This is a genomic window from Nonomuraea sp. NPDC049400 (assembly GCF_044466425.1).
GTDB lineage: Bacteria > Actinomycetota > Actinomycetes > Streptosporangiales > Streptosporangiaceae > Nonomuraea.
The window spans coordinates 55,470-112,243 of record NZ_JBITMP010000027.1; the positions used below are offsets into that span (position 1 = coordinate 55,470).

Consider the following 56,774-nt stretch of genomic DNA (forward strand, 5'->3'; position numbering starts at 1 on the left):
CGCAGCTCGGCCGTGTCCAGCGGTCCCGCCTCCGACGTCATCACCGGCTCGGGCAGCCACGGTCCCGTGTACGCCTCGCGCCTGACCCGCGCGGAGCGCAACTGGTCGAGCGCCAGCCGCGAGACCACGGTCAGCAGGAAGGCCCGCGGCTCATTGACCTCGCTCCGGTCGGCGCCCTCCCACCGCAGCCAGGCCTCCTGCACGACGTCTTCCGCGTCCCACATGCTGCCGAGCAGCCGGTAGGCCAGCCCCAGCAGCATCGGGCGATACTCCTCGAACTCCACGGCGGCATCATCCCCCGCCGCCCAAGAGGTCGGCGTGCCGGGGCCGCCAGTTGAACTTTCCGGCTGGAAATGCCGCGGTAAGCATGATGAGCTTGGGAAGTGGCGAGAAATCTGATCCTGTCAGGAGGACTTTTCCACGACTTCGCCGCCACGTCGGCCGCGCTCGCGGAGGTGCTCGCCGAGGTGGGGGTCGAGTCGGAGATCACCGAGGACATCGCGGGCGCGCTGAGCGAGCCGTCGGAGGTCCAGCTCATCACGGTCAACGCGCTGCGCTGGCAGATGGCCCAGGACCGCTTCGCCGACCTGCGTGCCGAGTGGCGCTTCGTGTTACCGCCCGAGGCCCGCACCACCCTCCTCGACCACCTCGAGCGGGGCGGCGGGCTGCTGTGCATGCACTCGGCGTCGATCTGTTTCGACGACTGGCAGGGCTGGTCACGCGTCCTGGGCGGCTGCTGGTCCTGGCCCAAGTCCCACCACCCGCCGCTGGGGTGGACGGGGGTGCGGGTGCACGGCGGACACCCCGTGGTGGACGGCCTGCGGGACTTCGACGTCGTGGACGAGGTCTACAGCGACCTCGACATCCTGCCCGACGTCCGGCCGCTGGCGTCGTCGAACGGCCAGCCGCTGGTCTGGTCGCGGCCGGTGCGCCGGGGCCGGGTGTTCTACGACGCCCTGGGCCACGACACCAGGTCGTACGAGAACGAGGTGCACAGGACGCTGCTCCAGCGGGCCGCGCTGTGGCTGCTGAAGCGGCCCGTCACCATCACGGAGTGAAGGACCAGCCGCTCCAGCGGGTGACGTCCACGAGGATGACCGGGCCGTCGGGCCGGTGCTCGCGGTACTGGCCGTATTTGGCGGCCAGCGCCTCGACCGCCGGCTCGCGTTCCGGTCCCTCCTCCACGACCCTGGCCAGGCCGTCGGCGCGCGCCCACCACAGCCGGGCCCAGTCGTCCTCGTAGTGGTCGGCCAGCAGGCTGACCCGCGGGTTCTCCCGGATGTTGCGCAGGCGCCGCAGGTCGGTGGTGCTCTTCGGCTTGTGGTCGACGGCGGTCACCACTTGGTCCGCGACGACAGCGAAGGTGACGGGCACCAGGTGAGGGGTGCCGTCGCCGCTCGCCGTGGCCAGCCGTGCCACCCGCTCTCCCCGGAACCTCGCGCGGGCCCGCTCCCCGTCCATCCCCCCATTGTGGTTGTCAGGGAAAGGCGTCCGGAACTTACAAGACCGCATGTCGCCAGCGTGGGCAGGATGACCGCATGAACGTGAACCTTGCCGCGATCCCCGGTTTCCTCGCCGGGCACGCGCGTGTGCTGGATCGCCGCCGCTACGACCTGCTCATGGGCGACGGCGACGCGGCCTCCGTGCTGGCCGCGCTGGACGCCTACCGCAACCCGGACGGCGGTTACGGCTGGGGGCTGGAGCCGGACCTGCGCTCGCCCGAGAGCCAGCCGGGAGCCGCGCTGCACGCCTTCGAGGTGTTCGAGAACGCCGCCCCCACGACCGCGCCGCAGGCCGTGGCGCTGTGCGACTGGCTGGAGTCGGTCACGCTGCCCGACGGCGGGCTGCCGTTCTCGCTGCCGCTCACCGTCTCGGCGGCCACCGCCCCTTGGTGGGCGGGAGGTGACGCGACCACCTCGTCCCTGCAGATCACCTCGATCTCCGCGGCCGCCGCCCACCGCGTGGCCGCCCACGACCCGGCCGTGGCCGGGCATCCGTGGCTGGAGCGGGCCACCCGCTACTGCTTCGACGCGATCCAGGCGCTCGACGCGGCGCCGCACGCGTACGTGCTGGTGTTCGCCGTGCGCTTCCTCGACGCCGTGTACGACAGCCGGCCCGGGGCGGCCGACCTGCTCAAACGGCTCGGCGCCCACATTCCGGCGGACGGGCGCGTGCCCGTCGAGGGCGGCACAGAGAACGAGGCGCTGCGTCCGCTGGACTTCGCCCCCTACCCGGGCCGGCCGGTCCGCGACCTGTTCGAACCCGAGGTGATCGCCGCGGACCTCGTCCGGCTGGCGGGGGAGCAGCACGACGACGGCGGCTGGAGTGTGGACTACGCGCGCATCTCGCCCGCCGGGGCGCTCGAGTGGCGCGGTGCCGCCACCGTGCACGCCGTCGAGGTGCTGCGCGCGAACGGCGTGATCTAGGCCCCGCCCGAGGAAAGCCGCCTAAAGGGACAGGCGGCGGGCCGACTCGGACTCCTGGGCCATGCGGCGCAGCGCGTCGAACGCCCTGCCGTACAGGACGGTGCCGAGCACCAGGGCCTCCACGGCGGCGTCACGCGGGCCGTGGAACGGGACGGTGTCCATCTCGACCTCCGACACCAGCTTCTGCGCGGCTTCGGCGTACGGCGCCAGGTCGATGTGGAGGCCGAGCTGGCGCATCCGGACGAGCGTCTGAGCCAGCTCGTCACGGGTGGGGGCGTGCGGGGCGATGTCCCACCCGAGGTCGGCGATGAGACGGTCGACATGGTCGCGGGCGATCTGCCAGTCCTCGCCGGGCTCCGGCTCGACGGCGGGGCTCAGGGCGTAGTGGGCTGTGCCCAGCATCTCGTGCACGGGGAGTGACTCGTCCTCGACCGCCGCGATGACCTTCTTGATCGAGGCCACGGGTAGCTTGCCGACTTCGAGCAGGGCCCGGATCAGGCGCAGTCTGCGCAGGTGGGACTCGTCGTACTCGGCTCTGGTCGCGGCCGTCTGCTGCCCCTGGTGCAGCAGGGACTCGCGTAGGTAGTACTTGATCGTCGGGATGGCGACACCGGACTTGGCGCTGAGTTCGGAGATGCGCATCGCTAGATAATAGCGCTATCCAGATCGGGCGAGGTGGCGGGCCGCGCTGAGGAGCTCGTGCACGTCGGTCTGGCGGTTCCAGAGGAAGACCACCTCCAGCGGCGGCACGTCCTCTTTTATCGGGATAAATCTGAGTGAGTCGGGGATGGTCGTGCCCTCATGCACGCACAACGCGTAACCCGCGCCCTCCTGCACCATGTTGATGACGAGGTCGTGCGTGGCCGCGGCCGGGCCGAGGCGGGGGTGGAGGCTGTGCCGTACGAATCCCTCCAGGAAGCGGCGGGCCCCGGCCACCGCGTCGGACTCCGGCATGACCAGCGGCTCGGCCGCCAGGTCCGCCAGCGAGAGCGTCTCGTGCGCCGCCAAGGGGTGGTCGCGGTGGAGCAGTGCGCGCACCGGGAAGCGGTGGACCAGCATGCGGGCCACGCCCCTGGGCAGCGAGCCGGGAGCGTAGCCGAGCCCGGCCTGCAGGGTGCCGTCCACGATGGAGACGATCTGCTCGGCCGTCCCCATGGGCGCCACCCGCAGGTTCGAGGTCTGGAGCTGGGCGAGCAGGCGGGCGACCACGTCGGCCAGCCCGTCGGCCACGCCCAGGCGCGCGCTCTGGGCGGTGCACCTCGCGGCGGCCACGGCCCGGTCGAAGGCGTCGACCGCGACGGTGGCCTGGGCCAGGAAGGCCTCGCCTGCCTCGGTGAGCTGGACGCCGCTCGACGAGCGGCTGAACAACTCGACCCCGATCTCCTTCTCCAGTGCCCTGAGCTGCTCTGACAGTGTCGGCTGCGCGATGTGCAGCATGGCGGCGGCCCGGCGCAGGCTGCCGGCCCGTGCGATCGCCATCGCGTACCGGACGTAGCGTAGATCCATCCCTCACCTCGGCGTGATGATGGGCTATCGGTTGATCACACCTCCGTATTACAAGAGAGGTTGGCTCCGGTGAAGATACGCTGTCGTTGCGGCTGTAGCCGAGCAAGCGCTTGCCCCGGATGCCGGCTCGGGCTAGCGTGGCGGCGATCGGGCGCGATCGTTCGGGCGCTGCCGGCGGGTGAGTGGAGGAGGCGGGGGATGCAGCCGTTCGCGGGGCGGGCGGCCGTGGCCGGGATCGGGATGACGGCCCTGACCGGGGAGTCCGGGCGCACCGAGCTGGAGCTGGCGGTCGAGGCGTGCCGGGCGGCCTGCGCGGATGCGGGGATCGGGCCGCGCGACGTGGACGCGGTGCTCAGCTACCACATGAACGACTCCGCACCCGTGGTGCAGGTGGCGCGGGCGCTGGGGATCGAGCGGCTCGGGTGGCACAACGACATCGCGGGAGGGGGCACGCAGGCGGCGTCGATCCTGGGCGACGCGGCGATGCTGATACACGCAGGTTTAGCACGAAATATCGTGATATTTCGTGCGCTCAATGGCCGCTCCGGCAAGCGCATGAACACCGTCTCCACCGGGCCCCAGGAGCGCTTCACGTACGGGCTGGCGGGCCCGATCCCGCTGTTCGCCCTGGCCGCGACCCGCTACCTGCACGACACGGGCCTCAGCTCGGAGCACCTGCACGCGGTCGTCGCCCAGTCCAGGGAGAACGCCAAGAGCAATCCGCGAGCCCTGCGCCGCGAGCCGCTCGAGCTCGCCGACTACCTCGCCAAGCCGTACGTCTGCACCCCGCTCCGCACGGCGGACTGCTGCCAGGAGACCGACGGCGCATGTGCCCTGCTGGTCAGCGGCGTCCTCGACGGACCGCGCGTCCAGGCGGTCGTGCGCGGGGGAGGCCCTGGCTGCTCCTCGATGGACCGCGCGCCCGACGTCACCGCGATCTTCTCCGCGTACGTGGCCCCCATGCTCTGGGAGGCGTCCGGCATGCGCCCGTCGGATGTGGACGCGGCACTGCCGTACGACGCGTACTCGTGGCTCGTGCCCCGGCAACTGGAGGACTTCGGGCTGGTCGAGCGCGGGGACCTGGGGGCGTACCTGCTGGAGCGCCGCCACGCCTGGGTGAACCCGCACGGCGGCCTGCTCTCGGAGGGTTACGTGCACGGCCTGAACAACGTGGCCCAGGCCGTCAGGGAGCTCCAGGAGGGACGTGAGGTGGCTCTCGTGACGGGGTTCGGCGGGAGCTACGGGAGTGCCGCTCTGCTAGTGCGGTGAAAAATCGGGTGAAATGCCGGTGATGCCTCCGACATGTACGGGGTGATCCGATCCCGATACTTGAGGAGGCCGACCATGGGGACCGCCCGTGGATGACGACCGGAAAACCCGGTTCGAGGCCGTTTACAAGCAGACGTACGAGCACGTACTCGGCTACGCCATGCGCCGCTGCGACTCGCCGGAGGACGCGGCGGACGTGGTCGCCGAGACGTTCGCGATCGCCTGGCGCCGCATGGACGCACTGCCGCCGGGCGACGAGTCCAGGCTCTGGCTGTACGGGGTGGCCAGGAACGTGCTGGCCAACCACCGCCGCGGCCAGGCCAGGCACCGGCACCGGAGCGTGGAGCTCGACGCCGACCTCGCCGACCTGTACGCCCACTCGCCCGAGACCAGCCTCGAGCTGAGCGCGATCGCGCGGGCGTTCGCAGAGTTGCCCGAGGACGACAGGGAGCTGATCTCGCTGGTGGCCTGGGAGGGCCTGGACCGGGCCCAGATCGCCACCGTGCTCGGCTGCTCGCGCAACGCGGTGCGCATCCGACTCCATCGGGCGCGCAAGCGCTTCTCCAAGGCGCTGGCCACCGCTGGCGTCACCGTCAACCGCCTGGTCATGGAGTCCACATGAACGAGCTGAAGCACCTCGCCAGGGTGCGCGACGAGGACCTGGCGGGCCGGGCGTCCGGTGCGGGGGCGCGGGCGCTGCTGGCCGCCATCACCGCCGAGGAGCCCACGCCGGAGAGGGCACACGTGCCGCGCCGCCGTACCTGGCGCCTGCTGCTGAGCGCCGCGGCCACCGCCGTGCTGGCCGCCGCCGCCCTGATCGGCCCCAGCCTGGTCACCACCACGGGCGTCGCCACCTCGTACGCCAGCACCGAGCTGGACATCGTCCAGGAGGGCGGAGAGTGGGTGGCCCGCATCAAGGACCCGTACGCCCGGTACGAGAAGTACAACCAAGGCTTCAAGGCCGTCGGCCTGGACGTCTCCCTGCAGATCGTGCCGCTCTCGCCCAGCCGGGCCGGCGGGCTGGTCCAGTCGGGCCTCGGCGACGCTGCCGTGGGCGAAAGGATCACCACCGGCACGGAGCCTGACGGTTGCGAGGCCGGGCAGCCCGGGTGCGTCCTGGTGCTCAAGCTGCCGGTCGGCTTCAAGGGCCAGGCGTGGCTGAAGTTCGGGAGAAGGGCCCGGCCGGGGGAGGCGTACGGCGTTCCGGGCCACGCCAACGCGAAGGGCGAGATGCTGGCGGGCGTCAAGATCAGCGGGCGCACTGTGGGCGAGGTGGTCGCCGAGGCGCGTGCGCGCGGGGTGACGACGACCTTCCAGGTCATCACGCCACACGAGGACTACCACGGCTACTCCATCAGGCAGGAGGAGCAGAAGGCGCACGTCGGGAACGACTGGTACGTCTGGGAGGCGGAGTCCGTGCAGCCCGGCGAGGTACGGCTGCTGGTCACCAAGGAGAACCTGCCGAAGAACCCCGTCTACAACGGCGTGCCTCCGGTCGGCTGAACGGGCTCGCTGGGCGCCGACAGTGCTTGCAGGTCGCCGGCGTGCTGGTGGGCCTTGCCGGAGTACCAGGCGTCGATGGGCTCGCCCTTGACACTGATGCTCTGCTCGGCGCACCGATCGATGCGGATTAGGGTGCCGTCCAGGATCACATAGGCCAGCCCGTCGGCCTGGGCGCGATCCAGGGCCTCGTGCAGATCAGCGGCTTGAGCTGCGAGGACGGAGGCCCGCTCGATCAGGGCGCGGCGGTGAACGCGGCGTGCCGGGCCTTCGCGTCGTCTTCTGGGAGGATGTCGCGGACCGCGAGCCAGGCCGCCGCCCCCGCCGCGTCCCCCGCCGTCGTGACGCGCTCGCCCGCCAGCAGCTCCGTCACCGCCCGGCGCACCGGGCCCTCGCTGGTCAGCACGCTCCCCGCGAGCACCACCGGGCCGGACCCGTGCACCCGCCTGAGCGTGGCGACCAGGCACTCGGCAGCCTCCTTGGTGATCTCGAGCGCGGCCGGGTCGCCTGCCGCGGCGGCCTGGCTGACCAGGGACGACAGGGCGGCCAGGCGCATGTGGTCGGCCTGCGCCAGCCGTACGATGCGGTCGGCGGCGGCACGCGGCGCCGCGGGCCGGTCGTCGCCCAGGAAGTGCGCCACCACGAGCTCGGTCAGACCGCCGCCACCGGGAGCAGCACCCCGGTCCAGGGCGTGGACCACGGCCTTGACGGCCCGGCGCCCGATCCAGAAGCCCGACCCCTCGTCGCCCAGCAGCCAGCCCAGCCCGTCGGCGACCGTGTCGACCTCGAAGCCCGCGATCCTGGCCGCCACGGCGCCCGTGCCCGACAGCAGCAGCGAGCCGTCGGGCTCCGCTGAGCCCGCGGCGTAGGCGATCAGCACGTCGTGCAGGTAACGCGGCCCCTCGGCGATGCCGTGGTCGGCCCAGACCTTCGCCAGCTCGGGCACCATCTCGTGCACGTGCCCGGCGACCCCGGCCAGTGAGCCGGCGACCCGCCCCCCGTCGTGTGTCCCGAGCGCCTCCCCGAGCGCGGCCGCGATCGCCGCCACCGCCTTGCCCAGCCCGTGAGCAGTGGGATTGCCCGCACCGGCCCGCGCGTAGCCGACCCTGGCGCCGTCGAGCGTGTGGACGGCGACCCGCGTGGACGTGGCTCCGGCATCGACACCGACCACTAGCGATTCAGTCACGGTCCGAGTCTGGGGGTTGACGTGGACCGGAAGCAAGAATAATTTTCGCCAGAAGACCGGGTATTCGGAAGGAATATTCGTGACTTCAGGAGCGCTCGGGCGCGTCGAAACAGAACTACCCGGTTTGCCGGAGGCGTTGCGCAGGGTCGGCGAGGTGATTCTCGGCGATCCTGCCGAGGCCGCGCGCTCGACCATCATCGCGCTGGCCGAGCGGGCAGGCAGTTCGCCCGCGACCGTGACCAGGTTCTGCCGGGCGTTCGGCTTCTCCGGGTACGCCGAGCTGCGCGTCGCCCTGGCCACCGAGACCGGCAGGGCAGCGCAGGCGGGCTGGGGGGCGGGCGTCGGCCACGAGATCGGCCCTGACGACCCGCTCGACTCGGCCATCGAGGTCATGGCCGCCGCCGACGCCAGGCTCATCCAGGACACCGCCGCCCAACTCGACCTCGACGTCGTCGCCAAGGTGGCCGACGCGATCGTGGCCGCGCCGCGTGTCCTCCTCGTCGGGGTCTCCACCAGCGGTAACGTCGCAACCATGCTGGAAGGCCGGCTGCGCCGCATCGGCATCCCCGGCTGGAGCGCCGGGGACGCGCACGTGGCCCTGTCGGAGGCGGCGTTGCTCAAGGAGGGCGACGTGGCCATCGGCATCAGCCACAGGGGCCGCACCCGCGAGGTCATGGAGTCGCTGGCCGAAGCGGGCAGCCACGGCGCGCTGACGGTCGCGGTCACCTCCTTCGCCCGCTCGCCGCTCGCGGAGCTGGCCGACCTCGTGCTGACCACGGCCAGCAGGGAGACCACGTTCAGGCTCGGCGGGCTGGCCGCCGTCCATTCGCAGCTGTTCGTCCTGGACGCCGTGTACGTGGCGGTGGCCCAGCGCACCTACGAACGCACCAACGAGGCGTTCGAGCGCACGATCAGCGCGGTGGAGAGCCACCGGGTGGAGAGAGGCTGAATTGACGTACGCATCCAAGGCCCTCGATCTGGCACGCCAGGTCGCGGAGAGCCAGGCCAAGCCGGTGAAGAAGGCCGCCGCGCTGGTGGTGGCCTCGATCCGGGCGGGCGGCGTGGTCAACGCGTTCGGGTCTGGGCACTCCGAGGCCATCGCCATGGAGATCGCCGGACGGGCCGGCGGCCTCGTCCCCAGCAACCGCCTCACGCCCAGGGACCTCGTCCTGTACGGTGGCCGCCCGGCCAGCGTGCTGACCCCCGAGCTGGAGCGCGACCCGGCCGTCGCGCACGAGATCTACGACCTGGCGCCGGTCCAGCCGCAGGACGTGTTCGTGCTGATCTCCAGCTCCGGCGTGAACGGCACGGTCGTCGAGCTGGCCACGCTCGTCAAGGAGCGCGGACACCCGCTGATCGCGCTGACCTCGGTCAAGCACAGCACCCAGATGACCTCGCGCCACCCGTCGGGCCGCAAACTGCTCGACCTGGCCGACGTCGTGCTGGACAACGGCGCGCCGTACGGCGACGCCATCCTCGAGCTGCCCGGCGGCGGCACGTACGGCGCGGTGTCCACGGTCACCTCGGCGCTGCTCGCGCAGATGGTGGTCACCGAGGCGGTGGACGAGCTCGTGGCCATGGGGGAGACGCCCCCTGTCTACATGTCGGTCAACGTGACCGGCGGCGACGAGCACAACAAGGCCCTGGAGAGCCGCTACGCAGGACGTATCCGACGCGGATCATAGACAAGTCAGGAGCAGTCATATGCCCAACACCCCCCACATCACCAGGCGTGAGCTCCTCCGCGGGGCCGCACTCGTACCGGTTGCGGGGGCGCTGGCCGCGTGCGCGACGCCCGCCGCCAAGCCCTCCGCCTCGTCCTCGGCGGCGCCGGTGGCGACCAGCGCGGCCAACCCGTTCGGCGTGGCGGACAACAAGCCGCTGGAGGTGTGGATCTTCGACGGCGGCTTCGGCCAGGACTACGCCAAGAACATCCACCAGCCGCTGTTCAAGACCAAGCACCCCGGCGTCGAGATCAAGCACAACGCGACCAAGGAGATCACGAAGGTCCTCCAGCCGCGCTTCGCGGGTGGCAACCCGCCGGACGTCATCGACAACTCCGGCGCCAACGCCATGGACTTCGGCGCGCTCGCCCAGGACGGCCAGCTCCAGGACCTGGCCGCGCTGCTCGACGCGCCGAGCTGGGACGACCCCGCCGTCAAGGTCAGGGACACCATCGAGCCCGCGGTCATCGAGTACGGCACCTACGGCGGCACGTTCGGCGTGCTCGGCTACGTGAACTACATCTTCGGCATCTGGTATTCGCAGAAGGTCTTCAGGGACAACGGATGGACGGTGCCCAAGACCTGGGACGAGTTCCTGAAGCTCTGCGAGACGATCAAGAAGTCCGGCAAGATGGCGCCCTTCACCTACGCGGGCAAGTTCCCGCAGTACCTCTACGATCCGCTGCTGACGATGGCCGCGAAGATCGGCGGCGCCGATGTGCTGGTCAACATCGACAACCTCGAGGACGGCGCCTGGAAGACCGAGGCCATGAAGACCTCGGCCACGGCATGGGCCGAGATCGGCGCCAAGTACCTGATGGAGGGCACCGCCGGTCTCGACCACGTGCAGACCCAGACGGCGCAGAACAAGTACAAGGTCGCCATGCTGCCCAGCGGCTCCTGGCTGGAGAACGAGCAGAAGAGCACCACCCCGGCGGACTTCGAGTACGGCATGTTCCCCGTCCCCGACTTCACCGGCTCCGACAAGTTGCCGTACGGCACGCTGCGCTCCCAGCCCGGCGAGACCTTCATCGTCCCGGCCAAGGCAGCCAACCCGCAGGGAGGCATGGAATACCTGCGGGCGATGCTGTCGAAGAAGGCGGCAGGCGACTTCAGCGAGATGGTGCGGACCGTGTCGGTGGTCAAGGGCGCGGGCGAGGGCCGCACGCTGTCGCCCGGCACCCAGAGCGCCACCAAGGCGTTGACCGCCGCGGGCACCAACACCGTCTACTTCCGCTTCGACAGGTGGTATCTCCAGCTGAAGGACGAGGCCATCGCCGCCACCGGCGAGCTCATGTCGGGCGGGCTCAAGCCGGAGGCGTACCTGGAGCGCATCCAGAAGAAGGCCGACGAGATCAAGAACGACTCCTCGATCAAGAAGTACAAGCGCTAATGATCTTCAACAGGTATCGCCGCGGGCTGTTCATCACCTCGTTCCTGGCAGCCCCGGTGATTCTCTACCTGGTTTACGTGATCTCGCCGTACATCCAGGCGTTCTACATCGCGATGACCGACTGGCGCGGCGTGACGGCCACGCCCACGTTCATCGGTCTGGACAACTTCATCCGGCTCTTCAGCGACGGGATCTTCTGGAAGGCCGTCACGCACAACGGCGCGCTGCTCGTGCTGCTGCCGCTGATCACGATCGTCATCGCCCTGTTCTTCGCCTTTCTCCTGAATGTGGGCGGCGCCCAGGGCGTGACGGGGATCCGCGGGTCGAAGTTCTACCGGGTGGTGTTCTTCTTCCCGCAGGTCCTGGCCGTCGCCGTGGTGGCGGTGCTGTTCCAGCAGGTGTTCCGGCCGGACGGCAGCGGCATGCTGAACGGCCCGCTGATGGCGCTCGGGGTCAAGCCGATCGGGTTCCTGTCCGATCCGGACGTGGCGTTCTGGTCGGTGCTGGGCGTCATGGTCTGGCAGGCGGTCGGCTTCTACGTCGTGCTCTTCTCCGCCGGCCTGGCCTCCATCCCGAAGGACATGTTCGAGGCCGCGCAGATCGACGGGGCCAGCCGGTTGAGCCTGTTCTTCCGCATCACGCTGCCGCTGCTCTGGGACACCGTGCAGGTGGCCTGGGTCTATCTGGGGATCATGGCGCTCGACGTGTTCGCGATCGTCTGGGTGATGACCGACCAGCACGGCGGCCCCGACTGGTCGACCACGGTCATGGCCGCCGAGATCTACCGCAACGCGTTCCAGTACTTCCGCTTCGGGTACGCCTCGGCGCTGGGCGTGGTGATGTTCTTCTTCACCGTCGGCTTCGCGATCCTCTCGCTGCGCCTCTCGCGGCGCGAACGAATCGAGTACTGATGACAACGATGATCTCGTGGACGGCGGCGAACTCGCGGAGGATCGCCCGCCAGGAGCGCAAGCGCCGGCTCGGCCCGCTGGGCGTGCTGACGCATGTCGCGCTGCTGGTCTGGACGCTGCTGGTGGTGGTTCCGATCCTGTGGACGTTCCTCGCCTCGGTCAAGAGCGAGGACGAGATCTTCGGCGACGCCTGGTCGATGCCCGCCTCGCTGCGCTGGGACAACTTCGCCAGGGCCTGGGAGCAGGCGCACATCGGGCAGTACATGCTCAACAGCATCATCGTCGTGTCGTTCAGCACGTTCGGCACGATGCTGATCGGGTCGATGGGCGCGTACGTGCTGGCCCGCTACCCCTTCCGCGGTAACCGGGCGATCTACCTGCTCTTCGTCTCGGGCCTGGCCTTCCCCGTCTACCTGGCCCTGACGCCGCTCTTCTTCGTCGTCCAGAACATGGGCAACGTGCCGCTGATCGGCCCGTTCATCGGCCTGAACACGCACGCCGGCCTGGTCCTGGTCTACATCGCGTACTCGATGCCGTTCACGATCTTCTTCCTGTCGGCGTTCTTCCGCACGCTCCCCACCGCCGTGGGGGAGGCCGCGATGGTGGACGGCGCGTCGCACACCAGGGTCTTCTTCCAGATCATGCTCCCGATGGCGCGGCCCGGCATCATCAGCATCACGATCTTCAACGTCCTGGGACAGTGGAACCAGTACCAGCTGCCTCTGGTGCTGCTGCAGGAACGGGACAAGTGGGTCCTCACCCAGGGCATCGCCGACATCTCCACCGCCGCCGGATACGACCAGGACTGGTCGGCCCTCTTCGCCGCCCTGACCCTGGCCATCCTCCCGATGCTGGTGGTCTACACGGTCTTCCAGCGCCAGATCCAGAGCGGCCTGACCTCGGGAGCCCTCAAATAGCTCGCGTGCCCGGCGCGGGGGGCTTACTCTGCGGTGTGTGAACGGCGACATCCGCACGTTGCTGTCCCGCCATCTCCCCGACTACCGGGTGCGCTCCATCCGCCCGCTCGGCCAGGGCCTCGACAACATGGTGTACGAGGTCAACGACGAGCTACTGGTACGGCGCAACAAGGCGACGACTCCGGAAACCAACCGGCAGGAGGTCGCCCGCCTGGCGGCCGTCAGAGAGCTCTCCCCGCTGCCGGTCCCCGAAGTGGTCTTCGCCGACGACGAGTCTGGCGTGATCGCGTACCACAAGCTCCCGGGCGAGCCCCTCAACCGGCACCCGGCACACGACCCGCGGGACCCGGCCCGAGCCCCGCGGGACCTGCGGCGCCTGGCAGAGCCCTTGGGCGAGTTCCTCACCGCCCTCCACTCCGCCGCACCCGCCAGGATGCGCGACCTGGCGCCACTGGACGTCTACCCGGCGCCGACACTCCTCCGGGACGCCGAGCTCGACTACCGCGACGTGGAGAGCCACGTCCCGGAAGAGCAGCGCCCTTCGGTGGAGCGCTTCTTCCGGGAGCCCCCGCCGGACGAGCCCCGCTCGCTGCGCTTCTGCCACAACGACCTGGGCGCCGAGCACATACTGGTGGACGCGGACGCCGGCACCGTCACCGGCATCATCGACTGGACCGACGCCGCCGTCACCGACCCCGCCCACGACTTCGCCCTCATCTACCGCGACCTGGGCCCGGAGGTCTTCGAGGCGACGGTGTCGCACTACGGCTTCGACCTGGACGGGACGGACCGCGAAAGGGTGCTCTTCTACGCGAGGTGCGCACTCATCGAGGACCTGGCGTACGGCCTGAGCACGGGCCCCCGCCACTACGCCGACGCCGCCCTGACCCACCTGGCCTGGACCTTCGAGTAGGTTGCGCCAAGGCCACCCGCCCGTGGCCCTGTCACCGGGTGGGCCTGCTGGAGCCCACCCCGAGCGTGCCTCGCTCCGCTCGTCCCGAAATGCGCCTGGCGGCGCGCAAGGTCTTCGCCAGGGGCGCTTCGCGCTCAGAGGGCTCAGCCGTCGCTCCCAGTCGGGCCCAGTCCCGACCCCTGTCGGGCTTCGCTACGCTCAGGCGCTCTTATCCAGGCGCAGGCTCCGCCTGCGCGTCGCTCGACTCTGTGATATCTCGGAACCATGCCTGAGACCTCGTACAGCTTCGGTGAGGGTCTCTTGACCCGGGTGAGCCTTTCCTTGTCCGAAGAGACAGCTGCGGAGGTGGAACGCGAGCGGCGTGGCCGGATACTGGACGAGTATCTGGCCGATTACGCGCGCCGCAACGGCCCTGTGTCCGCAGAGGAGCAGCAGCGTGCCGGCCAACTGTTCGACGAGGTGTGCTCCGGGGAGGAGTGCCGCGTCGCAGATTGATGGCTCGTGTGGGTGCTGTCCGGCACACGGATCGTCATCCAGAGCGGACCAGGCCATCTGCACTGTTCACCGTGCGGCGATCGCCTCGATCTCCAGCAACCAGGCCTCGTCATAGATGCCAGTGATGACGACCGTCAGCTCTCGAGTGTCGTCACCGAGGATCTCCTGTCGGATGGCTCAGTTCTCCGCGCGACAGGCCCGATCGGACAGGAAGGTAGTGAAGTGCCTCGTTACGCTCAGAAAATGAACGTAATTTATCCGCCCAAGCTGACAAAAGGCGACGTCGTACGAGTGGTGGCGCCGGCCAGGTCCCGCGCGATGGTGACAGAGCACGATCACACCGCCATCATCGAAGCCCGGTTCGCCGAGCTCGGTCTCACGCTCTCCTACGGCCGCCACGTCGACGAGCGGGACGCCTTCGACCCCTCGAGCATCGCCTCCCGGGTCGCCGACCTGCACGAGGCCTTCGCGGACCCGTCGGCAGCAGCGATCATGACGGTCATCGGCGGCTACAATTGCAACGAGCTGCTGCCATTCCTGGACTGGGGGCTGATCCTCGCCAACCCGAAGATCTTGTGTGGGTACTCCGACATCACAGCTCTGCAGAACGCCATCCTCGCCCGTACCGGGCTGGTCACCTACTCGGGGCCGCACTGGTCGACGTTCGGGATACGCGATCACTTCGAGCAGACACTGCGATGGTTCACGGAGATCATGTTCGGCTCCGATCCGGTAGCCCTGAGTCCGGCGGCCCATTGGAGTGACGATCTTTGGTTCCTCGACCAGGACAAGCGCGACCTGTTCCCCAACGAGGGATGGTGGCCGCTCCGGCCAGGCACGGCCGAGGGGAGGATCATCGGGGGGAATCTCTGCACCTTGAACCTGCTGCAAGGCACCCCTTACATGCCCTCGCTTGACGGCGCGATACTGATCGTCGAGGACGACCTCGAATCGCCTCCGGTGGCCTTCGCCCGGAACCTGACATCACTGCTTCAGCTTCCCGACGCCGCCGGGGTCCGGGGGCTGGCGATCGGGCGTTTCCAGAGGGCAAGCCGTATGACGCGCTCGCTGCTGGAACACATCATCGCCACCCAGCCGGCACTGGCGGGACTTCCGGTGCTGGCCAACATCGACGTCGGCCACACCGACCCGCTGGCCGCCTTCCCGATCGGCGGTCAGGCCGAGCTCACCGTCGAGGGTGGTGAGGCGAGCTTGACGCTGCGGCGACACTGACCACCCGCCTCGGCGGCTCCGCGGGAAACGCCGCCACGAAGGACGGCATCGGAGGGTAAACTAGAAGACACGGAGAGCTATAATCAAACGCGTATTCGAGGGCGAGCGCGAGGAGCTGCCGGTGATGCTTCATCCGATGCCTACACTGGACATCGTGTCGGCCCCTGTGCCCCTTAGCGGCTCTGCGGCGGCCGTCGCCTATCTGCTGGCGACTGCCCGGGCCGCCGGCGTGCGTGTGAGCCGCACCAAGCTCTCCCACCTCCTCTATCTTGCCGATCTCCGCGCCGCCGAGCAGGGGTTGCCCGCTGCTTCCGGCCTCGAATGGCGCTGGAGCCGTAGCGGTCCCCATAGTTTTCGGCTGGGCGAGGTCGAGCGTGACCTTCGTGAAGCAGGAGTGATCCTCCTCGATGAGAGCGTCGATCCTTTCGCCGGTCGCCGTGAGTGGACCATCCATCTGGTCGATGTTCCTCAGGCGGTGGTGAGCGTTGAGTTCGCGACAATCATGGAGGCCGTTCTGGCAGAGTATGGGCGGCTTTCGCCGGGCCAGCTGTATGACCTCGCCTGCCAGACGCCGCCGATGCGGGAAGCGAGCAGGCAGCGTCGGGACGACGCGCGACTCGATCTTGCTGGGGGGCCGCCCCTGCCCGACTTGGGCTCCGGTCTGACCCGCCTGCGCCGGTGGGCAGAGCGCAATCCCCTGCCTGACGACGAGCCCGGCGGTGTCGACGATCTCGCCGAGGAGAGCCGCTACCTCGCCGAGCACCGGGCAGAGGCGATCCGCCGTCTCTTGGGGAATTAGGTGCCGGGTCCCTACATTGTCGGAGGCGTCTATCTCGTCACCGACAAGACGCTTCGTCTCATTCCCGAGGAAGAACGAGTGGTCCACGACGAGCGCCGTCCCGTGGTTGTTGTCACCGGCGCGCAGTCCAACAGCGATCCCGAGTGGCCATTCATCCTCGCTTGTCCCATCTCTGGCTCCACCTCGCGCCGGACACGATTCGACGTGCAACTCGCCAAGGGCCAGGGTGGAGCTGTCAAGAAGTGCTGGATCAGGATTCCGGCGGTGCAACCCTTGCCGAAGGCCGCTCTCGAAGACCGCACCGGCGTGCTGGACGAAGACCTGTTGACCCAGGTTCAAGGCCGGCTCGCTCAGTATCTTGGCTTGCTCGACTGACATTGCTCCGCCGGAGCACGACATCACCCAGCGGGTGGGAAAACCGTTCGCGAGGGGCTGGGGCGGCGTGGTTGGCTGCCGGTCATGACGTCGGTATGGGTAGGCCAGCGCGTACGGCTGCGTGCCATCGAGCCGGAGGACTGGGAGGCGTTCCACTCCTTCAACGAATACTCCGAGGCCGTCAGGAACGGCGATCAGCTCTACCCGCCGCAGTCGGCGGCGCGGGCCAGGAAGTGGGCCGCGGAGCTGGCTGAAAAGGCCCAGGGCATGGACGACGTCCGCCTGGTGATCGCCACCCGCGACGGGAACGTCCCGGTCGGCATGCTGAACACGCACAGCGTCGACCGCGTGCACGGCACCTTCGCGTACGGGATCGGGATCGGGACGCCGCACCACCGCAAGGGCTACGCCGGCGACGCCGTCGTCCTGCTCCTGCGGTACATGTTCTTCGAGCGCCGCTTCCAGAAGGCCGAGGCGTCGGTCTTCAGCTCCAACGAGCCGTCGCTGGTGCTGCACCGGCGGCTGGGGTTCGTGGAGGAGGGCCGCCGGCGCAGGAGTCACTACGCCAACGGCCGTTACGACGACGAGGTCCTCTTCGGCATGACAGTCGAGGAGTTCATCGAACGCCACGCCTCCTAGGGAGCCTGAAGCTCCGCGCGCAGCCGCCGCGTGGCGGTGACCACGTTGGCCAGCGCGGCCTCCACTTCCTCATACGTACGGGTCTTCAGCCCGCAGTCCGGGTTGACCCAGACCCGCTCCGCCGGCAGCACCTCCAGCGTGCGCCGCAGCAGCTCCGAGACCTCCTCCGCGCCGGGCACCCGGGGCGAGTGGATGTCGTACACCCCGGGCCCGAGCCCGCGTCCGAAGGAGCCGACCGAGCCCAGGATCCGCGCACCCGACCGTGCGGACTCGATGGTGGTCACGTCGGCGTCCAGCCCGTCGATGGCGGCCAGGATCTGGTCGGCGTCCGAATAGCAGAGGTGGGTGTGGATCTGCGTGCGATCGCTCGCCCCCGACGTGGCCCGCCGGTACGCGGCCACCGCCCACTCCAGGTAGTCGGCCTGCGCGGCCCGCCGGAGTGGGAGCAGCTCGCGCAGGGCGGGCTCGTCCACCTGGATGATCGACAGTCCGGCCGCCTCCAGATCGCGGACCTCCTCCCTGACGGCGTCCGCCACCTGGAACACGACGTCGCGCAGCGGCAGGTCGTCGCGGACGAAGGACCAGGCCACGATGGTGACGGGCCCGGTGAGCATGCCCTTGACCGGCTTGTCCGTGAGCGACTGCGCGTAGGTGGCCCACCGGACCGTGATCGGCGAGGGGCGGCCGACGTCCCCGTGCAGGATCGGGGGCCGGGTGCAACGGGAGCCGTACGACTGGACCCAGCCGTTCCTGGTGACGGCGAACCCGTCGAGGTGCTCGGCGAAGTACTGCACCATGTCGTTGCGCTCCGGCTCGCCGTGCACGAGGACGTCGAGCCCGAGGCGTTCCTGGACCCGGATGACCCGCTCGATCTCGGCCTCGACCTGCCGTTCGTAGTCGGCCTGCGACAGCGTGCCCGAGGCGAGCGCGGCCCGCGCGGCGCGCAGGGAGCCGGTCTGCGGGAACGAGCCGATCGTGGTGATCGGGAGCGCGGGCAGCCGCAGGTGTTCGGCCTGGGCCGCGGCCCGCATCGCGTACGGGCCGCGTTCCTCCGGCACCACCGGCCCCGGCAGCGCCACCGAGGGTTCGGCGGGCGCGGTGTCCCGCAGCGGGGAGCGCGCGAGCGCCACCACCTCGGCCACCTTCTGCTCCGCGAACGCCAGCCGCTCCTTCAGCGCGGGGGCGAGCTCCGGCTCGGCCGCCACGTCGTACGGCACGTGCAGCAGCGAGCAGGACGTGCTCACCACCACGTCCGAGGCCCGCACGGCGCCCAGGGCGGCCAGCGCCCGCTCGGGCGAGGTGCGCCACACGTCGCGCCCGGACACCACGCCCGCCACCACGGTCTTGCCGGTCAGGTCGAGCCCGGGCACGCCACCCCGTACGAGGTCGATCCCGATGGCCTCCACCGGTGTGCCGGCCAGGACCGGGAGGGCCTCGCCGAGGTCACCGAAGTAGGAGGCGACGAAGAGCCCGGGGCGGTTGCTCGCAGACCCGAGCCGGGAGTACGCGGCCCGCACGGCGGCCAGCTCGTCCGCGGTCCGGTCGCCCACCAGCGCGGGCTCGTCCAGCTGCACCCACGAGACCCCCTCGGCGGCCAGCGCGGACAGCAGCTCCTCGTAGCAGCCGAGCACGTCGTCCAGCCGGTCCAGCGCCGCTCCCAGCAGCAGGAACGTGACCGGCCCCACCACCACGGGCCGCGTCTCGAACCCCAGCGCCCGCGCCTCCCGCACCTCGGACAGCGGCTTGCTCGCGTCCAGCTTGAACACCGTGTCGGGCCCGATCTCGGGGACGATGTAGTGGTAGTTCGTGTCGAACCACTTCGTCATCCGCAGCGGCGCGAGCCCCTCGGTGCCCCTGGCCATTGCGAAGTAGGGGTCAGCGGCCTCGCGATACCGCGCGGGCACCGCGCCCAGCAGCACCGCCGTGTCCAGCACCTGGTCGTAAAGCGAGAACGTGTTGGACGGCAGTCCCTCGAGCCCCAGCTCGGCCAGCCTGCGCCAGGTCCGCTCCCTGAGCTCGGCTCCCACCTGCTCGAGCTCGACCCGGGTCGAACGCCCGTCCCAGTAGGACTCCAGCGCCCGCTTCAACTCCCTTCGCGGCCCGATCCTCGGATATCCGAGCACGGTGGACTTGGGGAATGGGGACATCTCTCGGCTCCCTTGACGTCGTTCGAGTGATCGCAGGCATCCTGCCGAGCGCTCGGGAGCTCATGCATCATGTATTGGTGCTGCTTATGCTCAAGGAGATGCGCTGCTTCGCCGTGGTCGCGGAACGGCTCAGCTTTTCCCGGGCCGCCGCCGACCTGGGGATGTCCCAGCCCGCCATGAGCCAGGCCATCACCCGGCTCGAGCGCGCGGCGGGGGTCAGGCTCTTCGAGCGGACCGCCCGGGACGTGCGGCTCACGGGGGAGGGCAAGGCGCTGCTGCCGTACGCGGAGCAGGTGATCGAGTCGGTTCGGGCGTTCGAGGCGGAGTCGGCGCGGCTGGCGCGGCCGACCATTCATCTCGCTTATCCACCGCTCGTCGGCGCACTGGCGGCGCGCATCGTCAGGCGGCTGGCGGGCCGCACTCCCGCGATCGGCGTGGAGCTGCGCGCGGCGGGCCGCGGGGCGGCGGCGCAGGCGCTGGCGGGCGGCGAGGTGTCGGCCGCGATCCTGGCCACTCCGGCGCCCGCGCAGTTCGTGACGGCGGCCAGGTTCCACGTCACGGTGGACCATCTGGCCCTGCCCGCGGGCCACCGGCTGGCGGCCCGGCCCAAGGTGACCTCGGCCGAGCTGGGCGGCCACGTGCTGCTCACACCGGGCAGCCGTCCCTGGCCGGGGCTGCCGGGGCGCTCGCGCATGGTGGCCGACGACGACTTCGCCGCCGCGCTCGACCTGGTGGCGGCGGGCGCCGGGCTGCTCCCGATCCCGCAGCTCTTGGTCAGGACCGTCAGGAGGGACGACGTGCGCTTCGTGCCGCTCGACGCCGGCGACCTGCGCATCACGTATGCGCTGGCCTGGTCGAAGGAGCGCGTCACGCCGGAGCTGATGGCGCTCGTGCAGGCCGTACAGGACGCCCTGTGGACTAGGTGACGGGGAGGTTCTTGAGCGCCTCGCGGCGGCTCAGGCCGGAGATGCCCTTGGCCTTGACGTAGCGGATCACGTCGGCGGGGTTGGTCTTGGCGTATTCGCGTAACGCCCACCCGATCGCCTTGCGCGCGAAGAAGTCGTTGTCCGACAGGCTCGGCTCGATGCACGCGTACAGCAGGGCCGTGTCCGTGCGCTGCTTGAACCGGTTCTGGCACAGGATGGCGGTGCGCCGCTTCCACAGGTCGTCGTCGTGCGCCCACTCCAGCATGAGCGGCCGCATCGAGTCGGGGAACGCGGCCAGCAGGCCGCCGATCCGGTGCGTGGCCAGCTCGTCCACCAGGTCCCACCAGGCCCCGGTGACGATCATCTCCTCGTACATCGGCACCGTGTAGAGGGTCTGGAAGCCCCGGTAGAGGTGGAAGCCGGTCAGGTCGACGGCGGCGTAGCGCTCCTCGCGGTATTCCGCCTCCCGCCACAGCCCCAGCACAGCCCGTCGCCACTCCGGCGCGCTCTCCAGCCGGTGCTCGGCGAACACCCGCCGGAGCACCGCCCGTCTGGGCACGGCCTGCACGCCCAGGAACGGCATCGGGGACTTCATGTAGGCGCGCATGGTCTCGGCCTTGCCGGGCTCCGCGGCCTCCTGCAGCGCCAGCCGTACGGCCTTGCCGAGGCTCATCCCTTGTGCGTGGTGCGCTCGCCCGTGGCGAGGCCGTCGAAGAGCACGGTGATGTAGTGCTCGGCCAGCGCGCTGGTGTTGAGCCTGCCGCCCGGCCGGAACCAGCGCACCGCCACCCAGATCGTGTCGCGGATCATGCGGTAGGTCAGCTTCGGATCGACGTCGGACCTGAACAGCCCGGCCGCCTGTCCTGCCTTGATCTGCGACACCCAGATCTGCTCGACCTCGTCCTCGGCCTTGACCAGGTAGTTGAAGCGCTCGAACTGGCGCAGGTAGTTCCAGTCGTTCTGCATGACCGTGATCGCGGCCCGGTGGGGCTCCAGCGTGCTGAACCCGATGCGGACCATCTCCGACAGCACGGTGCGGGCGTCGGCGCTGGAGTCGACCGCCGCGCGGTAGCGGGCGATGAGGTCGTCGAGGAAGGTGGACAGCACCTCGTCGACGATCGTCTCCTTGGAGTCGAAGTGGTGGTAGAGACTTCCGGAGAGGATGCCCGCCTCGGTGGCGATCTCGCGTACTGTCGTGGCCTGGAAGCCCTTGCGCGCGAAGATCTCCGCGGCGAGCTTGACGAGGTGGTCGCGGCGCTCGGAGGCCGATCCCGACGAGGTCGCGCGCTGTCGTTTGGCGGGGGTGGTCGTGGTGCCGGAGTTCTTACGCGTGGTCACGACAACCATTATGAGCCCTCAGACAATCGCTTGTTCACCTAACTGCCCCAGCTCATACGGCATTCCGCACCGTACCAAGCGCTTGCTACCATGCGGGTGTGAACGAGGCCTACATCGTCGGCGCGGTCCGTACCCCCGTCGGGCGCAGGAGCGGCGGCCTGGCCGCGGCCCACCCCGCCGACCTCGGCGCGCACGTGCTCAAGGAGCTGATGTACCGCGCGGACGCCGATCCGTCGGCCGTCGAAGACGTGATCTTCGGCTGTGTGGACACGATCGGCCCGCAGGCCGGCGACATCGCCCGCACCTGCTGGCTCGCGGCCGGGCTCCCCGAGGAGGTCCCGGGCGTCACGGTGGACCGCCAGTGCGGCTCGTCCCAGCAGGCGCTCCACTTCGCCGCCCAGGCCGTGCTGGCCGGCACGAACGACCTGGTGGTGGCGGGCGGCGTGCAGAACATGAGCATGATCCCCATCTCGGCCGCGATGCTCGCGGGCCGGGCGTTCGGGCACGAGACCCCTTTCGCCAGCTCAAAGGGCTGGATCGAGCGGTACGGCACGCAGGAGGTCTCGCAGTTCACCGGGGCCGAGCAGATGGCCGTCACCTGGGACATCTCCCGCGAGGAGATGGAGCGGTACGCGTACGAGTCGCACCGCCGGGCCGTCCACGCCATCGACGCCGGACATTTCGCCCGGCAGATAGTCCCCTATGAGGGCGTCACCACCGACGAGTGCCCGCGCAGGGGCACCACGATCGAGAAGATGGCCGGGCTCAGGCCCCTGGTCGAGGGCGGCCGGCTCACCGCGGCCCTCGCGTCGCAGATCTCTGACGGGGCGGCGGCCCTGCTCATCGCCTCGCCCAGAGCCGTACGGGAGCACGGCCTGACCCCGCGCGCCAGCGTGCACCACATCTCGGCACGCGGCGCCGACCCGATCATGATGCTCTCCGCGCCGATCCCGGCCACCGCGCACGCGCTCGGCATGACCGGCCTGGCGATCGACGACTTCGACGCGATCGAGATCAACGAGGCGTTCGCGCCGGTCGTCCTGGCCTGGATCAAGGAGACCGGCGCGGACCCCGCCAAGGTCAACCCGAACGGCGGCGCCATCGCGCTCGGCCACCCGCTCGGCGCGACCGGCGCCGTGCTGGCGGTGAAGCTGCTGCACGAGCTCGAGCGCACCGGCGGACGGTACGGCCTGCAGACCATGTGCGAAGGGGGAGGGCAGGCGAACGTCACCGTCATCGAGCGGCTGGCCCCATAGGCCGTACGCGCCGCTGCTAGCGGCCGTCCATCTCGCGGAAGATCTGGTCGAGCCGGAACTCGTCCGGGGGCTCGCCGACGGCATCGCGGACCACGCGTTCGCGCTGCATGGCGCTGTCTTCCTGCGCGCGCCGCACCGCGAGCACGACCTCCTCGGCCAGATCCTGGCTGCTCAGCTTCATGATGAGCGGGTCGAGCGAGATCTGGGCGATCCGTCCGTCGGCGTCGGCGCGTACCCGGACCTTGCCGCCCGCGCCTTCGCCCACACCGCTGATCGTCTGGATCTCCCGCTGCGCGGCCTGGAGCCGGCGACTGTCCCGCTCGGCTTGTTCGGTGATCTGTATCAGGTCGTCCGGGTCGTATTCGGGCCCGGTGGGGTGCGTTCTCATTGCTTCGGGTCGGGGGTCGGGGTCAGGCTTGGCCTTGGCCGGTCGGCGGCGTTGTCGCCGAGGTGCTGCTGCTTGTCCAAAGCCGGTGCGGCGTGCGGTCCTGGACCAGGCATGTCCCCCCTCAAGGATGTGATCTTCGTCGCCTCCCCATCCAGGGTCGGACGTCGCCAAGGCTCGATCGAACGTTGGCGGGCGGGACGAGACCATGAGAGCGCGCGAGATGATCAACGGCTGTCTCACATTTTGACACAAAGAATTCGCCTACGGCTACCCGTAACACCGGATTAGGGACATGTGAGTCAGGTATGCCCACCTCTCCGGGGATGCGTCCGAGCTTGTCAGACAGCTCGGGGCGGGAATCGGCCGAGGCCTCATTTTGCTACATCGCCGCTGGTCAAAGGGATGTTGACGGCTCGTCAGCCGCGAATTGGAGCGTTCCTTCTACGCAATGCGGACAAAATTGGACCATCGCCGTATGTCTTCGCATATCACCCAGCAGATCTTGACCGCATGTCCGAAACTCCATACCTTGGGCCGTTGTTCGCGGCGCATGCGGCGCGTGACGCTGGCGCACGCACAGTGTCCGCCCGTACTGCCTGGGCTTGGCCCAGCCTGTCGGCCATGGATGAGCGAGGAGGCGATAGAGGCTAGCGATCCGGCCGGGGACCCCACCCACAGTGCCCGGCTGTGGTCAGACCGATAATCGGCTCGGGGAAGAGACGCACCCAACCGGTGACATTCCGCGGCCGGGATTCCCGCCTCTGGACAATCGAACGGAGAAAGTCCCCTCCATGGAACGCACGTACCTTGTCTGCCTGCCCTTCGCCGGCGCAGGCGCATCTTTCTTCAAAGGGTGGCAGCGATACGCCTCCGATGAACTGAGCATTCTGCCGGTGCAGTTGCCCGGTCGCGAGGAACGCTTTGTCGACCCCCCGCACACCGACGCCGCACGCGCAGCGGAGGAGGCGTGCGCCCAGGTGCTGGCGCGGATCGGCAGTCCCGCCCGGGTGGCTCTTTTCGGGCACAGCCTCGGCGCGGTGCTCGCATACGAGCTGGCCCACCGCCTCGGCGGCGTGGCCGGGATTCGGTTGGCACGGCTTTTCGTGAGCGGTTCCCCCGGGCCGTGGAATGGACGGGAGAGCCGGGCCAGCGGTCTGAGCGATGAGGAGTTCCTGGCTCGGGTCCGCGATTTCTCCGGTTATTCGCATCCGGCGCTCGAAGATCCGGAAATGCGGTCGTTGTTGCTGCCCGTGATCCGGGCGGACGTCGAAATGCATGAGAATTACCGGCCGGCCTCCGACAAGCCACTGTCCATACCGGTCACCGCGCTGCGAGGGCGCGGGGACGAGCTCGTGGACGGATCGCACCTCGCTCAGTGGGAGCGGGCCACCACCGCCGGATTCGCCACCGCCGAACTCGACGGCGGTCACATGTACCTCGCCGACGATCCCGCGACCCTGCTGAGGCTGATCGGGGCCGAGCTCGCCCCGCAGGAAGAACGGTGACGGGGCGGCTGGCCGGGAAGACGGCCATCATCACCGGTGCGGCCCGCGGTCTGGGACGCGCCAGCGCTCAGGCCTTCGCGCGTGAAGGCGCCGACCTGGTGCTGATCGACGTCGCGCGGGATCTGCCGGGTGTGCCGTACCCGTTGGGTTCCCGGAGCCAGCTCGACCACACCGCGGAGCTCTGCCGCGATTCCGGCGTCTCTGTGCTGGTCAAAGAGGCGGACGTACGGGAGCTGCTCGAGCTGGAGGACGCGGTGTCCACGGCGGTCGACCGTTTCGGCCGCGTCGACGTCCTCGTCAACAACGCGGGCATCGCCGCGCCGTCCGGCAAGACGGCCCACGAGATCGACGAGAACGAGTGGCAGCTGATGCTCGACGTCGACCTCTCCGGCGCCTGGCGTGCCATCCGGGCGGTGGGCAAGCTCATGGTCGAGCAGCGCTCTGGCAGCATCGTCAACATCGCGTCCACCGCGGGGCTGGTCGGTTACCGGCATTTCGCGGGATACGTCGCCGCCAAACACGGTCTTGTCGGCTTGACCAAGGCGGTGGCGCTGGACTACGCCCCGCGCCAGGTCAGAGTCAACGCGCTGTGCCCTGGCTCTGTTCGCGATGACGCGCAGGTCGAGGGCCGCATGCTGGCGGAGATCGCGCGCTCGCTCGACGTGCCGGTCGGCACGCATGAGGAGGCGTTCGTCCAGTCCCAGCCGATGAACACGCTCATCGAGCCGGACGCCGTCGCCTCCGCCGCCGTGTGGCTGGCCTCGGACGAGTCCCGGCAGGTCACGGGCAGCGTGCTCACGGTCGACGGAGGTTTCACAACCCGGTGACGGCCGCTCACCGGACCTGCCGTCCCTCAGATCCCTGGAGATTGATCCGTGTACCAAGCTGACAGCGTCTCGCGGCTGTTCGCTGCCGCCCGCTCACCGTCCGTGCACTGCCACGCCTGGCGGGTACGGCTGTCCGAAGGCGCCGACGCCGCGCGGATGGCCCGGCTGCTCGATGAGGCGTCTCGTGCCTGGTGGGGGGAGTCCGCCCGGTTGTGGGTGGAGAGCGTCCCCGCTGACGGCGACTCGCCGGCAGCGCGCCGGCGGCTCGACGCCGAGCTGCACCGGCCCATGTCAGGAAAGGGGCCTTGCCTGCGCGCCGTGCTGCTGGAGTACGCGGACGGACCGGCAGATCTCGTGCTCGTCGCACACCGGGAAAGGTGCGACTCGGTGTCGTTGCGTTCGGTCGCCCAGGTTCTCACGGGTCGCGCCTCGTACGACCGGTTCCGCCCTGAAGAGGCCGGCCCCGACGCCGGGATGATCGTGAGGCGGGGAGAGGCGGGCCGTCCGGGATCCGTCGAGTGGGCCGCCGGTGACGCCGCCGCGGGTGACCGTACGGGCGTGGTGACCGTGCGGACACGCGCGGCGGCGCAGGCGACCGCCAAGGTGGCGGTGGCGCTCGGGCTGGTCGTCGGACGGTACGAGGACCAGCGTGATCCGCTGCTCGGCGCGCTGGCCGTCCTACCGGACCGGCCGGCGGGAGCACTCGGAGCCTTCGACGCCGGGATGCTGCTGGCGCTGGACCTGTCCGGCCAGAAGACCGTGGGGGAGCTGGTCGCCGAGAGCGACAGGACCCTGTGCGGCGAAGGCGGACAGTGCGACGGCCCCCGGCAGGACCTCGCCGAGCCCGGCGGCCGGGTGCTGGCCGGGCTTGTCGTCAATGAGCTGGATCATTTCACCGGCGAAGGCGAGACCTACCTCCCCTGCCAGGCGGCCCCGTTCCCCCTCACCATCGCGCTCAGGCGCGCCGCCGGCGGTCTCATGCTCGACGTGCACCACCGGCTCGAAGTCGTGGACGAGCACACCGCGCGGCGGTTCGCCCACCACGTCGCCCGCGTGTACGAGCAGCTCATCGACCCGGCCGACGATCTGGTCCCCGACGACGTCGACCTGCTGGACGAGCCCGAGCGCCGCTGGACGGTCGAACTCGGCCGCTCGAGCCGGTCGCTGGAGCAGCGGCCGGAGCGGATCGAGGAGGTGCTCGCCGCCCGCGTCGCGGAGCGGCCCGAGGCCGTCGCACTCACCTGCGAGGACCGCTCGCTGACCTACGCCGAACTCGACGAGCGTGCCGAGCGCATGGCAGGCGCTCTGCGCGGGATGGGGGTGCGGGCGGGAGAGCGGGTGGGCCTCTGCCTGGAGCGCTCGCTCGACCTGGTGGTCACCATGCTCGCCGTGCTCAAGGCCGGCGCGGTGTATGTCCCGATGGATCCCGCCTACCCCGCGGACCGGCTGGCGTTCATGGCGCAGGATGCCGGGCTCATGGTCGTCGTCGCAGGTGGGAGCTTCCCCGACGGCGATCAGCTGAGCATCGTCACGCCCGAGGAACTCGTGGCCAAGGGCGGCGATGCGGGCACGGCGGCCTCTGACGGCCAGGCCGGCGGATCACCCGGCCAGGACGAGGCCGCGTACGTCATCTACACCTCCGGCTCGACCGGGCGCCCCAAGGGCGTGCTGGTGCCGCATCGCAACGTCGTCGCCCTGCTCTCCGCGACCGAGGACGACTTCGGGCTCGGCCCCGGCGACACCTGGACGAACTTCCACTCCAGCGCCTTCGACTTCTCGGTCTGGGAGATCTGGGGAGCGCTGCTCACCGGCGCCCGCCTGGTGATGGTCCCTTACTGGGTCTCGCGGTCGCCGGAGGAGTTCCACGAGCTGCTGGTGCGCGAGCAGGTCACCGTGCTCAACCAGACGCCGTCGGCGTTCGCTCAGCTCATGGACGCCGACAGGCGCAGGGGCGAGCGGCTCGCGGTCCGGCTGGTGGTGTTCGGCGGCGAGCCGCTCGATGCCCGTCCGCTGCGGGACTGGTTCGACCGGTACCCGGAGAATCGCTGCCGCGTCGTCAACATGTACGGCATCACCGAGACCACCGTCCACGTGACCGCGCAGACCGTGACGCGCCGGGAGGCCATGGCGGGGTCCAGATCGGTGGGGGGCCCGCTGCCCGGCTGGCACGTGTACGTCCTGGATGAGCGGGGCCGGCCGGTGCCTTGCGGCGTTCCCGGCGAGATCTACGTCGGCGGCGCCGGAGTCGCCCTGGAATACCTCGGCCGTCCCGAGCTGACGGAGCAGCGCTTCCTGCCGGACCCGTTCGGCGGAGGCCGCATGTATCGCTCCGGCGACCGGGGACGCCTGCGGCACGACGGCCGGCTGGAGCACTTGGGACGGCTCGACACCCAGGTCAAGGTCCGCGGCTTCCGCGTCGAGCTGGACGAGATCCGCCGTGTGCTGCTCGAGGACGCCTCGGTCACGGCGGCCGCCGTGCTGCCGCGGGCCGGCGACCTGGAGGGAGCGCGCATCGACGCGTACGTGGTGCTGGCCGACGGCGACACCGCCGCGGTGCGGCGACGGGCCGCCAAGGTGCTGCCCGAGCACATGCTGCCCGCCACGATCACGGCGCTGCCCGCGCTGCCGCTCACCGCGAACGGCAAGCTGGACGTTCGGGCATTGCCCGAGCCCGCGCCCGCGCCCCCGGCGTCCGTGCGGGCCCCCTCAGGTGATGTCATGGAGACACTGACCGCCATCTGGGAGTCGGTGCTCGGCGTGCCGGTCGGCGCCGACGACAACTTCTTCGAGCTGGGCGGCAACTCGCTGCTCGCGATGCGGCTGGCGGCGGCCATCCGGGAACGGGGACTGCCCGCGCCGCCCATGCGCGAGCTGTACCTCCATCCGACGGTGAGCGGTCTCGCGCGGGTGCTCGGCCATGAGTGAGACGGGGGGACTGCTCGAGTGGCTCTCCGGCCCTGACCACCCTGAGCCGATCCCCGTCGCGGGCCCGCCCGGCATGCGGGCGCCGGCGATCCTGGCGGCGTGGGGCGCGCTCCTCTACCACCACACCGGCCGGCAGGATCTCACCTTCCGCGTCGTGCGCGGCGGCGCGGACGAGGTGGTCCGGTTCGCCATCGATCCCGGCGGGAGGCTCGCCGAGCTGGTGACGTCGGTGACGCGGGCGCTCGACGCCGCCGACCCGTACGACCCCGGTCTCGGCTCCATGCCCGTCCTGGTCCACGGGGATCCGGTCCCGCCCGGCGCGTTCGCCCTCGTCCTGGACGAGAACGGAGCACGGTTGCGGCCCGGCCCGGCCAGGAACGCCGACCTGACCGCCCGCCACGCGGACCACCTCGCCGCCGCGCTGGCCACGCCCGAGTACACCGTGATCCGCGACCTGGACCCGCTGACCCCCGCGGAGCATGCCGAGCTCGACCGCTGGAACGACACCGCCGTCGACTACCCGCGAGAGGTCAGGGTCGAGCGGCTCTTCGCCGGACAGGCGGAGCAGGCGCCCGGCCATCCGGCCGTGGTGCACGGTGACACCACCCTCACCTACGCGGACCTGCACCGCCGCAGCACGTTGCTGGCCCAGTCGGTACGGCGCGCCGGCCTGACCTCCGGCGAGCCCGTCGCGCTGCTCCTGCCGCGCGTTCCCGACCTGGTCGTCGCGGCCCTGGCCGTGCTCAAGGCAGGCGGCTGCTACCTGCCGATCGATCCCACCACCCCGGCGGAGCGCGTCTCCCTCCTCCTCGCGGACAGCGGCGCGACCCTGCTGATCACCTCGAAGGAGTCCGTGGCCGGCGCGCGGACCATCGCGATGGACGCCCTGGACTGGTCGGCCGAGCCGGAGCTCGAGGACCCGGCTCCCGGTGACGCGTCCGCGCCCGCGTACCTGATGTACACCTCGGGAACCACGGGGCGGCCCAAGGGCGTCGCGATCCCGCACCGCGGCATCGTCCGCCTGGTGCGCGGGGTGGACTACGTACGCCTGGACCTCACCACCAGGATGGCGCAGATCGGGGCGACCGGGTTCGACGCCTCCGTCTGGGAGATATGGGGCGCGCTGCTCAACGGCGGCACCCTGCACCTGCTCGACCGGGAGACCTTCCTCGACACCGAGGAGTTGCGGAAGGCCCTGGCCGATCAGCGCATCACCACGGCGCTGTTCACCTCCGCACTGTTCGGCCGGCTCGCCGACGACGACCCGGCCGTGTTCGGGCCGCTGCGTGACCTGCTCGTCGGAGGCGACGTGCTCTCACCCAAGCACGCTAGGTCCGTGCTGCGCGCCAACCCGGGCCTGCGGCTGGTGAACGCCTACGGACCGACCGAGAACGCGGTCATCTCCACCGCCCACGTCGTCGCCGAGCCGATCGCCGCGCGGGTGCCCATCGGCCGCCCCGTGCCCAATACCAGCGCCTACGTGCTCAACCAGGACCGCCGCCCACTGCCGATCGGCGTCCCCGGCGACCTGTACGTGGGCGGCGACGGGCTGGCCCCCGGCTACCACGGACGCCCGGAGCTGACCAGGCGCGCCTTCGTCCCCCACCCCCTGCGGCCGGGACGGCTGCTCTACCGGACGGGCGACCGGGCCCGCCGTCTGCCCGACGGGTCGATCGAATTCCTCGGCCGGACCGACCACCAGGTCAAAGTGCGCGGGTTCCGCGTCGAGCCGGGCGAGGTGGAGACGGCGCTGCAGAACGCGACCGGAGTGAGCGGCGCGGTGGTCGTGGAACGGCGTGACTCCTCCGACAGCCGGCTGTGCGCCTACGTCACGGGCGAGGAGGGCCTCCAGGCGGAGCAGGTGCGTGCGGAGATCGAGCGCGTGCTGCCGCCGCACATGGTGCCCGCGCACATCGTGGTGCTGCCCGCGCTGCCGCTGACCGCCAACGGCAAGGTGGACAGGACCGCGCTGCCGGACCCGGCGCCACGCGGCGGCGGGCGGGCGGCGCGGGACGAGGTGGAGCGCGTCCTGGTCGAGCTCTGGGAGGACGTGCTCGATGTCCGCGGGATCGGCGTCGACGACCCGCTCGACCGGCTCGGCGGCAGCTCGCTGACGGCGACCCGGCTGGCCGCCCTGGTGCGGCGCCGCTTCGGCGTGGACTGCCCGGTCTCGGCCGTGCTGTCCGCCCGGACGATCTCCGCACTGGCCGGGACCATCCGCACGGCCGACCGTACGAGCCCCCGCCTCGCCGGGCCGCGTCCCGGTCTGGCCGCCGAGCGAACCCCGCTGTCGCCCCAGCAGCGGGGAATCTACGTCGAGCAGCTCAAAGATCCCGCCGGCACCCAGTACAACCTGCCGATCTTCGTCGACATCCCCGCGCCGGTGGACCCGGACACGCTGCGCGCCGCGTCGGCCGCGCTCGCCGACCGGCACGAGATCCTGCGCACCGACATCGCCGTTGACGGCGACGGCCGGCCGCACCTGCGCGTCCGCGACCGGGTGGCCGTCACGCTCGACGAGGTGGACCTGCCGCCCGGCGCGGACCCCGACGCGTGGGCGCAGAGCTGGATCCGCCCGTTCGACCTCGCCGTGGCGCCCCTGTGGCGGGTGGCCCTGGTCCGGCATGACACGGGAACGCGGCTGGTCCTGGACATCCACCACCTGATCACCGACGGTCACGCCCTGACCCTGATGATGTCCGAATGGGCGGCGCTGATCAGGGGCGATCGGCTGCCCGGGGTGGAGCTGCGCTACCGGGACTTCGCCCAGTGGGCGAACGGACCGGAGAAGCGGCAGCTGTCCGAGGCCCAGCGACCCTACTGGGCCGAGACGTTCGCCCGGCCGGTCCGGCCCCTCGACCTGCCCACCGACCTGCCGAGGCCGGCGGTGCGCCGGACCGAGGGCGCTCACCTGTACTTCGAGTTCGGCGCGCGACGCAGCGACGCGATCGCCGAACTGGCCCGTGCCGAGGGAGTGACCCCCTTCCACGTGCTGCTGGCCGCCTACACCGCCTTCCTGGGGCGGGTGAGCGGCAGCGACGACGTGACAGTCGGAACGGCGGCGTCGGGACGGCACCTGCCGGGCGTGGACCGGGCGCAGGGGATGTTCGTGAACACGCTCTGCCTGCGCACGCGGCCGCAGGCCGAGCTGCCGTTCCGCGCGTACCTGCGGGCGGTGGCCGAGCACGCCACCGCCGCCGTCGACCACCAGGACCACGCTTACGACGCTCTCGTGGCGCAGCAGGAGCAGCACGACCTCAGCAGGAATCCCCTCTTCGACACGTTCTTCGCGGTGCAGGACACCGGACTCCACAAGGTCGGCTTCCTGGGCGGCCGGCCGCGCTGGCGGCCGGACGCCACCCGGCGCACGATCTTCGACCTCGACCTGCAGATCGAGGTCGACGGAGCCGGGCCAGGCGGCTATGCCGCCCGGTGGGCCTACGCCACGAGCCTCTTCCTGCGGCCCACGGTGGAACTGTTCCGCGATGAGCTGCTGGCCCTGTTGGACGCCGCGCTCGCCGAACCCGCCACGCCGCTGGGCGAACTCGGGCGGGTGGCCGCGACTCCGTACGACCTGTCCGAGCTCGCGCTCGACTTCGACTTCTGATCCGGCTGGGAGAGCACCATGCAATCCATCGAGACCCTGGGCGGGCTCAAGGTCGCGGCCGCGCAGCGTCCCCGTGAGGGCGCGTACTGGCGCGCGGAGCTGGCGGCCCTGCCCGACCGCGCCGGCTTCCCCGCCGACCACAGCGCGCCCGGCCGCGGCCCGCACGCCGCCGCCGCGCTCGACCTCGATCCCGCCTTGGCGGACCGGCTGCTGAAGCTGGCCCGAGGCCAGGACACCGCCCTGCGCTCCTTGCTGATCGCCGCGGTCGGCGCGCTGCTCCAGCGCCACACGGGCGGGGAGGAGGTCGTGCTGGCCACGCCCGCCTTCCCGGCCGCCGGCGGTCCGCCGCCGCTGGCGTCCGCGCTGCCGATCCGGCTGCCGATCAGCCGCGACAGCACGCTGCGCGACCTGCTCGGCGAGGTCGCGGCCCGGTTGCGGGCCGCGGTCGAGCACCAGGACTACCCGATCGAGCTGCTCGCCGAGGACGGCCCGCTCGCCGACGTGCTCGTCGGCGGCGACAGCGCCGACCGGCCGGATTTCCCGCTCGTCTTCAGCTTCGTCCGTGAGGCGGACGGCCTGGCCCTGCGGCTGCTGCACCGGCCCGAGAACCACACGACGGACACCGCCCGGCGGCTCCTCGACCACTGCGCGTCGCTGCTCGACCAGGCCACCGCCCATCTCGACCTGGCGCTGAGCGCGCTCGACCTGCGCTCCGACGCCGACCGCGCGCTGAGCGCCGCGGTGAACGCCACGGACGTCGCCTTCGACGACACGGTACGCCTCGACGAGCTGCTCGACCGGCGCGCCGCCGCGACCCCGGACGCCCTCGCCGTGGTGGGCGACGGCTTCCGCCTCACGTACGCCGAACTGAACGCCAGAGTCAACCGCCTGGCGCACACGCTGCGCGCTCACGGCGTGGGCCGCGACGACCTCGTGGCTGTGCTGGCGGAGCGGTCGCCGGAGATGTTCGTGGCCATCTACGCCGTGCTGCGGGCGGGCGGCGCATACCTGCCGATCGACCCCGGCAACCCCCGCGACCGCATCGCGTACCTCCTGCGCGACAGCGCTGCGCGCCTGGTTCTGACCCAGCCCCACCTCGCCGGCCTGGCGGGCGCGGAGACGACGGTCCTGGACCTGACGGACGAGGCCGCGTACGCGCCGGAGTCGGGCCCGCCGCCTGCGCAGGGAACCGCTCGCGATCTGGCCTACGTCATCTACACATCGGGTTCGACCGGCGCGCCCAAGGGCGTGCAGATCGAGCACCGCTCGGTGGTCAACCGCATCAGCTGGATGCACAAGGCGTACCCGATCAACGCCGCCGACGTCATCATGCAGAAGACGCCCACCTCCTTCGACGTCTCGGTGTGGGAGCTGTTCTGGGGGATGCTGGCGGGCGCGGCGGTGTGCCTGCCCGAGCCGGGCGCGGAGCGGGACCCGGAAGCGCTGGTCGCCGCCATCCGGCGGCACGGCGTCACCACGATGCACTTCGTCCCGTCCATGCTCGGCGCATTCCTCGATTTCCTGTCCGGAACGGGCGAGCAGGACGGCACGGCCACGCTACGGCAGGTGTTCGCCAGCGGCGAGGCGCTGACCCCGCAGCACGCCCGGCGCTTCCACGAGGTCGTCCCGGCCGCGCGCCTGGTGAACCTGTACGGGCCGACCGAGGCCACCGTGGACGTCACCCACTATGCGTGCCGGGGCGACGAGAGCCGGGTGCCGATCGGTTGGCCGATCGACAACACCCGCGTCCACGTGCTCGACGCCGACCTGCGCCCCCAGCCGGTCGGCATCCCCGGCGAGCTGTGCATCGCCGGCGTGCAACTGGCCCGGGGGTATCTCGGGCGGCCTGAGCTGACCGCCGAGCGGTTCACCGCCGCCCCCCACGCCGGCGAGGAACGCGTCTACCGCACGGGGGACCTGGCCCGCCGGTTGCCCGACGGCGCGATCGAGTTCCTGGGCCGGATGGACCACCAGGTCAAGGTGCGCGGCCACCGGATCGAGCCGGGCGAGATCGAGGAGTGCCTGCGGCAGCACGCCGGCGTGCGGGACGCCGTGGTCGTGGCGCACGGGAAGAACGGCGGGCTCCGCGGGTATGTGCTGGCGCCTGAGCCGATCTCGGAGGACGAGCTCAAAAGCCATCTCAGGCGCGCGCTTCCTGAGTACATGGTGCCCGCCAGGCTGGTCACGCTGGAGCACTGGCCGCTCACGCCGAACGGCAAGCTGGATCGCCGGGCGCTGCCCGAACCCGGTGAGGTGGCCGAATACACCGCACCGCGGACGCCGCGAGAGGAGCACCTGGCCCGCATCTGGGGCGAGGTGCTCGGCCGCGAGCGGGTCGGCGTGCACGACAACTTCTTCGCGCTCGGCGGTGACTCGATCCGGTTCGTCACCGTGCTGGCCAAGAGCCGCGCTCACGGCCTGGACTTCACGTTCGAGCAGCTCTTCGAGAATCCGACGATCGCCCGGCTCGCGGCGCTGGCGGCCGACGCGGCGGGTGGCGCGGAGACCCGCGTGCCGGAGCCGTTCGAGCTGCTGAGACCGGAGGACCGGGCGAAGCTCCCGGACGGGGTGGTGGACGCCTACCCGATGACCCAGCTCCAGGCCGGCCTGGTCTTCCAGAGCGAGCTGTCGCACTCCACCGTCGAATATCACGACATCCTCAGCTACACGATCCAGAGCACGTTCGACGCCGAGCGGTTCGAGCAGGCGGTGCGGTTCCTCGTCGCGCGCAACCCCATCTTCCGCACCAGCTACCACCTCACCGGCTACAGCGAGTACCTGCAGCTCGTCCACCAGGATGCGCCCGTGCCGCTCTTCGTCGCCGACCTGCGTGGCAAGACCGAACAGGAGCAGGACGCCTGGTATCGCGCATGGGCCGAGCGGGAGAAGGCCCACCGCTTCGTCTGGACGGAGCCCGGCCTGGTCCGGCTGCACGTGCACGTGCTCGGCGACGACCTGTTCCGCTACACGCTCAGCCAGCACAACTCGGCGCTCGACGGCTGGAGCATCACGCTGGTGCACACCACGCTGTTCGACATCTACCACCGGCTCCTGGAGGGCCGTCCGCTGCCCGACGCCCTGCCGGGCAACCATCTGCGTGACTACGTCGCGCTGGAACGCCGCTCGCTGGCAACCGAGGAGCACCGCTCGTACTGGGCGCGGCTGCTCGCCCAAGGCTCCTTCACCGAGCTGCCGAGGACCAGGGACTCGGCCGAGCCGGACGTCTTTCCCGTGGTGTTCCACGAGGTGGAGTTCCCGCGCGGGCTGTCCGACCGGATCGTGGCGCTGGCCGACAGGCTGTCCGTGCCGGTCAAGAACGTCGCGCTGGCCGCGCATCTCAAGGTGCTCTCGCTGATCGCCGGCGAGAGCGACGTCGTGGTCGGCTACGAGCACAGCGGCCGTCCGGAGACCCACGGCGCCACCGAGGCGATCGGGCTGTTCCTCAACACGGTGCCCTTCCGCGCCCGCGTCGAGGAAGGCTCCTGGGCGGATCTGATAGGCCAGGTCTACCGGTCCGAGGCCGAGTTGCTGCCGGCGCGGCGCTACCCGATGGCGCAGATGAAGCGCGACCTGGGAATCCAGGACCCGCTGTTCGAGACCGCCTTCAACTTCACCCACTTCTACCTGCTCAAGCAGCTTGAGGCACGCGAGGGTTTCGCGCTGCTCGACGTACGGGCGAACTCGGAGACGGAGTTCGTGCTGCGTGCCGAGTTCTCCAGGCACTTCGTCACCGACGAGGTACGGCTGAGCCTGCACTACCACGCCCACCTGTTCGAGCCCTGGCAGGTGGCCAGGATGGGCGCGTACTACACGGCCGCGTTCGAGGCGATGACCGCCGACCCCGACGCCCCGCAGCATCTCGCCGACCTCCTGCCCGCCGAGGAGAGCACGGCACTGGCCGCGGCCGAGCGGTCGGAAGCGCTCCCGGCAGCGGTGGCCGGGCTCGTCCCCGCCCCTGCCCGCCCGTTCCACCTGCGGATAGTGGACGGCCACGGCCTCCGGACGCCCTTCGCCACGCCCGGCCAGGTCCTCCTCGTCGCGGCCGACGACGAGAGCGTCACGGTGCCCACCGGCCGGTACGGCCGCCGGATGCCCGGCGGCGTGGAGCTCCTTCCTGAGCGCCCGCGCCGGGAGTTCCACCAGCCGCGCCGGCGCAGCGACTCCCGCGCGGCCTCCCGCCCGGAAGGCCCCGTGCAACTCCGCATCGCGCAGGCGTGGGCCAGGGTCCTCGAGGTGCCTCTGGAGAGCATCACGCTCGACGGCAACTTCTTCGAGCTCGGCGGCGGCTCCCTGACCGCGATGCGGGTGGTGATGGAGCTGGACGGCCTCGTGTCGCTCACCGACCTGATGCGGAACTCCACCCTCGGGCCGCTGTCCGTGGTGGCCCAGACGCGGCTGAAGGAGGACGCCGAGGCGGAGAAGGGCATGCTCCGCGCCCTGTCGGAGAACTCAGGCAACGCCCGATGCGCCCTGGTCTGCCTGCCCTACGCCGGCGGCAATGCCATCAACTTCGAACCGCTGGGCGCCGCCTTCGGCAAGGAGGACGACATCGCCGTCTACGGCGTCGACCTCCCCGGGCACGACGCCGGGCATCCCGACGAGCCCCTCCTGTCCGTGGAGGAGGCCGCCCGGCTGCTGGCGGACGAGATCGGCACCACCCTCGACGGGGATGTGCTGCTCTGGGGCCACTGCGTGGGTTCGGCACTGGCGGTGGAGACGGCACGCCTGATGGAGGCGGCAGGCCGGCCGCCTCTGCACGTCTTCGTGGGCGGCAAGCTTCTTCACGACGCCCGCACCACCCGCGAGGCCGTGCGCCAGGCGGACACGATGAGCGACGACGACGTCCTGGCCTGGCTGGCCGGCGTGACCGAACTCGGCCCGCTCACGCCCGGCCAGGCGGCCTTCATGGCGAGAGTGTTCAGGCACGACTCCCGCTCCGCCAACGCCTACCTGCTCGCGCAGGCCGAAGAGGGGACCGGGGCCCCGCTCGGCGTCCCCCTCACGGCCGTGTACGCCACCGACGACCCGCTCACTCCCGAGTACGACCGGCGATACGAGGAGTGGTCGATGTTCTCCGCCGAACTCGGGCTCGCGGAAGTCGGCCCGGCCGGCCACTACTTCTGCAGCACGGCGCCGCACGCCGTGGCCGACCTGGTGCGCTCGCTATGGAAAGAAGAGCACTGACATGTCCACCGTCAATCCATCCGAGGCGGCGACGCCGCTCCGGCAGTTCCTGGCCGGGGCCAGGAGCACGATGCCCTTCCTCGCCTCCGCCATCCCCATGGGCATCGCGGGAGGCGTGCTTGGCCTGTCCAGCGGGCTGTCGGAGTTCGAGACCCTGGCCCTGGCGATGGCCGTGAACTCCGGCACCGCACAGTTCGTCGGCTTCGCGCTGATAGCCGATGGCACGAGCTGGCCGGCGATCATCCTCACCACGGCCATCCTGGGCCTGCGGATGCTGCTGTACTCCACGATCCTGATCCCGTACGTCAAAGAGGTTCCCCAGCGCTGGCGGCTGCTCCTCGGCTTCGGGCTGATCGACGAGGTGTTCTTCGTGGCGATAGAACGCCTGCGCAAGGGCACGCTGACCCACAGCAAGCACCTGTTCTTCCTCGGGGCGTCGGTGATGCTGTACGTCCCCTGGATGTTGTCCACGGTGGTCGGCATGTCGCTCGGGTCCGCCGTGCCGGACGTGGAGAAGCTCGGCCTCGACTTCCCGGTCACCGGCATGTTCGTCGCCATGCTCGCGATCGGGCTCGTGAACTGGCGGGTGGGCGCCGCCATCTGCTCCGCGGGAGTGACCGTCATGGTGGCGCAGGGCCTGCCGTACAACCTCGGCGTGGTTCTGGCCGCGGTCGTCGGCGCGGTGGTCGGCGCCGGATGCGAGTGGGCGACGAAGAACAGGGCCAAGGTCAAGGAGAACGTGGGATGAACATGGTGCTGCTGATCATCGGCATGGGGCTGGTCAGTTTCCTGCCCCGGTATCTGCCGCTGGCGATCCTCGCCGACCGGGAAATGCCGCCGCTGGTGGAGACCCTGCTGCGGTACACCCCGCCGGCGGTGCTCGCCGCGCTGGTGTTCCCGGCCATTCTCGCGCCGTCGGGAAAGGGCATCGAGGTGACGTTGGCCAATCCTTATCTGATCGGCGGCCTGGTCACCTTGGCGACGGGCCTCGTCTCGAAAAGATTCCTGCTGTCCACGTCAGTCGGCATAGTGGCCTTCTATCTGAGTCGCTGGCTTATCGGATGAAACTCTTGCCGTCCGCAGGTGGTTGGCGAATCCACATTTTGGAACGCGACAACGGCCGTGTGGCCTGGCCTTATAGTTGAAGATCGAATCACCGGAATGGTTTGTGGCGAAGCGGTACGAGTGCTTACCACTTGCGGCCTGTCCGGCATTTGAGATAATATGAGGGCTCATGTCCACCCCCCTGTCCGTGGAAGAAAAAGAGTCGCGTTCACTGAAGGCGACCATGCGCGTTCTGAATGGCATTGAGCGCGCCGGGAACAAGCTTCCCCATCCGTTCTGGCTATTCATCATCCTGAGCGTCCTGCTCATGGGGCTGAGCTGGGCACTGTCGGCCGCCAACGTGTCGGCAGTGAATCCAGCCGACAAGAAGACCGTCGTCGTACAGAACCTGCTCTCGGCCGAGGGTGTCGAGCTGATGCTCGGCAAGGCCATCGAGAACTTCGCCGCCTTCCCCGCGCTGGGCACGGTCCTGGTGGTCATGCTCGGCGTGGCCGTGGCCGACAGGGCCGGGTTGCTGGCCGCGGTGCTCAGGCGCGGCATCTCCCGTGTGCCGGCGAAATGGGTGACCTTCGCGCTCGCTTTCACCGGCATGATCTCCCACGCGGCCGCCGACTCGGCGTACATCGTGCTGATCCCGCTGGGCGGCCTGGCCTTCTACGCGATCGGCCGCAACCCGATCATCGGCGTGATCGTGGCCTACGTATCGGTCGCGGCCGGCTTCGACGCCAGCCCCGTGATCACCCCGACGGACGTCATCCTGGGCGGCATCACCACCGGGGCCGCGCACACGATCGACCCCAGCGTCACCGTCACGCCGCTGGCCAACTACTTCTTCTCCCTCGGCTCCTCGGTGGTGCTCTCCATCGTCATCACAGTGGTGACGGAGACCCTCCTCACCAAGCGGGCGAAGAGCATGCCGATCGACGACGACGCCGAAATCGGTGACCTGGGCGACCTCAACCTGAGCGACCTGGAGCGCCGCGGTCTGCGCCGGTCCGGCATCGCGCTGATCGTGATCGCCGCGCTGGTCGCGCTGGCCATCGTCCCGTCCAACTCGCCGCTGCGCGACGAGAACGGCGACCTGGCGCTCGGCCCGCTCCTGGGTGCGGTCGCCCTGCTGATCGGCATCGCCTTCGCCGTCGTCGGCATCGTCTACGGGCGCACCGTCGGCACCATCAAGAAGAGCAGTGACGTGCCCGACTTCATGGCGCACGGCATGAAGGAGATGGCCCCGGTCATCGTGCTGTTCTTCGCCATCTCGCAGTTCCTGGCCTACTTCAAGTGGACCAACATCGGCACGATCGTCGCGGTCAAGGGCGCCGACCTGCTCAAGGCGGCCGGGATCAACGGCCCGGTGGTGTTCCTCGGCATCCTGCTCATCGTCACGATCATCAACCTGCTGATCACCAGCGGCTCCGCCCAGTGGGCGCTGGTCGGCCCGGTGTTCGTGCCGATGCTGATGCTGCTGGACATTCCGGCGGAGACCACCCAGGCGGTCTACCGCATCGCCGACTCCTGCACCAACGCGTTGTCGCCGATGAGCCCCTTCTTCGTGCTGGTGCTCGGGTTCGTCCAGCGTTACCGCAAATCCGCCGGCATCGGCACCCTGATGGCCCTCGTCCTGCCCCTGTGCCTGGTGATGCTCGTCACCTGGACGCTGTTCTTCCTGGCGTGGTGGGCGCTCGGCATTCCTCTCGGACCGGGCGTACCTGTCCGATAACCCCTCTCTGCAACAAGGATTTTGACTGTGACACCGGCTTCCGCGTGGGCCTCCCAGGCCCTTCCCACCATGCTCGACGACCTTCGCAGGCTCGTCGAACTGGAAAGCCCCAGCGATGACAAGCGACTCCTGGACCGGACACTCGACGAGATCGGCCTCTGGGTCGCCGACCGCGTCGGGGAGCCGGACCAGCTCACTCGTCACGACGGCGGGCAGCACGGCGACGTGCTCGAGGTGGCCTATCGCGGCACGGCGCCGGGATTCGTCCTGCTGGTCGGCCACTACGACACCGTGTGGCCGGCCGGCACCCTCGCCGGCTGGCCGTGGCGGATCGATGACGGCGTCATCAGCGCGCCCGGCGTCTTCGACATGAAGACCGGTCTTGTCCAGGCGGTCTGGGCGGTGCGGGGGCTGCGCGAGCTCGGGCTGCCGCACCCCTCGGTCCACCTGCTGTTCAACGGCGACGAGGAGATCGGGAGCCTGGCCTCCCGTGAGCGGATCGAAGCGGCCAGTGAGGGCGCGCTGGCCAACCTGGTCTTCGAGGGCGCCGTGGACGGGGCGGTGAAGACCTCCAGGAAGGGCGTCGGCATCTTCCACCTGACCGCCACCGGTGTCGAGGCGCATGCCGGTCTCGATCCCACCGCAGGGGCCAGCGCGGTCCACGCGCTGGCCGGGCTGATCACCGAGATCGCCACGCTGGGCGCGCCCGAGCGCGGCACGACCGTCAACGTCGGCCTGGTCAGCGGCGGCACCGGCACCAACGTCACCGCGGGGCAGGCCACGTGCGGCATCGACGTGCGCATCTCTGACCCGGCGGAGATGGCCCGCGTGGACGCCGCGCTGGCCGCGTTGCGCCCATCCGACCCGCGCGTGTCCATCGAGCTCACCGGCGGGTGGAACCGGCCTCCCATGGTCCCCAACCCCGCCTCGGAAGACCTGTTCGCCAGGGCGTACAAGGCGGGCATCGAGCAGGGCCTGGACCTGCGCCACGCAGGAGTGGGCGGAGCCAGCGACGCCAACTTCATCTCCGCGCTCGGCCGGCCCGTGCTGGACGGGCTCGGACCCGTCGGGGCGGGCTCCCACTCCCGCTCGGAGCACGCCATCGTCGACTACATACCGGAACGCACCGCACTCACCATGGGCATCATCTCCAGCCTCGCCGACTAGCGAGGGTTCATTGCGAAAGAGGACGGCTGACGGGAGAAAATACCTCTAGCAAATAGGAAACTTTCCTATTAGATTGCGGGTCATGCCCTTGAGCGGTGACCTGCTTCGCCTCGCCGACGCCGTCCTCTTCCCCGGTTTCACGGGACACATGCCTCCCGACTGGGTCCGCCGCCGCCTCGGCGGCGGGTTGGGCGGCGTCGTGCTGTTCTCCCGCAACATCGCCGACGCCGGCCAGGTGGCCCGGCTGACCGCCGCGCTGCGTGCCGAGAACCCCTCGGTGCTCGTCGGCACCGACGAGGAGTCGGGGGAGGTCACGCGGCTGGAGGTGGCCACAGGAAGCAGCCGCCCCGGCGGGTACGCGCTCGGCGTCGTGGACGACGTGGGCCTGACCGAGGCCCTGGCCAGGGATCTCGGCGGCGACCTGGCCACCGTGGGCATCAATCTCGACTTCGCCCCTTCCGCCGACGTCAACTCCAACCCGGACAACCCCGTCATCGGCCTGCGGGCCTTCGGCGCGGACCCCGCCCTGGTGTCCCGGCACACCAGGGCGTTCGTACGCGGCCTGCAGTCGGCGGGCGTGGCCGCGTGCGCCAAGCACTTCCCCGGGCACGGGGACACTTCGGTGGACTCGCATCACGGCGTGCCCGTGGTGTCCGACGGCGGGATCGAGGACGCGCTGCTCCCTTTCCGGGAAGCGATCAAGGAAGGCGTCAAGGCCGTCATGACCGGCCATCTCCTGGTGCCGTCGTACGACGCCGAGCTGCCCGCCACGCTCAGCCCCAAGGTGCTCACCGGGCTGCTGCGGGAGGAGCTCGGGTTCCAAGGAATGATCATCACTGACGGCATCGAGATGGCGGCGGTGGCGGGGGCGTACGGGATCGGGGGCGCCTCCGCCCGCGCCATCGCCGCGGGAGCCGACGCGATCTGCGTCGGCGGCGAACGCGCCGACGAGGCCACCGCCGCCGGGATCCGCGACGCGATCGCCACGGCGGTGATCCAGGGACTGCTGCCCGAGGAGCGGCTGGCCGACGCCGCTCGAAGGGTCCGCGAGCTGGCCTCATGGGCCGCTTCCTCGGGCGGCCAGGCACCCCGTGACGGCTCCATCGGCCTGCTCGCCGCGCGCCGGGCGATCAGGCTCACCCGCCGGTCGGCCGCTCCCGTGCTGCCCCTGACCTCCCCTGCGTACGTGGTGGAGCTGGCGCCGGAGATGAACCTGGCCATCGACAGGAAAACGCCGTGGGGCGTCGGGGAGCCCCTGGCCCGCCTGCTGCCGGACACCGTGGTGACCCGGCTGACGGTGGGGGACTCGACGGGTTCGGCGCTGGAGCGCCTGCTCAGGGAGTCCAAAGGACGGCCACTGGTGATCGTGGTCCGTGACGTGCACCGCTACGCCTGGCAGGAGCAGTCGCTACGGCACTTGCTCAGCGCCCGGCCCGACGCGGTGGTGGTGGAGATGGGGCTTCCCGCGCGGTCGGATCTGGGCGCCGTGCACATCGCCACGTACGGCTCCGCCCGCGTTTGCGGGCAGGCGGCGGCCGAAGTGCTCACCGGTGCCCATGGGTAGGGTGTGATCCCGTGAACTTCGACGGCGAGGATCTTTCGCGCAAAGCGCTGGCCGACCGGCTCCCCTCCGACGAGACGCACGTCTTCCGCGACTGCGACCTCACGGAGACCGACCTGTGGGGCGCCCCGCTGGCGGGGGCCAGATTCGAGTCGTGCGTGCTGGACCAGACCGACTTCCGCAAGGCCGACCTCGACGGTGCCTCGTTCACGGGCGGGGGCGGCATGCGGACCCGCTTCAACGACGCCGACCTCATCGACGTGACGTTCACGGACGTGGACCTGTCTTCGGCCCAGTTCGGCGGCGCGCTCCTGACGGACGTCTCGTTCACGGGCTGCCGCATGATCGGCACCGCGCTCACCGCCTCGCGCGGCACCGGCTTCAAGCTCACCCGCTCCAACCTGACCCTGGCCAACCTCGGCGGCTGCTCGCTGCGCGGGGAGCTCATCGAGGGCGTGCGCTTCGACGACGCCGATCTGTCGGGCTGCGACTTCACGGAGGCCACGTTCAGCGACTGCCGGCTGATCGGGACGCGCCTGCTGCACACGAAGTTCGCCAAGGCCGATCTGCGCGGGGCCGATCTGGGCCAGCCGGACGACGCCAAGGTGCGGGCGTTCGCGGGCGCCATCATCAACCAGACCCAGGCCAACGCCATCCTCGCCGCCCGCGGCATCACCGTCGTCTAGCCTCGGCGTCACGAGAATGGCCGGGCAGGCGGGAGAGGGCGGCCTCGGCCTCGGCCATGATGCGCTCGATCAGCTCCCGGCACGACGGCAGATCGTCGATCACGCCCACCACCTGGCCCGATGCCATCACTCCGAGATCCGACCTGCCCTCCACCATCGCGGCCCGCAGCAGCACCGGCGTGTTGGCCGCCTGCAGCACCTGAGTCCAGGTCAGGTCCCGGGCCTGCCTCATCCGGCGGCCCTCGCGGAGCAGCTCGCCCCACGACAGCCCCGACAGCCGCTTGAACCTGGCCCCGTTCACCACCGCACGGACCAGACGCGACCGCTCCAGCGACGCCACGAAAGGCGTCAGGAGCACCCGGTGCGGCACCCCGTCCACCTGGGTCGTGACCACCGTCTCCCGCGTGGCCAGATACAGCTTCTTCACCTCGTCGGGCACCGGGGAGTCGCTGGTCAGCAGGAACCTGGTCCCCATGGCGATCCCGCAGGCCCCGTACGCCAGGGCCGCCACCAGCCCCCGCCCGTCGAAGAAGCCTCCGGCCGCGATCACCGGGATGTCCACCGCGTCCACGACCTGGGGCAGCAGCAACGTGGTGGCGACCGGACCGGTGTGGCCGCCGCCCTCGCCGCCCTGGACGATCACCGCGTCGACGCCCCAGCCCGCCACCTTCTCCGCGTGCCGGCGGGCGCCCACCGACGGGATCGTGACCACGCCCGCGTCCTTGAGCCGCGCGATCAGGTCGCGCTTGGGCGCCATCGCGAACGACGCCACCCGCACACCCTCGCCGATCAGCACCTCGATCCGCTCGGCGGCGTCGTCGGCGTCGGAGCGGATGTTCACCCCGAAAGGCGCGTCCGTGCGCTCCTGCACCCGCCTGATCGCCGAGGTCATCTCGGCCACCGACATCGTCGCGGCGCCGATCACGCCCAGACCGCCCGCCTGCGAGGTGGCCGCCGCGAGCCGGGCGCCCGCGACGTACCCCATGCCGGTCTGCACGATCGGGTGGCGGCACCCGACCAGATCGGTCAGCGCGGTCCTCACGCCGCCACCTCGCGGTCGCGGGTCCGCTGGGGATCGAGCCGGTCCAGGACGTCGAGCTCCTCGGGGGTCGGCCCGCGCGTCTGGGCGACATTTCCAGGAATGTCGAGATCGAAGCCGGTCGCTGCCACCACGTCGTCCACCCGCACCCCGGGATGCACCGACACCAGCCGCATGGTTCCGTCAGGGCCGTGGAAGTCCAGGACGGCCAGGTTCGTCACCACCCGGCGCAGGTCGAATGCGCCCCTGTCGGTCCCGACCCCGCTGACCATGTCCACCTCGGGCACGAACACCCGGGTCGAGTGCCGGGGGATCCAGTAGCTGGTCGGGTCGCAGCGCGTGTTCCCCGGCGCGCCCCGAACGCCCAGCAGCTGCGCCTTGGGCTGCGACCAGTCGCCGATGCAGGAGATGTTCGTGTTGCCGTGCCGGTCGATCTGGCTGGCCCCGAGCATCACGTGCCGCCGGCCGTTCAGCACCAGCCACAGGTGCTCGCGGAACGGCAGCCACCCCTCCACCACCTCGGGCGTCTCGCCCAGCGCGGGCACGTCGCCGGTGAGCAGGCAGGTGCCGTCGTGCGTGAGCAGCTCCGGCTCGAACGTCAGCCGCGCCAGCCGCGCCGCCAGCACCGTGACCGCCCCGCCGATCCCCGCCGCGAGGATCTCCCCGTCGCCCCTGAACGCCTCCGCGCACGCCACCACGCACACGTCAGCCCTGCTGCTCATCGAACTCCTCCCAAGGCGTCTCCACGTAACGCCGCTGGAGCGCCTCGTCCCGCCCGTAGTCGGGCTCGCACGAGGTGAACCCCGCCCCGCCGGGCGCCTCCACCACCCCCGCCACCATCGAGCGGCTGATCAGCAACGACTGCACGGGCCCCTCCTTCAGCAGGTCCTCCACCACCCGCTCGCACGACACGTAGCACCGCCGCGCGGCCTTGGCGTAGAGGTCGTCGAAGTACGGGTCGGGACCCAGGTACTGGGCGTTGCCCCGGGGGTCGGCCCGGTTCATGTGCACCAGGGCCACGTCCATGGTCAGGGCGGGCACCGCGACCAGCTCCTCCCCGTCCGCGTACGGCGACCGGACCGTCCGCAGCTCCGGATTGACCCGCAGCACGTCCGACCCCAGCCCCGCCCGCGTCGGCAGGAACGGCAGCCGGTGCGCCCCCGCCAGCAGCCCGAACATGAACATCCCCTCGTCGTACTCCACGAACTCGATCTCCCCGGACTGCCTGGCCCGCCGGAAGTGGGGCTCCAAGGGGATGGAATCGAGCGTGACGAACGGGGCCACGACCTTGCGTACCTTCTTCGCCGCGCACAGCATGCCCACGTCCGCGCCGCCGTACGAGACGATCGTGAGGTCGTCGGCGGGGGAGCGGAGGAGGGCGCGTACGAGCGCCATCGGCTTGCGGCGCGAGCCCCAGCCGCCGATCCCGACCGTCATCCCGCTCTCGATCTGGCTCGCGACCTGCTCGGCCGACATCAGCTTGGTCACGTGAATCGCTCCCTGTGCCGGTCTCCGGCGCCCGTCAGGTTCAGCTCGAAGGTGAAGCCCTGCTCGAAGCGGTAACTGCGCTTGACGTCCACGGGGTCGATGCCGTTGAGGGACTCCTTGGCGCGGCGGATCACGTACGGGTCCTTCGCGGCGATCTGTCCCGCCACCTCCAGCGCCGCGTCGCGCAGCTTGTCGCGCGGCACCACCTCCAGCACCGACCCGAACGCGTGCAGCTCGGCGGCCGTCACGTTCCTGCACGTGTAGACCATGGCCCGCATCAGGTGCTGCGGGACCAGCCTGGCCAGGTGCGTGGCCGCGCCCAGCGCGCCCCTGTCCACCTCGGGCAGCCCGAAGTACGCGTCGTCGCTCGCCACCACGACGTCGGCGTTGCCGGCCAGACCGACGCCGCCGCCCAGGCAGAAGCCGTGCACCGCCGCGATCACCGGCACCGCGCACTCATAGACCGCCGCGAACGCCGCGTAACAGGCTCGGTTGACCCCGACCAGCGCCTGGTGACCCTCGGCGTCCCGCAGCTCCTTGATGTCGACCCCGGCGTTGAACCCGCGCCCCTCGGCTCGCAGCACCACCACCCTGGTCCCCGGCTCGTCCCCGGCCCGCCGGACGGCCTCCGCCAGCTCCTCCCAGCCCCGCACGGTCAACGCGTTCACCGGCGGCACGTCCACCACGACCTCGGCGATCGGCCCGGCCCGCAGGGTGATTCCCATCCCGCTCCCGTCTGGTTGCACCTAACGCTTGCTTGGTACGTTAGCACCCGTGACCGTGACTTACGACTACACGGGCAAGGCCGTCCTGGTGACCGGCGGCACCAAGGGCATCGGCGCCGGGATCGCCCGCGCCTTCCGCGCGGCGGGCGCCGACGTGACGGTCTGCGCCAGGAAGGAGCCCACCGCCCCGATCCCTGGGCTCCGGTTTGTCCGGGCGGACGTGCGCGTGCCCGAGGATGTCGAGCGGCTGGTCTGCGGGTTCGACCGGCTCGACGTGGTGGTCAACAACGCGGGCGGCTCGCCGTACGCGCCGCTGGACGGCACCTCGCCGCGGCTGCACGCCCGCGTCATCGAGCTCAACCTCACGGCCCCGCTGCTGGTCTCGCAGCGCGCGTACCCGCTGCTCGCCGCCGCCGGAGGCGCGATCGTGATGATCGGCAGCGCCGGCGGCGCGCGCCCCTCACCCGGCACCTCCGCGTACGGCGCCGCCAAGGCGGGGCTGCACCACCTGGCCCGCTGCCTGGCCGCCGAGTGGGCCCCTGAGGTGCGCGTCAACACCGTCGTGGTCGGCCTCGCCGCCACCGAGAACGCCTCCTCGCACTACGGCGGGCGCGAGGACGGGATGGGCGCGGCCATCCCCGCGGGCCGGATGGCGACGCCCGCCGACGTGGCCGCGGCGTGCTTGTGGCTGGCCGCGCCCGGCTACGTCACGGGCGCCGAGGTGCGGGTGGACGGCGGCGGCGAGATCCCCGCCTGGCGAAACCTGGCCTACAGCGACATTTCCTGATATCTCTGCATGATCCTTCTGGGAGGTCTGTGTGGGAATCTGTGCTGGCCGCGTGGTGATCGTGACGGGCGCCGGTCGGGGCATCGGGAGGGAGCACGCGCTGGAGTTCGCCAGGCAGGGCGCCCGCGTCGTGGTGAACGACCTCGGCACAGGCCCGGGCGGCGAGGGCAGCTCGGGCGGCCCGGCGCTGGAGGTGGTCGCGGAGATCCACGCGCTCGGCGGCCAGGCGGTGGCCAACAGCGACGACGTGTCCGACTGGGACGGCGCCGCCCGGCTGGTCAAGACCGCCGTCAGCGCGTACGGCCGCCTCGACGTGCTGGTGAACAACGCGGGCTTCCTGCGGGACCGGATGCTCGTCTCGATGACCGAGCAGGACTGGGACGACGTCGTACGCGTCCACCTCAAGGGCCATTTCCTGCCGCTGCGGCAAGCGGCGGCGCACTGGCGGGAGAGGTCCAAGTCAGGCGAGCGCGTCGAGGGCAGGGTGATCAACACCTCTTCCGGCGCGGGCCTGCTGGGCAGCGTCGGCCAGGCCAACTACTCGGCCGCCAAGGCGGGGATCGCCGCGCTGACGCAGGTGGCCGCGGCCGAGCTCGGCAGGTACGGCGTGACGGTGAACGCCATCGCGCCCGCGGCCCGTACCCGCATGACCGAGGAGGTGTTCGCCGCGACCATGGCCAGGCCGGAGTCCGGGTTCGACCCCATGGACCCCGCGAACATCGCACCGCTCGTCGTCTGGCTCGGGTCCGCGGGGTCGGGCCAGGTGACGGGCCGGGTCTTCGAGGTGGAGGGCGCGACGATCGCCCTGGCCGACGGCTGGCGGCACGGCCCCGAGGTGGATCGGGGCGCTCGCTGGGACCCGGCGCACGTCGGTGAGGCGGTCACCACCCTCCTCGCCTCTGCCCCGTCCCCCGAACCGGTCTACGGCCAGCATTCATAGAACAATGTTCTGGTAACGTACAGCTACCTATCGTCAACGCAGGGTTATATGCTCGCACTGACCTTGATCTCCTGCGGTCAAGGAAGGTCAAAGGGGTGGGCGGGCCTCGTGCCCGCCAACCCTGACACCCAGCTGACGAAGGAGCAGAGAGTGATCAGAAGGGTGTGCGCCGCGGCCGTGATGGCGGCGGCCGTCGGCGGCGCGCTGCCGGCTCCGCCCGCTCACGCCGACGACGGCTGGTCCGGCCCCTGGCGCAGCGACAGCTGGTTCGGCAACTGGAGCGGCAACAGCGGCTCCAACCAGTCAGGAAACAACTTCGGCGACGTCACCGCCGTCAACCGCGGCGAGGGCGCCTCCACCAACGTCAACAACATCAACGGCATCGCCCCGACCGCCACCGACGGCGGGATCACGGTGACCTACATCTTCTACTGACCGGCTGACGTCCGAGACCAAACGATCCGAAAGGACAACGAAACACATGATGAAGAAGCTCTGCGTGACCGGTTTTGTCGCCGCTGCGGCCACGGGTGTGACGCTGCTGTCGGCGCCGGCGTACGCGGACGTCAACGCCGGCAACACCAGCTCCAACCGCGAGTCCTCCCAGTCGGGCAACAACTTCGGCAACGTCGTCAGCAGCAACCGCAGCGGCCTCGCCGCCACGGACGTCAACAACGTCAACGGCAACGCCGTGACCGCCACCAACCGCGGCACCTCGCGCATCGAGGACGTCGTCGAGATCGACTGATGAGACGGGACGTGCCGCGATGCGCAGCCGCGAGCGCGTCCATGGTGCGGGCCGGGCCGGAAATGGTCTGGCTCGCGCCGTAATAGCATCCCTCGGTGGCTATTTGTGCATATGTAACGTTCGAGGATCCCGAGGGCGGCGACGACGAGCGCGATCTCGCCCTGTCGGCCTGGCGCGAGGCGGGCATCGACGGGCGCGTCGAGCGCTGGGACGATCCCGCCGTCGACTGGAGCTCGTACGACGCCGTGGTCGTCCGTTCGGTCTGGGACTACATCCTCAGGCGGGAGGAGTTCCTGGCGTGGGCGCGCCGCGTGGAGTCCGTCACCAGGCTGCTCAACCCGTCCCCTGTCCTCGAGACCAACACCGACAAGACCTATCTGCGGGAGCTCGGCGTGCCGATCGTGCCGACGCACTGGTCGTCGCAGGGCCTGCCGGACTGGCCGGAATACGTCGTCAAGCCGGCGATCTCCGCCGGCGCCCGCGACACCACCAGGACGACCGACCGTGACCAGGCCCAGGCGCTGGCCGCCGCGCTGGAGGCCGACGGACGCACCCCGATGGTGCAGCCGTACCTCGACATGGTCGAGTCGGAGGGCGAGACCTCGCTGCTGTACTTCAACGGCCGCTTCAGCCACGCCGTACGCCGGGTGCCCATGCTGGCCCCCGGGATGACGGACGGCGACAACGCGCGGGCAACGGTCCGCACACCAGCCCCGGACCAGGTCGATCTCGCTGAGAAGGTGCTCACCGCCGTACCCCAGCCCCTTCTCTACGCCCGGATCGACCTGGTCCGGCTACCCGGCGGCGAGCCCGCGGTCATCGAGGTGGAGCTGACGGAGCCCTACCTCTACCTGCGGTACGAGCCGCGGGCGGCGGCCAACCTCGCCGCGGCGCTGCGCGAGCTGCTCTAGGACTCCTTCACCCAGAGCCGCAGCAGCCCGCGGAAGTGCTCGACGAAGCGGTCGCGCTCGTGGGCCGGGTACGTGGCGGTCACGGTGTCCACCAGTAACCGGTCGAACTCGGCCCCGGCCACCCACTCCAGCACCACCTCGTCGATGTGCGCCAGGTGGTCCTGGCAGAACTCGTGGTAGCGCTCGGTCTGGAAGTACTTGTCCGCCAGCCTCCGGTACTCCGCCAGCCGCTCCTCGTACGTCCCCTCGACGGTGAAGTAGTCGTGCGTCTCCAGGTCGATCCTGGGCCTGCGCCGGGTGGCCACGCAGAAGACGCTCCACTTCACCAGCGTCTTGATCGCCCAGGGGAAGTAGTAGTGCAGGCTCGTCAGCGCCACGTCGGGGCAGGCGTTGGCGTAGTCGATGGGGTGCACGTCCGAGCCCTTGATCAGGGTCTCGCAGGAGTTGAACTCCCACCGGAAGAACGCGTTCACCAGCTTCCCGATGGTCACCACCTCCTCGCCCACGGACGGCGACAGGAACTCGTGGTCCACGGCGTAGCGGGCGTGCATCGGCTCCTCGGGCCTGAACCGCATCACCATCGTCTCCGCCCCGATCGACAACGACCTGGCGAACGCGTCGTAGCCCTCGATGGCCTGCTGGAGATGCATGAGCATCTCGCCGCTCTGGTCGTAGGCCCGGTGCAGCTCGTCCCGGTCGCGCACCAGCGACACCCCGCGCCAGGCGCCGCCGTCGTACGGCTTCATGAAGAGCGGGTAGCCGACCCGCTCCGCCACCTCGTCCAGGTCGAAGGGCTGGTTGTAGCGGGCCGCCGTGTAGGCGTACCGCGCGTTGTCGAGCGGGTTCTTGTACGGCACCAGCACCGTCTCCGGCACCTTGAGCCCGAGCCGCATCATCGCGCAGTACGCCGTGTGCTTCTCCATCGACTGGAACGTGAACGGGCTGTTCAGGAGGTAGACGTCGTCCATCATGGAGACCTTCTTGAGCCACTCGCGCGGGTGGTAGTACCAGTACGCCAGGCGGTCGATCACCAGCTCGTGACGCGGCCTGGCGCGCAGGTCGAACGGCTCGATCGTGAGGCGCTCCACGCCGAACTCGCCCACCCCCTTGATCGGGCCGAGCCGCCGCAGCACGGTCTCGAACGCCGACGGCCAGTCCTCCTCGGTCCCGAGCAGCAGCCCGATCAGATGTCGCACGACGCCCCTCCTCCCGCCCGCGCGGCCGCCGGGGGTCACACGCCAGGCAGACGGCCGTTGCGGAACAGGTCGACGAACCTTTGATGGTCTTCCCGGGCCTGTGCCCCGTACCGGTGGGCAAAATCCACCAGCATCCCGATAAATCCGGGCTTGTCGTTGCCGATCACCGCCACGATCGCCTCCTCCGTCGAGAAGTCCACGAGGTCGTGACTGGAATCGTCGTCCGCCACCGAGTGCATGCGCGCCACCGCCCGCCCCAGGTCCTGCACGATCGAGCGCAGCTCCGCCGGCTCGTTGACGTCGTCCCAGTCGAGGTCGGCGGAGTACGGCGAAACCTCGGCCACCAGCTGGCCCACCCCGTCGAGCGTCGTGTAGCCGAGCCAGGGATCGGCGTACGCCTGCAGGGCCCGCTGCGACTCGGCCGTGCGATGCCCCTGGTGCAGGAAGTAGGAGGCCACCTTCTCGTCGGTGACGTGCCGCGCCACCGCGGGCACCGCCGCCTGCTTCATGTAGAGGATGACGTCGTTCTCCAGCGCCTGCGAGCGCCCTTCGAGCAGCAGGTTGTACGAGGGCAGCCCCGCGGAGCCGATGCCCACGCCCTTGCGCAGCGCCACGTCCTTGACCACGTGCCCGACGCCGTCGCTCTGCCCCGGCAACGTGGCCAGGTAGTCCTGGAACGCGGCCAGCACCGCCTGCCTGGCCGCCGCGTCCACGCTCTGCCTGCCCTCCATGAGCGCGAACCGCCGGTCGTAGTCGTCGATCACGGTCTCGACGTCAAGCAGCGCCACCCGCGTGCTGAGCCGCGCCGTCTGCAGGACCCGGTGCAGCACGCCGGTCGTGGTGTCCAGCGTGAGCGAGCCGATCGCGTCGTCCCCGCCGGCTGCCAGGGCGGCCAGCTCGACCAGGTACGCGCCGGCGAAGTCGGTCACGAGCACGCTGATCGAGTCGTCGGACAGCGCCTTGGCGTACCCGATGAGCGCCACGCTGGCGGCGAAGCGCTTGAGGTCCCAGACGTACGGGCCCACGTACGCCTCGTCGAAGTCGTTGACGTTGAAGACCAGGACGCCGGAGGCGTTCATGTACGTGCCGAAGTTCTCCGCGTGGAGGTCGCCGTGGATCCAGACCCGGCTGGTCGGCTTGTCGAGGTAGGACTCGTCGGCGTACGAGCCGGTCATGTCCGCGTAGAACAGGCAGGCACTGCCCCGGTAGAAGGCGAAAGGAGAAGCCGCCATTTTCCGAAATTTCCGCCTGAAAGCGGCGGGGTCTCGCTGGATCGACTCGCCGAACTCCGTCATGAGGACATCGAGCAGGAAGGAAGAGCGTGCGCCCATACCCCGGACACTAGATCGCGATCTCCTTGCCGCCTACCCTGGTCTTTCCCTGACACGGCTGGTCAGGGGTGCTGGGAGGAGACCGAGACCACCTCTCCCGTCATGTACGAGGAGTAGTCGCTGGCCAGGAAGACGATGACGTTCGCCACCTCCCACGGCTCGGCCGAGCGCCCGAACGCCTCCTTGGCCGCCAGCTCCGCCAGCAGCTCCTCGCTGGTCACCTTCGCCAGGAACGGGTGCACCGCCAGCGAGGGCGCCACCGCGTTGACCCGTACGCCGTGCTCGGCGGCCTCCAGCGCGACGCACCTGGTCAGCGCCATCACCCCGGCCTTGGCTGCCGCGTAGTGCGCCTGCCCCCGCTGGGCCCGCCAGCCGACCACGGAGGCGTTGTTCACGATGACGCCGGAGCCCTGGGCGAGCATCTGCTTGAGTGCCGCCCTGGTGCAGCGCATGGTGCCGTTCAGGGTGACGTCGATGACCGCGTGCCACTGGTCGTCGGACATCTCGGCCAGCGGGGCCGTACCGCCCAGACCGGCGTTGTTGACGACCACGTCCAGCCGGCCGTGCGCCTCCACCACCGCGTCGAACAGCGCCAGCACCTGAGCCTCCGAAGTCACGTCGCACGGCACGGCGAGCGGCTTGACGCCGGTGAGCTCGGTCAGCGCGTCGGCGGCGGCGGACAGGCGGCGCTCGTGCCGGTCGGACAGGACGATCGTGGCGCCCTCCTCGGCGCAGCGCCGCGCGGTCGCGTAGCCGATGCCCGCCCCTGCGGCGGCCGTCACGAGCGTCACCTTGCCGTCGAGCAGTCCGTGTGCCTTCGGGTATGGAGGAGGCATCCGTGCTCCAATCAGCGGGGGAGTCCCAGGGTGCGCTCGGCGATGATGTTGCGCTGGATCTCGCTGGATCCGGCATAGATCGTGTCGGCGCGGCTGAACAGGTAGAGCCGCTGCAGCTCATTGAGCTCGCCCTGCGCGCTCCCGGCCACGAGCCCCTCCCTGCCCTGTACGGCCTGCGCCAGCTCGCCCAGCCGCCGATGCCACTCCGACCAGTAGAGCTTGGCGATCGACACCTCGGGACCGGGGTCGGGGCGCAGCATCCTGAGCGCGTTGAGCCGCATGATCTCCAGCTCCAGCCACGACCGGACGAGCCGGTCGCGCAGCACGGGGTCGTCGACGGCGCCGGTGCGCCTGGCCGTCTCGATCACCTTGGCCAGTTCCCGCCGGAACCCGATCTGCTGCCCGAGTGTGGAGGCGCCGCGCTCGTAGCCGAGCGTGGCCATCGCGACCCGCCAGCCGTCACCCGGCGCGCCCAGGATGTTCCCCGCCGCCGTGCGCGCGCCGTCGAAGAACACCTCGTTGAACTCGGACGTCCCGGTCAGCTGCACGATCGGCCGGACGACGACGCCGGGCCGGTCCATGGGGACGAGCAGGTACGACAGCCCCTTGTGCCGCTGCGAGCCCGGCTCCGTGCGGCAGAGCACGAAGCACCAGTCGGCCACGTGCGCCAGCGAAGTCCACACCTTCTGACCGGTGATGACCCATTCGTCGCCTTCCAGCTGCGCCTTCGTCTGGACGTTGGCGAGGTCGGACCCGGCCTCGGGCTCGGAGTAGCCCTGGCACCACAGCTCCTCGCCGCGCTGGATGGGCGGCAGGAAGCGGTCCTTCTGCTCGTCGGTGCCGAACTCGAGGATGGTGGGGCCGATCAGCCCCTCGCCGATGTGGCCCACCCTGGCGGGGGCGTCGGCCCTGGCGTACTCCTCATAGAAGGCCACCTGGTCCTCCAGGGAGGCGGCGCGGCCGCCGTACCGCTCTGGCCAGCCCAGGCAGGTCCATCCGGCCTTGCCGAGATGGCGCTCCCACGCCTGGCGCAGCTCGTGGCCCTCGTGCTCGCGCCCGGGCCCGCCGAGCCCCCTGACGTGGGCGAACTCGCCGCTCAGCGCCTCCTCCAGCCAGGCCCTCGCCGTCTCGCGGAGCCCTGGCGTGGCGCCCGCCGGATCAGGCAGGCTCAACGAAGCCTCCGTACCCGCCGCGGAAGAACACCAGCGGGCCGCCTTCGGCGTGCGTGTCGAGCTGGAGCACCCTGGCCACCACGATCATGTGGTCGCCCGCCGGGTGCTCGGCCTCGACCGCGCAGTCCATCCAGGCCAGCGCGCCTTCGAGCACCGGGTTGCCGCCGGGGGAGCCGGTCCAGGCCAGGCCCGCGAACTTGTCGCCGCCCTTGGTCGCCATCTGGGCGCACACGTCCTGCTGGTTCTCGGCCAGCACGTTCACGGTGACGACCTTCGCGCCGCGCACCCTGGGCCAGCTGGTGCTCGTGTACGCCACGCAGAACGCCACTAAAGGCGGATTGAGCGAGACGGAGGTGAAGGAGTTGGCCGCCAGCCCGCACGGCCGGCCGTCGGCCGGGTCGACCGCCGTGATCGCCACCACACCGGTCGCGAACCTGCCGAGCACCTGCCGGAAGAGGCGGCTGTCGAGGTGGCCGTTCGCGCTTTGGGGTGAAGGGCCGGTCGGCATGGTGGCTCCGTTGCGAATCCTGCGCTGATGGGGCGCCGGAAGGCCGCGACAGCCGTCCGGCGCCACGAGCCGGGCAGCGTGTGTGCTCATGGTCCGCCTCCTAGTCCACCGGCTGCGCCTATCTTACCAAGCGCTTGCTTGGACGGTAGGGCGGATGGCAAGACCATGTCAAGTTGGAGCGGGGCGGCCGCGCTCGCCGCACTGCGTTGACATGGGGGAAATGCCCGGCTTAACGTGACAATTGTGTTACCCAAGCGCTTGCTTGACTTCCGGGACCGCACCGCCATAGCCGGGGTCGGCTACACGCCCTTCACCAAGGACTCGGGCGTCAGCACCCTCACCCTGGCCTGCCGTGCCGTGCTGGCCGCGCTGGAGGACGCCGGGCTGGCGGTGGACGAGGTGGACGGTCTGGCCACGCACAGGGTGGGCGACTCCGCCGCGCCGACGCTGGTCGGCCCGGCGCTGGGCCTGACGGACCTCGCCTGGCACCTCGACCAGTTCGGCGGCGGCAGCGTCTCCCATACGGTCGTCGGCCAGGCGGCGCTGGCGGTGGCGGCCGGGATGGCCGAGACGGTCGTCTGTTACCGGGCCATCAACGCCCGCTCGGAGTTCCGTATGGGCGGCACGGGCAGGGGCGTCCCGGTGAGCCCTGAGGTGCAGTACCAGGCTCCGTACGGGTATGTGGCGCCGCCGCAGCAGTACGCCATGTACGCCCGCGCCCACATGCTGAAATATGGCACTAAGGCTGAGCATTTCGGGCAGTTGGCGGTCACCCAGCGGGCCAACGCCGCCAAGAACGCCCGGGCACTGATGCGTACCCCGATCACACTGGACGACTACCTGGCGAGCAGGTGGATCGCGGAGCCGTTCCGGCTGCTGGACTGCTGCCTGGAGACGGACGGCGCCTGCGCCGTGGTCGTCACCACGGCCGAACGCGCCCGCTCGCTGCGCCATCCCCCGGTGCTGATCTCGGCGGCCGCCTGGGGCGGCGGCACCACACACCTGTCGGACCCGTCCGCCGACCCCACGGTGACCGCGGCCGCCGCCCTGGCCCCGCGCCTGTACGCGCAGGCCGGGCTGGGGCCGGGCGACATCGACGTGGCCGAGCTGTACGACTGCTTCACGTACTCGGTGATCGTCCAGCTCGAGGACTACGGGTTCTGCGGCAAGGGTGAGGGCGGCCCGTACGTGGCCTCGGGCGCCACCGCGCTGGACGGCCCGCTCCCGGTCAACACGCACGGCGGCTTCCTGTCGGAGGGCTACGTCCACGGCATGAACCACGTCGCCGAGGCGGTCTCCCAGCTCAGGGGCGACGCCGGGGACCGCCAGGTGCTCGGTGCCGAGGTCGCGCTCTCCACCGCCCAGCCCGGCTACATCCTCCCGGCCACCTCCGCCCTGATCCTGAGGAGGCCGTGATGACGGCGTACCGGCCCCAGTTCGATCGGGACTCGAGGGAGTGGTGGGAGCGTGTCGCCGGGCGGGAGTTCGCCGTGCAGGAGTGCGAC

Annotated in this window: 55 protein-coding genes (2 of these 55 cut by a window edge); 36 read left to right on the top strand and 19 right to left on the bottom strand. The window is 70.4% G+C overall.

Annotation, left to right across the window (positions count from 1 at the left end; translation table 11 throughout):
• On the bottom strand, window positions 1–284 hold the beginning of the coding sequence (locus tag ACIBVN_RS35060; protein ID WP_397143877.1) for an RNA polymerase sigma-70 factor. Its footprint begins 562 nt before the window's first position; only the first 284 of its 846 coding nucleotides appear in the window; its start codon is at window positions 282–284; its stop codon lies off the left edge, out of view.
• A 99-nt stretch (window positions 285–383) separates the two neighbouring features.
• Here ACIBVN_RS35060 and ACIBVN_RS35065 point away from each other — a divergent pair, with 99 nt between their 5' ends.
• Window positions 384–1,058 carry a ThuA domain-containing protein gene (locus ACIBVN_RS35065; protein WP_397143879.1) on the top strand — a complete coding sequence of 225 codons (675 nt, stop codon included), beginning with the start codon at window positions 384–386 and terminating at the stop codon, window positions 1,056–1,058.
• On the opposite strand, the gene ACIBVN_RS35070 is transcribed toward ACIBVN_RS35065, so the two are convergent.
• The gene (locus ACIBVN_RS35070; RefSeq protein WP_397143881.1) at window positions 1,048–1,461 is read right to left on the bottom strand and encodes a TIGR03668 family PPOX class F420-dependent oxidoreductase; all 414 of its coding nucleotides are present in this window, start codon (window positions 1,459–1,461) and stop codon (window positions 1,048–1,050) included. The genes ACIBVN_RS35065 and ACIBVN_RS35070 overlap by 11 nt on opposite strands.
• 77 nt (window positions 1,462–1,538) lie before the next feature.
• Between ACIBVN_RS35070 and ACIBVN_RS35075 the strand changes: the two genes are divergently transcribed.
• Entirely contained in the window at window positions 1,539–2,426 is an 888-nt protein-coding gene (locus ACIBVN_RS35075; protein WP_397143883.1) for a hypothetical protein, read from the top strand.
• A 21-nt stretch (window positions 2,427–2,447) separates the two neighbouring features.
• On the opposite strand, the gene ACIBVN_RS35080 is transcribed toward ACIBVN_RS35075, so the two are convergent.
• Window positions 2,448–3,068, bottom strand: coding sequence for a MerR family transcriptional regulator (locus tag ACIBVN_RS35080; protein WP_397143885.1), 621 nt, complete (start codon window positions 3,066–3,068; stop codon window positions 2,448–2,450).
• Window positions 3,069–3,083: 15 nt separating this feature from the next.
• A complete protein-coding gene (locus ACIBVN_RS35085) occupies window positions 3,084–3,932 on the bottom strand; it encodes a LysR family transcriptional regulator (protein WP_397143887.1) in 849 nt (282 codons plus the stop codon).
• Window positions 3,933–4,130: 198 nt separating this feature from the next.
• Between ACIBVN_RS35085 and ACIBVN_RS35090 the strand changes: the two genes are divergently transcribed.
• The 3 genes from ACIBVN_RS35090 (at window position 4,131) to ACIBVN_RS35100 (ending at window position 6,704) form a co-directional block, all read left to right on the top strand.
• Window positions 4,131–5,201 (top strand): thiolase C-terminal domain-containing protein, encoded by a 1,071-nt coding sequence (locus ACIBVN_RS35090; RefSeq protein ID WP_397143889.1) that lies wholly within the window; start codon window positions 4,131–4,133, stop codon window positions 5,199–5,201.
• An 88-nt stretch (window positions 5,202–5,289) separates the two neighbouring features.
• Entirely contained in the window at window positions 5,290–5,823 is a 534-nt protein-coding gene (locus ACIBVN_RS35095) for an RNA polymerase sigma factor (RefSeq protein ID WP_397143891.1), read from the top strand.
• A complete protein-coding gene (locus ACIBVN_RS35100; protein WP_397143893.1) occupies window positions 5,820–6,704 on the top strand; it encodes a hypothetical protein in 885 nt (294 codons plus the stop codon). The genes ACIBVN_RS35095 and ACIBVN_RS35100 overlap by 4 nt, the downstream gene beginning before the upstream one ends.
• On the opposite strand, the gene ACIBVN_RS35105 is transcribed toward ACIBVN_RS35100, so the two are convergent.
• Together ACIBVN_RS35105 and ACIBVN_RS35110 are read right to left on the bottom strand one after the other, a co-directional pair.
• Window positions 6,677–6,853 (bottom strand): hypothetical protein, encoded by a 177-nt coding sequence (locus ACIBVN_RS35105; protein WP_397143895.1) that lies wholly within the window; start codon window positions 6,851–6,853, stop codon window positions 6,677–6,679. The two genes, ACIBVN_RS35100 and ACIBVN_RS35105, sit on opposite strands and share 28 nt — an antisense overlap.
• Before the next feature lie 83 nt (window positions 6,854–6,936).
• Window positions 6,937–7,887, bottom strand: a complete 951-nt coding sequence (locus tag ACIBVN_RS35110) for an N-acetylglucosamine kinase (protein WP_397143896.1) — start codon at window positions 7,885–7,887, stop codon at window positions 6,937–6,939.
• A gap of 79 nt (window positions 7,888–7,966) precedes the next feature.
• On the opposite strand from ACIBVN_RS35110, the gene ACIBVN_RS35115 reads away from it, so the two are divergent.
• From ACIBVN_RS35115 to ACIBVN_RS35165, 11 genes are all read left to right on the top strand, one after another.
• Entirely contained in the window at window positions 7,967–8,836 is an 870-nt protein-coding gene (locus tag ACIBVN_RS35115; RefSeq protein WP_349449930.1) for a MurR/RpiR family transcriptional regulator, read from the top strand.
• A 1-nt stretch (window position 8,837) separates the two neighbouring features.
• A complete protein-coding gene (locus tag ACIBVN_RS35120) occupies window positions 8,838–9,572 on the top strand; it encodes a sugar isomerase domain-containing protein (protein ID WP_397143898.1) in 735 nt (244 codons plus the stop codon).
• A gap of 19 nt (window positions 9,573–9,591) precedes the next feature.
• Entirely contained in the window at window positions 9,592–11,004 is a 1,413-nt protein-coding gene (gene ngcE / locus ACIBVN_RS35125) for an N-acetylglucosamine/diacetylchitobiose ABC transporter substrate-binding protein (RefSeq protein ID WP_397143900.1), read from the top strand.
• A complete protein-coding gene (locus ACIBVN_RS35130; protein WP_349449933.1) occupies window positions 11,004–11,915 on the top strand; it encodes a sugar ABC transporter permease in 912 nt (303 codons plus the stop codon). The genes ngcE and ACIBVN_RS35130 overlap by 1 nt, the downstream gene beginning before the upstream one ends.
• A complete protein-coding gene (locus tag ACIBVN_RS35135; protein WP_397143902.1) occupies window positions 11,915–12,832 on the top strand; it encodes a carbohydrate ABC transporter permease in 918 nt (305 codons plus the stop codon). Before ACIBVN_RS35130 ends, ACIBVN_RS35135 begins: the two co-directional genes overlap by 1 nt.
• 37 nt (window positions 12,833–12,869) lie before the next feature.
• Window positions 12,870–13,745 (top strand): phosphotransferase family protein, encoded by an 876-nt coding sequence (locus ACIBVN_RS35140; RefSeq protein ID WP_397143904.1) that lies wholly within the window; start codon window positions 12,870–12,872, stop codon window positions 13,743–13,745.
• Window positions 13,746–14,009: 264 nt separating this feature from the next.
• Window positions 14,010–14,240 (top strand): hypothetical protein, encoded by a 231-nt coding sequence (locus ACIBVN_RS35145; RefSeq protein ID WP_397143905.1) that lies wholly within the window; start codon window positions 14,010–14,012, stop codon window positions 14,238–14,240.
• Window positions 14,241–14,246: 6 nt separating this feature from the next.
• Complete coding sequence (locus ACIBVN_RS35150) at window positions 14,247–15,473, top strand: LD-carboxypeptidase (protein WP_397143907.1); 1,227 nt, start codon at window positions 14,247–14,249, stop codon at window positions 15,471–15,473.
• Between the two features lie 121 nt (window positions 15,474–15,594).
• Window positions 15,595–16,272: a hypothetical protein gene (locus tag ACIBVN_RS35155; protein WP_397143909.1), complete on the top strand. Its 678-nt coding sequence runs from the start codon at window positions 15,595–15,597 to the stop codon at window positions 16,270–16,272.
• Window positions 16,273–16,647, top strand: coding sequence for a type II toxin-antitoxin system PemK/MazF family toxin (locus tag ACIBVN_RS35160; RefSeq protein WP_397143910.1), 375 nt, complete (start codon window positions 16,273–16,275; stop codon window positions 16,645–16,647).
• A gap of 84 nt (window positions 16,648–16,731) precedes the next feature.
• A complete protein-coding gene (locus ACIBVN_RS35165; protein WP_397143912.1) occupies window positions 16,732–17,286 on the top strand; it encodes a GNAT family N-acetyltransferase in 555 nt (184 codons plus the stop codon).
• Here the strand turns inward: ACIBVN_RS35165 and metE are convergent.
• Window positions 17,283–19,433, bottom strand: coding sequence for a 5-methyltetrahydropteroyltriglutamate--homocysteine S-methyltransferase (metE, locus tag ACIBVN_RS35170; RefSeq protein ID WP_397143914.1), 2,151 nt, complete (start codon window positions 19,431–19,433; stop codon window positions 17,283–17,285). The two genes, ACIBVN_RS35165 and metE, sit on opposite strands and share 4 nt — an antisense overlap.
• Window positions 19,434–19,519: 86 nt before the next feature.
• Between metE and ACIBVN_RS35175 the strand changes: the two genes are divergently transcribed.
• The gene (locus tag ACIBVN_RS35175) at window positions 19,520–20,359 is read left to right on the top strand and encodes a LysR family transcriptional regulator (protein WP_397144038.1); all 840 of its coding nucleotides are present in this window, start codon (window positions 19,520–19,522) and stop codon (window positions 20,357–20,359) included.
• Here the strand turns inward: ACIBVN_RS35175 and ACIBVN_RS35180 are convergent.
• Together ACIBVN_RS35180 and ACIBVN_RS35185 are read right to left on the bottom strand one after the other, a co-directional pair.
• A complete protein-coding gene (locus tag ACIBVN_RS35180) occupies window positions 20,352–21,032 on the bottom strand; it encodes a DNA alkylation repair protein (protein WP_397143915.1) in 681 nt (226 codons plus the stop codon). The genes ACIBVN_RS35175 and ACIBVN_RS35180 overlap by 8 nt on opposite strands.
• A complete protein-coding gene (locus tag ACIBVN_RS35185; protein ID WP_349449942.1) occupies window positions 21,029–21,697 on the bottom strand; it encodes a TetR/AcrR family transcriptional regulator in 669 nt (222 codons plus the stop codon). The genes ACIBVN_RS35180 and ACIBVN_RS35185 overlap by 4 nt, the downstream gene beginning before the upstream one ends.
• A gap of 98 nt (window positions 21,698–21,795) precedes the next feature.
• On the opposite strand from ACIBVN_RS35185, the gene ACIBVN_RS35190 reads away from it, so the two are divergent.
• Complete coding sequence (locus ACIBVN_RS35190) at window positions 21,796–22,953, top strand: acetyl-CoA C-acetyltransferase (RefSeq protein ID WP_397143917.1); 1,158 nt, start codon at window positions 21,796–21,798, stop codon at window positions 22,951–22,953.
• A 16-nt stretch (window positions 22,954–22,969) separates the two neighbouring features.
• On the opposite strand, the gene ACIBVN_RS35195 is transcribed toward ACIBVN_RS35190, so the two are convergent.
• Window positions 22,970–23,341, bottom strand: coding sequence for a YbaB/EbfC family nucleoid-associated protein (locus ACIBVN_RS35195; RefSeq protein WP_397143919.1), 372 nt, complete (start codon window positions 23,339–23,341; stop codon window positions 22,970–22,972).
• Window positions 23,342–24,132: 791 nt separating this feature from the next.
• Here ACIBVN_RS35195 and ACIBVN_RS35200 point away from each other — a divergent pair.
• The 11 genes from ACIBVN_RS35200 (at window position 24,133) to ACIBVN_RS35250 (ending at window position 43,588) form a co-directional block, all read left to right on the top strand.
• On the top strand, window positions 24,133–24,846 hold the full coding sequence (locus ACIBVN_RS35200) for a thioesterase II family protein (RefSeq protein WP_397143921.1): 714 nt from the start codon (window positions 24,133–24,135) through the stop codon (window positions 24,844–24,846).
• The gene (locus tag ACIBVN_RS35205; protein ID WP_397143923.1) at window positions 24,843–25,673 is read left to right on the top strand and encodes an SDR family oxidoreductase; all 831 of its coding nucleotides are present in this window, start codon (window positions 24,843–24,845) and stop codon (window positions 25,671–25,673) included. The genes ACIBVN_RS35200 and ACIBVN_RS35205 overlap by 4 nt, the downstream gene beginning before the upstream one ends.
• Window positions 25,674–25,721: 48 nt before the next feature.
• Entirely contained in the window at window positions 25,722–28,598 is a 2,877-nt protein-coding gene (locus ACIBVN_RS35210; RefSeq protein WP_397143925.1) for an amino acid adenylation domain-containing protein, read from the top strand.
• Window positions 28,591–32,205, top strand: coding sequence for an amino acid adenylation domain-containing protein (locus ACIBVN_RS35215; RefSeq protein WP_397143926.1), 3,615 nt, complete (start codon window positions 28,591–28,593; stop codon window positions 32,203–32,205). The genes ACIBVN_RS35210 and ACIBVN_RS35215 overlap by 8 nt, the downstream gene beginning before the upstream one ends.
• A gap of 18 nt (window positions 32,206–32,223) precedes the next feature.
• The gene (locus ACIBVN_RS35220) at window positions 32,224–37,389 is read left to right on the top strand and encodes an amino acid adenylation domain-containing protein (protein WP_397143928.1); all 5,166 of its coding nucleotides are present in this window, start codon (window positions 32,224–32,226) and stop codon (window positions 37,387–37,389) included.
• Window position 37,390: 1 nt separating this feature from the next.
• Window positions 37,391–38,137: an AzlC family ABC transporter permease gene (locus ACIBVN_RS35225; RefSeq protein WP_397143930.1), complete on the top strand. Its 747-nt coding sequence runs from the start codon at window positions 37,391–37,393 to the stop codon at window positions 38,135–38,137.
• Window positions 38,134–38,454: an AzlD domain-containing protein gene (locus ACIBVN_RS35230; RefSeq protein ID WP_397143932.1), complete on the top strand. Its 321-nt coding sequence runs from the start codon at window positions 38,134–38,136 to the stop codon at window positions 38,452–38,454. Before ACIBVN_RS35225 ends, ACIBVN_RS35230 begins: the two co-directional genes overlap by 4 nt.
• Before the next feature lie 223 nt (window positions 38,455–38,677).
• Window positions 38,678–40,174, top strand: a complete 1,497-nt coding sequence (locus ACIBVN_RS35235) for an AbgT family transporter (RefSeq protein ID WP_397143934.1) — start codon at window positions 38,678–38,680, stop codon at window positions 40,172–40,174.
• A gap of 27 nt (window positions 40,175–40,201) precedes the next feature.
• Window positions 40,202–41,341, top strand: a complete 1,140-nt coding sequence (locus ACIBVN_RS35240) for a M20 family metallopeptidase (protein ID WP_397143936.1) — start codon at window positions 40,202–40,204, stop codon at window positions 41,339–41,341.
• Between the two features lie 82 nt (window positions 41,342–41,423).
• A complete protein-coding gene (locus ACIBVN_RS35245) occupies window positions 41,424–42,905 on the top strand; it encodes a glycoside hydrolase family 3 protein (RefSeq protein WP_397143938.1) in 1,482 nt (493 codons plus the stop codon).
• Between the two features lie 11 nt (window positions 42,906–42,916).
• Window positions 42,917–43,588: a pentapeptide repeat-containing protein gene (locus ACIBVN_RS35250; protein ID WP_397143940.1), complete on the top strand. Its 672-nt coding sequence runs from the start codon at window positions 42,917–42,919 to the stop codon at window positions 43,586–43,588.
• On the opposite strand, the gene ACIBVN_RS35255 is transcribed toward ACIBVN_RS35250, so the two are convergent.
• From ACIBVN_RS35255 to ACIBVN_RS35270, 4 genes are read right to left on the bottom strand one after another with little or no spacing between them, the layout of a single operon-like run.
• The gene (locus tag ACIBVN_RS35255) at window positions 43,575–44,630 is read right to left on the bottom strand and encodes an NAD(P)H-dependent flavin oxidoreductase (protein WP_397143942.1); all 1,056 of its coding nucleotides are present in this window, start codon (window positions 44,628–44,630) and stop codon (window positions 43,575–43,577) included. The genes ACIBVN_RS35250 and ACIBVN_RS35255 overlap by 14 nt on opposite strands.
• A complete protein-coding gene (locus ACIBVN_RS35260; RefSeq protein WP_397143944.1) occupies window positions 44,627–45,349 on the bottom strand; it encodes a CoA-transferase subunit beta in 723 nt (240 codons plus the stop codon). Before ACIBVN_RS35260 ends, ACIBVN_RS35255 begins: the two co-directional genes overlap by 4 nt.
• On the bottom strand, window positions 45,333–46,103 hold the full coding sequence (locus tag ACIBVN_RS35265) for a CoA transferase subunit A (protein ID WP_397144040.1): 771 nt from the start codon (window positions 46,101–46,103) through the stop codon (window positions 45,333–45,335). Before ACIBVN_RS35265 ends, ACIBVN_RS35260 begins: the two co-directional genes overlap by 17 nt.
• Window positions 46,104–46,111: 8 nt before the next feature.
• The gene (locus tag ACIBVN_RS35270; RefSeq protein ID WP_397143946.1) at window positions 46,112–46,840 is read right to left on the bottom strand and encodes an enoyl-CoA hydratase family protein; all 729 of its coding nucleotides are present in this window, start codon (window positions 46,838–46,840) and stop codon (window positions 46,112–46,114) included.
• A 49-nt stretch (window positions 46,841–46,889) separates the two neighbouring features.
• Here ACIBVN_RS35270 and ACIBVN_RS35275 point away from each other — a divergent pair, with 49 nt between their 5' ends.
• The 5 genes from ACIBVN_RS35275 (at window position 46,890) to ACIBVN_RS35295 (ending at window position 50,226) form a co-directional block, all read left to right on the top strand.
• Window positions 46,890–47,627: an SDR family oxidoreductase gene (locus ACIBVN_RS35275; protein WP_397143948.1), complete on the top strand. Its 738-nt coding sequence runs from the start codon at window positions 46,890–46,892 to the stop codon at window positions 47,625–47,627.
• 31 nt (window positions 47,628–47,658) lie between these two features.
• On the top strand, window positions 47,659–48,567 hold the full coding sequence (locus ACIBVN_RS35280) for an SDR family oxidoreductase (protein ID WP_397143950.1): 909 nt from the start codon (window positions 47,659–47,661) through the stop codon (window positions 48,565–48,567).
• Window positions 48,568–48,717: 150 nt separating this feature from the next.
• The gene (locus ACIBVN_RS35285) at window positions 48,718–49,002 is read left to right on the top strand and encodes a hypothetical protein (protein ID WP_397143952.1); all 285 of its coding nucleotides are present in this window, start codon (window positions 48,718–48,720) and stop codon (window positions 49,000–49,002) included.
• Between the two features lie 46 nt (window positions 49,003–49,048).
• Window positions 49,049–49,315, top strand: coding sequence for a hypothetical protein (locus tag ACIBVN_RS35290; protein WP_397143954.1), 267 nt, complete (start codon window positions 49,049–49,051; stop codon window positions 49,313–49,315).
• A 95-nt stretch (window positions 49,316–49,410) separates the two neighbouring features.
• Window positions 49,411–50,226 carry a RimK family alpha-L-glutamate ligase gene (locus ACIBVN_RS35295; protein ID WP_397143956.1) on the top strand — a complete coding sequence of 272 codons (816 nt, stop codon included), beginning with the start codon at window positions 49,411–49,413 and terminating at the stop codon, window positions 50,224–50,226.
• Here ACIBVN_RS35295 and ACIBVN_RS35300 read toward each other — a convergent pair.
• The 5 genes from ACIBVN_RS35300 to ACIBVN_RS35320 all read right to left on the bottom strand — a co-directional run bounded on the left by ACIBVN_RS35300 (window position 50,223) and on the right by ACIBVN_RS35320 (window position 55,359).
• Window positions 50,223–51,422: a RimK family alpha-L-glutamate ligase gene (locus ACIBVN_RS35300; RefSeq protein WP_397143958.1), complete on the bottom strand. Its 1,200-nt coding sequence runs from the start codon at window positions 51,420–51,422 to the stop codon at window positions 50,223–50,225. The two genes, ACIBVN_RS35295 and ACIBVN_RS35300, sit on opposite strands and share 4 nt — an antisense overlap.
• Window positions 51,423–51,457: 35 nt before the next feature.
• A complete protein-coding gene (locus ACIBVN_RS35305; RefSeq protein WP_397143960.1) occupies window positions 51,458–52,753 on the bottom strand; it encodes a DUF2252 domain-containing protein in 1,296 nt (431 codons plus the stop codon).
• A gap of 62 nt (window positions 52,754–52,815) precedes the next feature.
• Window positions 52,816–53,589, bottom strand: coding sequence for an SDR family oxidoreductase (locus tag ACIBVN_RS35310; protein WP_397143962.1), 774 nt, complete (start codon window positions 53,587–53,589; stop codon window positions 52,816–52,818).
• Window positions 53,590–53,600: 11 nt separating this feature from the next.
• On the bottom strand, window positions 53,601–54,755 hold the full coding sequence (locus tag ACIBVN_RS35315; protein ID WP_397144042.1) for an acyl-CoA dehydrogenase family protein: 1,155 nt from the start codon (window positions 54,753–54,755) through the stop codon (window positions 53,601–53,603).
• Complete coding sequence (locus ACIBVN_RS35320) at window positions 54,748–55,359, bottom strand: flavin reductase family protein (protein ID WP_397143964.1); 612 nt, start codon at window positions 55,357–55,359, stop codon at window positions 54,748–54,750. The genes ACIBVN_RS35315 and ACIBVN_RS35320 overlap by 8 nt, the downstream gene beginning before the upstream one ends.
• A 153-nt stretch (window positions 55,360–55,512) precedes the next feature.
• Between ACIBVN_RS35320 and ACIBVN_RS35325 the strand changes: the two genes are divergently transcribed.
• A complete protein-coding gene (locus tag ACIBVN_RS35325; RefSeq protein WP_397143966.1) occupies window positions 55,513–56,685 on the top strand; it encodes a thiolase C-terminal domain-containing protein in 1,173 nt (390 codons plus the stop codon).
• Window positions 56,685–56,774, top strand: partial view of a Zn-ribbon domain-containing OB-fold protein gene (locus tag ACIBVN_RS35330; protein WP_397143968.1) — the beginning only. 393 nt of this gene lie beyond the right edge of the window; 90 of the gene's 483 nt are visible here — the first part of the coding sequence; the start codon lies at window positions 56,685–56,687; its stop codon lies off the right edge, out of view. Before ACIBVN_RS35325 ends, ACIBVN_RS35330 begins: the two co-directional genes overlap by 1 nt.

What these genes read in the sequence shown, in the direction of transcription:
- ACIBVN_RS35070 (WP_397143881.1), bottom strand. Translation starts at nt 1,461, where the DNA reads ATGGACGGGGAGCGGGCCCGCGCGAGGTTCCGGGGAGAGCGGGTGGCA.
- ACIBVN_RS35075 (WP_397143883.1), top strand. Translation starts at nt 1,539, where the DNA reads ATGAACGTGAACCTTGCCGCGATCCCCGGTTTCCTCGCCGGGCACGCG.
- ACIBVN_RS35080 (WP_397143885.1), bottom strand. Translation starts at nt 3,068, where the DNA reads ATGCGCATCTCCGAACTCAGCGCCAAGTCCGGTGTCGCCATCCCGACG.
- ACIBVN_RS35085 (WP_397143887.1), bottom strand. Translation starts at nt 3,932, where the DNA reads ATGGATCTACGCTACGTCCGGTACGCGATGGCGATCGCACGGGCCGGC.
- ACIBVN_RS35090 (WP_397143889.1), top strand. Translation starts at nt 4,131, where the DNA reads ATGCAGCCGTTCGCGGGGCGGGCGGCCGTGGCCGGGATCGGGATGACG.
- ACIBVN_RS35100 (WP_397143893.1), top strand. Translation starts at nt 5,820, where the DNA reads ATGAACGAGCTGAAGCACCTCGCCAGGGTGCGCGACGAGGACCTGGCG.
- ngcE (WP_397143900.1), top strand. Translation starts at nt 9,592, where the DNA reads ATGCCCAACACCCCCCACATCACCAGGCGTGAGCTCCTCCGCGGGGCC.
- ACIBVN_RS35130 (WP_349449933.1), top strand. Translation starts at nt 11,004, where the DNA reads ATGATCTTCAACAGGTATCGCCGCGGGCTGTTCATCACCTCGTTCCTG.
- ACIBVN_RS35135 (WP_397143902.1), top strand. Translation starts at nt 11,915, where the DNA reads ATGACAACGATGATCTCGTGGACGGCGGCGAACTCGCGGAGGATCGCC.
- ACIBVN_RS35145 (WP_397143905.1), top strand. Translation starts at nt 14,010, where the DNA reads ATGCCTGAGACCTCGTACAGCTTCGGTGAGGGTCTCTTGACCCGGGTG.
- ACIBVN_RS35165 (WP_397143912.1), top strand. Translation starts at nt 16,732, where the DNA reads ATGACGTCGGTATGGGTAGGCCAGCGCGTACGGCTGCGTGCCATCGAG.
- metE (WP_397143914.1), bottom strand. Translation starts at nt 19,433, where the DNA reads ATGTCCCCATTCCCCAAGTCCACCGTGCTCGGATATCCGAGGATCGGG.
- ACIBVN_RS35175 (WP_397144038.1), top strand. Translation starts at nt 19,520, where the DNA reads ATGCTCAAGGAGATGCGCTGCTTCGCCGTGGTCGCGGAACGGCTCAGC.
- ACIBVN_RS35180 (WP_397143915.1), bottom strand. Translation starts at nt 21,032, where the DNA reads ATGAGCCTCGGCAAGGCCGTACGGCTGGCGCTGCAGGAGGCCGCGGAG.
- ACIBVN_RS35195 (WP_397143919.1), bottom strand. Translation starts at nt 23,341, where the DNA reads ATGAGAACGCACCCCACCGGGCCCGAATACGACCCGGACGACCTGATA.
- ACIBVN_RS35200 (WP_397143921.1), top strand. Translation starts at nt 24,133, where the DNA reads ATGGAACGCACGTACCTTGTCTGCCTGCCCTTCGCCGGCGCAGGCGCA.
- ACIBVN_RS35215 (WP_397143926.1), top strand. Translation starts at nt 28,591, where the DNA reads ATGAGTGAGACGGGGGGACTGCTCGAGTGGCTCTCCGGCCCTGACCAC.
- ACIBVN_RS35220 (WP_397143928.1), top strand. Translation starts at nt 32,224, where the DNA reads ATGCAATCCATCGAGACCCTGGGCGGGCTCAAGGTCGCGGCCGCGCAG.
- ACIBVN_RS35225 (WP_397143930.1), top strand. Translation starts at nt 37,391, where the DNA reads ATGTCCACCGTCAATCCATCCGAGGCGGCGACGCCGCTCCGGCAGTTC.
- ACIBVN_RS35230 (WP_397143932.1), top strand. Translation starts at nt 38,134, where the DNA reads ATGAACATGGTGCTGCTGATCATCGGCATGGGGCTGGTCAGTTTCCTG.
- ACIBVN_RS35235 (WP_397143934.1), top strand. Translation starts at nt 38,678, where the DNA reads ATGCGCGTTCTGAATGGCATTGAGCGCGCCGGGAACAAGCTTCCCCAT.
- ACIBVN_RS35245 (WP_397143938.1), top strand. Translation starts at nt 41,424, where the DNA reads ATGCCCTTGAGCGGTGACCTGCTTCGCCTCGCCGACGCCGTCCTCTTC.
- ACIBVN_RS35260 (WP_397143944.1), bottom strand. Translation starts at nt 45,349, where the DNA reads ATGAGCAGCAGGGCTGACGTGTGCGTGGTGGCGTGCGCGGAGGCGTTC.
- ACIBVN_RS35265 (WP_397144040.1), bottom strand. Translation starts at nt 46,103, where the DNA reads ATGTCGGCCGAGCAGGTCGCGAGCCAGATCGAGAGCGGGATGACGGTC.
- ACIBVN_RS35270 (WP_397143946.1), bottom strand. Translation starts at nt 46,840, where the DNA reads ATGGGAATCACCCTGCGGGCCGGGCCGATCGCCGAGGTCGTGGTGGAC.
- ACIBVN_RS35290 (WP_397143954.1), top strand. Translation starts at nt 49,049, where the DNA reads ATGATGAAGAAGCTCTGCGTGACCGGTTTTGTCGCCGCTGCGGCCACG.
- ACIBVN_RS35305 (WP_397143960.1), bottom strand. Translation starts at nt 52,753, where the DNA reads ATGGGCGCACGCTCTTCCTTCCTGCTCGATGTCCTCATGACGGAGTTC.
- ACIBVN_RS35310 (WP_397143962.1), bottom strand. Translation starts at nt 53,589, where the DNA reads ATGCCTCCTCCATACCCGAAGGCACACGGACTGCTCGACGGCAAGGTG.
- ACIBVN_RS35320 (WP_397143964.1), bottom strand. Translation starts at nt 55,359, where the DNA reads ATGAGCACACACGCTGCCCGGCTCGTGGCGCCGGACGGCTGTCGCGGC.